The 41,950-nt window shown below is 68.0% G+C and carries 51 protein-coding genes; 33 read left to right on the top strand and 18 right to left on the bottom strand.

The window, feature by feature from the left end; genetic code table 11:
• The first annotated feature begins 65 nt into the window (after window positions 1-65).
• Both WFI16_RS26050 and WFI16_RS26045 read left to right on the top strand, forming a co-directional pair.
• A complete protein-coding gene (locus tag WFI16_RS26050; RefSeq protein ID WP_419900789.1) occupies window positions 66-806 on the top strand; it encodes a recombinase family protein in 741 nt (246 codons plus the stop codon).
• Window positions 781-1,116 carry a hypothetical protein gene (locus WFI16_RS26045; RefSeq protein ID WP_419900788.1) on the top strand — a complete coding sequence of 112 codons (336 nt, stop codon included), beginning with the start codon at window positions 781-783 and terminating at the stop codon, window positions 1,114-1,116. Before WFI16_RS26050 ends, WFI16_RS26045 begins: the two co-directional genes overlap by 26 nt.
• A gap of 488 nt (window positions 1,117-1,604) precedes the next feature.
• Here WFI16_RS26045 and WFI16_RS26040 read toward each other — a convergent pair whose 3' ends face one another.
• Entirely contained in the window at window positions 1,605-2,255 is a 651-nt protein-coding gene (locus WFI16_RS26040) for a LysE family translocator (protein WP_419900787.1), read from the bottom strand.
• Between the two features lie 229 nt (window positions 2,256-2,484).
• Between WFI16_RS26040 and WFI16_RS26035 the strand changes: the two genes are divergently transcribed.
• Genes WFI16_RS26035 through WFI16_RS26025 form a run of 3 tightly spaced genes read left to right on the top strand, consistent with a single transcriptional unit; the run spans window position 2,485 to window position 5,979 of the window.
• Complete coding sequence (locus WFI16_RS26035) at window positions 2,485-2,934, top strand: P27 family phage terminase small subunit (protein ID WP_419900786.1); 450 nt, start codon at window positions 2,485-2,487, stop codon at window positions 2,932-2,934.
• The gene (locus WFI16_RS26030; protein WP_419900785.1) at window positions 2,891-4,708 is read left to right on the top strand and encodes a terminase large subunit; all 1,818 of its coding nucleotides are present in this window, start codon (window positions 2,891-2,893) and stop codon (window positions 4,706-4,708) included. The genes WFI16_RS26035 and WFI16_RS26030 overlap by 44 nt, the downstream gene beginning before the upstream one ends.
• Window positions 4,705-5,979: a phage portal protein gene (locus tag WFI16_RS26025; protein WP_419900784.1), complete on the top strand. Its 1,275-nt coding sequence runs from the start codon at window positions 4,705-4,707 to the stop codon at window positions 5,977-5,979. The genes WFI16_RS26030 and WFI16_RS26025 overlap by 4 nt, the downstream gene beginning before the upstream one ends.
• Here the strand turns inward: WFI16_RS26025 and WFI16_RS26020 are convergent.
• Window positions 5,976-6,623, bottom strand: coding sequence for a hypothetical protein (locus WFI16_RS26020; protein WP_419900783.1), 648 nt, complete (start codon window positions 6,621-6,623; stop codon window positions 5,976-5,978). The genes WFI16_RS26025 and WFI16_RS26020 overlap by 4 nt on opposite strands.
• 35 nt (window positions 6,624-6,658) lie before the next feature.
• On the opposite strand from WFI16_RS26020, the gene WFI16_RS26015 reads away from it, so the two are divergent.
• The 22 genes from WFI16_RS26015 (at window position 6,659) to WFI16_RS25910 (ending at window position 30,371) form a co-directional block, all read left to right on the top strand.
• Complete coding sequence (locus WFI16_RS26015; RefSeq protein WP_419900782.1) at window positions 6,659-7,357, top strand: head maturation protease, ClpP-related; 699 nt, start codon at window positions 6,659-6,661, stop codon at window positions 7,355-7,357.
• A gap of 86 nt (window positions 7,358-7,443) precedes the next feature.
• Window positions 7,444-8,679 carry a phage major capsid protein gene (locus WFI16_RS26010; RefSeq protein WP_419900781.1) on the top strand — a complete coding sequence of 412 codons (1,236 nt, stop codon included), beginning with the start codon at window positions 7,444-7,446 and terminating at the stop codon, window positions 8,677-8,679.
• 2 nt (window positions 8,680-8,681) lie between these two features.
• On the top strand, window positions 8,682-8,855 hold the full coding sequence (locus WFI16_RS26005; RefSeq protein ID WP_419900780.1) for a hypothetical protein: 174 nt from the start codon (window positions 8,682-8,684) through the stop codon (window positions 8,853-8,855).
• Window positions 8,852-9,460, top strand: coding sequence for a hypothetical protein (locus tag WFI16_RS26000; protein WP_419900779.1), 609 nt, complete (start codon window positions 8,852-8,854; stop codon window positions 9,458-9,460). The genes WFI16_RS26005 and WFI16_RS26000 overlap by 4 nt, the downstream gene beginning before the upstream one ends.
• Window positions 9,460-9,855 (top strand): hypothetical protein, encoded by a 396-nt coding sequence (locus WFI16_RS25995; protein ID WP_419900778.1) that lies wholly within the window; start codon window positions 9,460-9,462, stop codon window positions 9,853-9,855. Before WFI16_RS26000 ends, WFI16_RS25995 begins: the two co-directional genes overlap by 1 nt.
• Window positions 9,855-10,286 (top strand): phage tail terminator-like protein, encoded by a 432-nt coding sequence (locus WFI16_RS25990; RefSeq protein ID WP_419900777.1) that lies wholly within the window; start codon window positions 9,855-9,857, stop codon window positions 10,284-10,286. Before WFI16_RS25995 ends, WFI16_RS25990 begins: the two co-directional genes overlap by 1 nt.
• Window positions 10,287-10,358: 72 nt before the next feature.
• A complete protein-coding gene (locus WFI16_RS25985) occupies window positions 10,359-11,561 on the top strand; it encodes a phage tail tube protein (protein ID WP_419900776.1) in 1,203 nt (400 codons plus the stop codon).
• Window positions 11,562-11,691: 130 nt separating this feature from the next.
• Window positions 11,692-12,171: a hypothetical protein gene (locus tag WFI16_RS25980; protein WP_419900775.1), complete on the top strand. Its 480-nt coding sequence runs from the start codon at window positions 11,692-11,694 to the stop codon at window positions 12,169-12,171.
• 8 nt (window positions 12,172-12,179) lie between these two features.
• Window positions 12,180-12,452, top strand: coding sequence for a hypothetical protein (locus WFI16_RS25975; RefSeq protein WP_419900774.1), 273 nt, complete (start codon window positions 12,180-12,182; stop codon window positions 12,450-12,452).
• Entirely contained in the window at window positions 12,449-13,093 is a 645-nt protein-coding gene (locus WFI16_RS25970; protein WP_419900773.1) for a hypothetical protein, read from the top strand. Before WFI16_RS25975 ends, WFI16_RS25970 begins: the two co-directional genes overlap by 4 nt.
• Window positions 13,094-13,096: 3 nt before the next feature.
• Window positions 13,097-20,485: a hypothetical protein gene (locus WFI16_RS25965; protein WP_419900772.1), complete on the top strand. Its 7,389-nt coding sequence runs from the start codon at window positions 13,097-13,099 to the stop codon at window positions 20,483-20,485.
• Window positions 20,485-22,851, top strand: coding sequence for a phage head spike fiber domain-containing protein (locus tag WFI16_RS25960; RefSeq protein ID WP_419900771.1), 2,367 nt, complete (start codon window positions 20,485-20,487; stop codon window positions 22,849-22,851). The genes WFI16_RS25965 and WFI16_RS25960 overlap by 1 nt, the downstream gene beginning before the upstream one ends.
• 3 nt (window positions 22,852-22,854) lie before the next feature.
• Entirely contained in the window at window positions 22,855-23,727 is an 873-nt protein-coding gene (locus WFI16_RS25955) for a hypothetical protein (protein ID WP_419900770.1), read from the top strand.
• Window positions 23,727-24,200, top strand: a complete 474-nt coding sequence (locus WFI16_RS25950) for a hypothetical protein (RefSeq protein WP_419900769.1) — start codon at window positions 23,727-23,729, stop codon at window positions 24,198-24,200. Before WFI16_RS25955 ends, WFI16_RS25950 begins: the two co-directional genes overlap by 1 nt.
• A complete protein-coding gene (locus WFI16_RS25945; protein ID WP_419900768.1) occupies window positions 24,200-25,642 on the top strand; it encodes a hypothetical protein in 1,443 nt (480 codons plus the stop codon). Before WFI16_RS25950 ends, WFI16_RS25945 begins: the two co-directional genes overlap by 1 nt.
• Before the next feature lie 11 nt (window positions 25,643-25,653).
• Entirely contained in the window at window positions 25,654-26,181 is a 528-nt protein-coding gene (locus tag WFI16_RS25940; protein ID WP_419900767.1) for a hypothetical protein, read from the top strand.
• 3 nt (window positions 26,182-26,184) lie between these two features.
• The gene (locus WFI16_RS25935; protein ID WP_419900766.1) at window positions 26,185-26,499 is read left to right on the top strand and encodes a phage holin family protein; all 315 of its coding nucleotides are present in this window, start codon (window positions 26,185-26,187) and stop codon (window positions 26,497-26,499) included.
• Window positions 26,496-27,041, top strand: a complete 546-nt coding sequence (locus WFI16_RS25930; protein ID WP_419900765.1) for a glycoside hydrolase family 108 protein — start codon at window positions 26,496-26,498, stop codon at window positions 27,039-27,041. The genes WFI16_RS25935 and WFI16_RS25930 overlap by 4 nt, the downstream gene beginning before the upstream one ends.
• An 11-nt stretch (window positions 27,042-27,052) precedes the next feature.
• Window positions 27,053-27,406, top strand: coding sequence for a hypothetical protein (locus WFI16_RS25925; RefSeq protein ID WP_419900764.1), 354 nt, complete (start codon window positions 27,053-27,055; stop codon window positions 27,404-27,406).
• A 129-nt stretch (window positions 27,407-27,535) separates the two neighbouring features.
• Complete coding sequence (locus WFI16_RS25920) at window positions 27,536-28,603, top strand: nucleoid-associated protein (protein ID WP_419900763.1); 1,068 nt, start codon at window positions 27,536-27,538, stop codon at window positions 28,601-28,603.
• On the top strand, window positions 28,600-29,598 hold the full coding sequence (locus WFI16_RS25915; protein ID WP_419900762.1) for a GTP pyrophosphokinase: 999 nt from the start codon (window positions 28,600-28,602) through the stop codon (window positions 29,596-29,598). The genes WFI16_RS25920 and WFI16_RS25915 overlap by 4 nt, the downstream gene beginning before the upstream one ends.
• A 293-nt stretch (window positions 29,599-29,891) precedes the next feature.
• The gene (locus WFI16_RS25910; protein ID WP_419900761.1) at window positions 29,892-30,371 is read left to right on the top strand and encodes a thermonuclease family protein; all 480 of its coding nucleotides are present in this window, start codon (window positions 29,892-29,894) and stop codon (window positions 30,369-30,371) included.
• A gap of 21 nt (window positions 30,372-30,392) precedes the next feature.
• Here the strand turns inward: WFI16_RS25910 and WFI16_RS25905 are convergent, their stop codons facing one another.
• From WFI16_RS25905 to WFI16_RS25845, 13 genes are all read right to left on the bottom strand, one after another.
• The gene (locus tag WFI16_RS25905) at window positions 30,393-30,632 is read right to left on the bottom strand and encodes a nuclease (RefSeq protein ID WP_419900760.1); all 240 of its coding nucleotides are present in this window, start codon (window positions 30,630-30,632) and stop codon (window positions 30,393-30,395) included.
• On the bottom strand, window positions 30,629-30,799 hold the full coding sequence (locus WFI16_RS25900) for a hypothetical protein (protein WP_419900759.1): 171 nt from the start codon (window positions 30,797-30,799) through the stop codon (window positions 30,629-30,631). Before WFI16_RS25900 ends, WFI16_RS25905 begins: the two co-directional genes overlap by 4 nt.
• Window positions 30,800-30,919: 120 nt before the next feature.
• The gene (locus tag WFI16_RS25895) at window positions 30,920-31,237 is read right to left on the bottom strand and encodes a hypothetical protein (protein ID WP_419900758.1); all 318 of its coding nucleotides are present in this window, start codon (window positions 31,235-31,237) and stop codon (window positions 30,920-30,922) included.
• A 33-nt stretch (window positions 31,238-31,270) separates the two neighbouring features.
• On the bottom strand, window positions 31,271-31,579 hold the full coding sequence (locus WFI16_RS25890) for a hypothetical protein (protein WP_419900757.1): 309 nt from the start codon (window positions 31,577-31,579) through the stop codon (window positions 31,271-31,273).
• Window positions 31,576-31,896, bottom strand: coding sequence for a hypothetical protein (locus WFI16_RS25885; RefSeq protein ID WP_419900756.1), 321 nt, complete (start codon window positions 31,894-31,896; stop codon window positions 31,576-31,578). The genes WFI16_RS25890 and WFI16_RS25885 overlap by 4 nt, the downstream gene beginning before the upstream one ends.
• Window positions 31,897-31,898: 2 nt before the next feature.
• Window positions 31,899-32,258: a hypothetical protein gene (locus WFI16_RS25880; RefSeq protein WP_419900755.1), complete on the bottom strand. Its 360-nt coding sequence runs from the start codon at window positions 32,256-32,258 to the stop codon at window positions 31,899-31,901.
• A gap of 159 nt (window positions 32,259-32,417) precedes the next feature.
• The gene (locus tag WFI16_RS25875; protein ID WP_419900754.1) at window positions 32,418-33,020 is read right to left on the bottom strand and encodes a hypothetical protein; all 603 of its coding nucleotides are present in this window, start codon (window positions 33,018-33,020) and stop codon (window positions 32,418-32,420) included.
• Window positions 33,021-33,308: 288 nt separating this feature from the next.
• Window positions 33,309-33,593: a hypothetical protein gene (locus WFI16_RS25870; protein WP_419900753.1), complete on the bottom strand. Its 285-nt coding sequence runs from the start codon at window positions 33,591-33,593 to the stop codon at window positions 33,309-33,311.
• Between the two features lie 2 nt (window positions 33,594-33,595).
• Complete coding sequence (locus tag WFI16_RS25865; RefSeq protein ID WP_419900790.1) at window positions 33,596-34,234, bottom strand: AAA family ATPase; 639 nt, start codon at window positions 34,232-34,234, stop codon at window positions 33,596-33,598.
• A 313-nt stretch (window positions 34,235-34,547) separates the two neighbouring features.
• Window positions 34,548-34,994, bottom strand: a complete 447-nt coding sequence (locus tag WFI16_RS25860; protein WP_419900752.1) for a hypothetical protein — start codon at window positions 34,992-34,994, stop codon at window positions 34,548-34,550.
• A 45-nt stretch (window positions 34,995-35,039) separates the two neighbouring features.
• Complete coding sequence (locus tag WFI16_RS25855; protein WP_419900751.1) at window positions 35,040-35,402, bottom strand: hypothetical protein; 363 nt, start codon at window positions 35,400-35,402, stop codon at window positions 35,040-35,042.
• Window positions 35,393-35,734: a hypothetical protein gene (locus tag WFI16_RS25850; RefSeq protein ID WP_419900750.1), complete on the bottom strand. Its 342-nt coding sequence runs from the start codon at window positions 35,732-35,734 to the stop codon at window positions 35,393-35,395. The genes WFI16_RS25855 and WFI16_RS25850 overlap by 10 nt, the downstream gene beginning before the upstream one ends.
• A 354-nt stretch (window positions 35,735-36,088) precedes the next feature.
• The gene (locus WFI16_RS25845; protein ID WP_419900749.1) at window positions 36,089-36,643 is read right to left on the bottom strand and encodes a helix-turn-helix domain-containing protein; all 555 of its coding nucleotides are present in this window, start codon (window positions 36,641-36,643) and stop codon (window positions 36,089-36,091) included.
• On the opposite strand from WFI16_RS25845, the gene WFI16_RS26995 reads away from it, so the two are divergent.
• The 4 genes from WFI16_RS26995 (at window position 36,572) to WFI16_RS25830 (ending at window position 39,347) form a co-directional block, all read left to right on the top strand.
• Window positions 36,572-36,766, top strand: coding sequence for a helix-turn-helix domain-containing protein (locus tag WFI16_RS26995; RefSeq protein WP_442970743.1), 195 nt, complete (start codon window positions 36,572-36,574; stop codon window positions 36,764-36,766). The genes WFI16_RS25845 and WFI16_RS26995 overlap by 72 nt on opposite strands.
• 19 nt (window positions 36,767-36,785) lie before the next feature.
• Window positions 36,786-37,304: a phage regulatory CII family protein gene (locus tag WFI16_RS25840; protein WP_419900748.1), complete on the top strand. Its 519-nt coding sequence runs from the start codon at window positions 36,786-36,788 to the stop codon at window positions 37,302-37,304.
• Between the two features lie 81 nt (window positions 37,305-37,385).
• Window positions 37,386-38,393: a hypothetical protein gene (locus WFI16_RS25835; RefSeq protein ID WP_419900747.1), complete on the top strand. Its 1,008-nt coding sequence runs from the start codon at window positions 37,386-37,388 to the stop codon at window positions 38,391-38,393.
• 144 nt (window positions 38,394-38,537) lie between these two features.
• The gene (locus tag WFI16_RS25830; protein ID WP_419900746.1) at window positions 38,538-39,347 is read left to right on the top strand and encodes a hypothetical protein; all 810 of its coding nucleotides are present in this window, start codon (window positions 38,538-38,540) and stop codon (window positions 39,345-39,347) included.
• 55 nt (window positions 39,348-39,402) lie between these two features.
• Here WFI16_RS25830 and WFI16_RS25825 read toward each other — a convergent pair whose 3' ends face one another.
• Window positions 39,403-39,783, bottom strand: coding sequence for a type II toxin-antitoxin system HicB family antitoxin (locus WFI16_RS25825; protein ID WP_419900745.1), 381 nt, complete (start codon window positions 39,781-39,783; stop codon window positions 39,403-39,405).
• Between the two features lie 75 nt (window positions 39,784-39,858).
• Window positions 39,859-40,194, bottom strand: coding sequence for a type II toxin-antitoxin system HicA family toxin (locus WFI16_RS26990; RefSeq protein ID WP_442970742.1), 336 nt, complete (start codon window positions 40,192-40,194; stop codon window positions 39,859-39,861).
• Between the two features lie 104 nt (window positions 40,195-40,298).
• Between WFI16_RS26990 and WFI16_RS25820 the strand changes: the two genes are divergently transcribed.
• Window positions 40,299-40,730: a hypothetical protein gene (locus WFI16_RS25820; RefSeq protein ID WP_419900744.1), complete on the top strand. Its 432-nt coding sequence runs from the start codon at window positions 40,299-40,301 to the stop codon at window positions 40,728-40,730.
• Window positions 40,727-41,209, top strand: a complete 483-nt coding sequence (locus tag WFI16_RS25815; RefSeq protein ID WP_419900743.1) for a hypothetical protein — start codon at window positions 40,727-40,729, stop codon at window positions 41,207-41,209. The genes WFI16_RS25820 and WFI16_RS25815 overlap by 4 nt, the downstream gene beginning before the upstream one ends.
• Window positions 41,210-41,314: 105 nt before the next feature.
• Here the strand turns inward: WFI16_RS25815 and WFI16_RS25810 are convergent.
• Window positions 41,315-41,950 (bottom strand): hypothetical protein (locus tag WFI16_RS25810; RefSeq protein WP_419900742.1); only part of this gene is annotated, 636 nt, incomplete at its 5' end.

The raw sequence follows: 41,950 nt of genomic DNA, 5'->3' as shown, positions 1-41,950 counted from the left end.
TTTACGCATCGTCAAACGTCCGTTTGGAAGCGTAAAGCCCCACCACCCCACATCCCCCGGTGAAAATGGCCCGCAGACCGCCTCAGAAGGCGCCAGGCGGCGCCGGCGGCGCAAAGGGGTTCATCGCCTACTACCGGGTCTCGACCGACAAGCAGGGCAAGAGCGGCCTCGGGCTGGAAGCCCAGCAGGACGCTGTGCAGCGCCATGTCGCCGCCGCCGGTGGCCGCATCCTGGACGTGTTCCAGGAAGTCGAGAGCGGGAAGAGGAACGACCGACCCGAGATTGCGGCGGCCATCGCCGCCTGCCGCATGCGCCGCGCCACGCTGGTCATCGCCAAGCTAGACCGCCTGGCCCGCAACGTCGCCTTCGTCTCCAACCTGATGGAGGCAGGCATCGAATTCGTCGCCTGCGACAATCCTTATGCGACCCGCCTGACCATCCACATCCTGGCGGCGGTCGCTGAGCATGAGCGGGAGATGATCTCAGCTCGCACCAAGGCCGCGCTTCAAGCCGCTAAGGTGCGAGGGGTCCGCCTCGGTAATCCCCGCCTGAGGGCAGGGGATGCCGAGGCGGCGCGGCGTGCAACCGAGCTGCGCCGCACCCGAGCCGAGCAATACGCGAAGGACGTGTTGCCGCTGATCGCGGCTGCACAGCGTGCGGGCTGCACCAGCCTGCCGCAGATCGCCGCGGCGCTGACCGCCCGCGGGATTCGCACACCATCCGGCGGTGATCACTGGCATCCGACCCAGGTGCACCGCCTCCTGAAGAAGGACCGCCCCGATGGCACCCCGCAAGCCGGCCGCTGAAGCGGCCGCCCCGCCGACCACGAATTACCCGGTCATCCGCGACAAGGCGCTGGTGGCCCTGGCCGAGGAATATGCCACCGGCGCGGCCGAGAAGAACCGGCTGGAGAAGCGGCTGAAGGTGATCAAGCCGGTGCTGGAGGCGGCCATGGGCGGCGCGCCGATGGCCACGGCCGGCAAGCGCATCCTGACGCAGGGCGAGGTGGCCGCCGTGCCGGGCGTGCCGGCGAAGACCATCACGGCCAAGATGGTCGGCGAGGTCATCCCGGCGAAGAACGGCCGGGCCGGCTACACCACCCTCGAGGTGCGCTGACCATCGGCAAGCTACGCGACCCCTACTACGCTTCGGCGGAGTGGCGGGCGCTGCGCGGGGCGGCGCTGGAGCGGGACGGTCATCGCTGCACCGTGCCGGGCTGCACCGCCCGGGCCGTGGTGGTCGACCACATCGTGTCCCGCCGGCGGGCCGGCGGCGACCGCCTGGCCAACCTCCGGAGCCTCTGCCGACCCCATGACAACCAGGTCAAGGAGGACCGGAACGGAGCTCGCCGGAATGGCGGCCTGCTGACCGTCCAGGGCTGCGACGCCAGCGGCCGGCCCCTGGACCCCGCCCACCCCTGGAACCGCCGCCAGCGGCCGCCCTAGGCCCGCCGCCGGCAGGGGACCAGGGGTGGGGGGGAGGGTCGAAAGTCTGACCCCCCTGGGGGGTCGACCGGCGGGGCAGCTCCCTTTGCACGCGGACCAAAAACAGAGGGGGGGGTTTCCGCCCTGGAGCGTTGAAAGCCTGACCGCACCGATAGACACTCAGGCGGCGGGGCGCTTCACCAACGCAAGTCCGATGCCGAGCGCCACCATGGCGGCCCCAGAACCCTCTCGCAGCCGGCGGATCAAAGTCGGACGCGTCGCCGCGCCTTGCCGGATCCCTGCTGCCGCGAAGGCGACCACGATGTCGGCCAGCGTGTTGAGTGCGACCGACACGAAGCCGAGCACCAGAAACTGGACGGCCACGCTACCCTGAGCAGGATCCACAAATTGCGGTACGAAAGCCAGGAAGAAGGCTGCCGTCTTCGGGTTTAAAGCCTCGACCAATACGCCCTCGTGGAAGGCTCGGCGCGGCCCGATCGGAGGTGTCGGAGCGCCGCCATTCAGGACGGTCGACGCGTCTCGGCGGGCGGCCTGAAATGTCCGGATCCCGATCCAGATCAGGTAGACGGAACCGATCAACTTCAGGGCAGTGAAGAGTTCTGCGCTGGCCAGCACAAGCGCGGACACGCCCAGGCTTCCTGCGACGACGTGAACCAAGCCCCCCAAGCCCGTGCCAAAGCTGGAAGCGATGCCTTCCGCCCGCCCGCCCGCGAGGGTCCGTGCGGCAACATAGAAGATGCCGGGACCGGGCGTGATGGCGAGCAGCAGGGCTGCGGCGGAGTAGAGAGCAAGTTGGGATAACTCTGGCACAACGATAGGCCTCTGTTCAGATACGGCTTGTTGAGTCGTTGAGGGCTCTCCTCGACCAGGAAGAGCTGGCACTCCTCAGAACCATGGATTTTGCCCGGCGTGTGGCCCGTCAAGAAAGTCCAGTTTCTATCAAAGATGGCGGTCCAGTTGCCGCCGGATTTTGGGCCTTCAGGACGCTATCCACCCATCTCCACCCATCCAGACCAGGTTCTCGCCCTGAGGGAGACCGATGACTTTCGAGGTGATCGCGGGCCCCGGGTCCGATGTTGAGGAGCCGGATTGGGAAGCGCTGATCCCGGCCCGCGCCGACGGCGAGCACGACAGGCTGCGCGAGACGGCGCACCGGGAATGGACCCGGATCGTCGCCGAGCTGCGCGACGCGCAGACCCTGGCGCCGGTGAACGGCCGCCAGGTCCTCCGCCTGGTGCTGGCCTACCTCCGGTACGACCTGGCCGTCGCCGTGGTGATGCGCGAGGGCGCCGTCACCAAGGCGCCGCGCACCAAGGTGCCGATGCTCAGCGTCTGGCAGACCGAGATGCGCGCCGCGGCCGACGACGCGAACAGCATGGAAATGGAGCTCTGCCTGAACCCGCGCCGGCGGGCATCGGCGGGCAAGGTGCAGAGGAAGGCGAAGCGTGTCACGGCAGCCGACGAGTTCCGCAAGCGCGGCGCAGGCTGACCCGACGACCGCCCATGCCCAGGATATCCTGGCCGGCCGGATCGTCTCCGGCGAGCTGGTGAAGCATGCCGCGGAGCGGCACATGCGCGACCTCCGCGACGGCGCGAAGCGCGGCCTGCATTGGCGGCCCGAGCTGGCCGCCAGGCCGCTGCGCTTCTTCCCGGCGATGTTCACCATCACCGCCGGCGCCAAGGCGGGGCAGCCGTTCCACCCACTGCCCTGGCACACCTTCACGGTGGGCAGCCTCTTCGGCTGGCGGCGCGCGGACGGGCTGCGGCGCTACCGCACCGCCTGGGCGGAGACGGGCAAGGGGCAGGCCAAGAGCCCGCTGATGGCGGGCCTGGGCATCTACCTCATGGGCTTCGAGGAGGTGCAGCGGGCGCAGATCTACGCGATCGCCGGCAACAAGAACCAGGCCAACGTCCTCTTCCGCGACGCCGTGGCAATGTGCCGCGCGCCGATCCCGGATGACGAGGACCAGGCCAGCCTGGCCAGCCTGGGCGACGTGGTGATCCGCGGCACCGGCGACATGGCCTGGAAGATCGAGCATCCGGAGAGCAGCTCCTACTTCCAGGCGCTGGCCGACGGCGACAGCATCTCCGGCCCGCGCCCGACCATGGTCGCCGCCGACGAGATCCACGAGTTCAAGTCGGCCAACGCGATCGAGCTGTGGTCGGCGGCGATCGCCAAGATGCCCGGCGACCCGCTGATGTTCCTGGGCACCAACACCCCGGCCGCCGACCAGCTCGTCGGCACCGAATACAGCGAGCTCTACCAGAACGTCGTCCGCGGCGTGTTCAAGGACGACAGCTCCTTCGTCTACATCGCCAGGACCGACAAGGGCGACGAGCCCTTTGAGGACGAGCGCTGCTGGCCGAAGAGCCTGCCGGCGCTGGGCGTCACCTATCCGATCGACAACGTCCGCGCCGAAGTGGCTAAGGCGCGGGGCTTGGCCAGCAAGGCCATGTCGGTGAAGCGCCTGTTCTTCGGCATCCCGGTCGGCTCGGCCGAGTACTGGATCGACGAGGACCTCTGGGAAGCCACGCTCGGCCAGCTCGACCTCGAGGCGCTGAGCGGCCGGCCCTGCTGGCTGGGCATGGACCCGTCGCAGCGGAACGACCTGACCGCGCTGGCCATCGTCTGGCTGGGCGAGGACGGCCGCTATTACGCCAGGGTCCTCTACTGGAAGCCGCGCGACACGCTGGCGGACGCCGAGGCCGAGGACAAGGCGCCCTACCCGGCCTGGGCAGAGAGCGGGGAGCTGAACGCCGTCCCCGGCCGCGGGATCCAGATGGGCTTCGTGGTCAGCGCCGTGCAGCAGCTGGTCGCCGACCACCAGGTCGAAGCCATGGCGTTCGACGCTGCGCACTTCGGCGGGTTCCGCGACGCGGCGGCGCTGGGCGGCTTCGATACCTGGGAGTTCATGGGGCCTGACAAGCCAGCCGGCGCTGGGCTGAAGATGATCCGGCACGCGCAGGGCGCGCGCGGCCTGCACTCCGAGCGGCAGCTCTGGATGCCGCAGTCGATCCAGGCCCTCGAGGACCTGATCCTGCAGGGCGGCATCACCATCGAGGCCAGCAGCATCACCAGGTGGTGCTCCGGCAACGCCTATCTCAACTCGGACGGCCAGGGAAACCGGTGGTTCGACAAGAAGCGGTCGCGCGGCCGCATCGACGGAATGGTCGCCCTCGCGATGGCGATCGGCGCGGCAACAGCCACCCCGGCAAAGGCCACGGGCAGCATCTGGGATCGAGACGACCTATGGGATTCATGAGCAGGCTCCGAGCAGGTGCGGCGAGCCCGCGAGCGCGGGTTGAGCCGACCCTGACCCCGCGGGCATCGCTCGAAAACCCGTCCAGCACGCTCGGCTCGCCGGAAGGATGGTTCCGGGACTGGGCCGCCGGCGGCGTGCGCCAGGAATGGGGCGTCCCGGTCACCGAGCGCACCGCGATGACGTGCTCGGCGGTCTTCCGCAGCGTCGCACTGCTCTCCGGCATCGTCGCGGCCATGCCGCTGAAGGTCTATCGGCGGGTGAAGGACGGGCGGGAGGAGGTGCCCGACCACCCCTTGGCGCGGATGCTGATGACCGCGCCCTATGCCGGCCGGCCGATGACCAGCTTCGTCTGGCGCGAACTTTGGGAGCTGAACGTGCTGCTGTGGGGCAACCACTACAGCATCATCCGCTACAACAACGCGGGGCGCGTGCTCGGCTTTGAGCCCGTCATGCCCTGGGCCGTCGAGGTCACGCGGAAGAATTACCGCAACCTCTACCGCTGCGTCCTGGAAGACGGCCGGGTCGAGTACGTCGACCACGACGACATGCTGCACATTCCCGGGCCGGGATTCGACGGCATCCAGGGCATGTCGCGCATCCAGCAGGCGGCGCGCAACTCGATCTCGCTGGCCATCACCCTGGAAGACCAGGCCGGCCGGATGATCGAGAACGCCGCCCGCCCTTCTGGCGCACTGGAGATCCCCCCCGGGATCAGCGCCGAGGGCTTCAAGCGCATGAAGGCGCAGTTCCGGCGCGACCTGGTCGGCCGGCACAACGCCGGCGAGGTGGTCTATCTGGACCAGGGGGCGAAGTTCACCCCCTTCCAGATCCCGCCCAAGGATCTGGACACCATCAATGCCCGGCGCATGCAGGTGTCCGACGTCAGCCGGTACTTCGGCACGCCGCTGCACATCCTGAACGAGACGGACAAATCCAGCTCCTGGGGCAGCGGCCTCGCCGAGATCAACCTGGCCTTCCTGATCTACACCATCGACCCCGACCTGGGCCGGATCGAAGCCGAGCTGAATTACAAGCTCTTCGCCGGCACCGACCTCTACTGCGAGTTCGACCGCGACACCCTGCTCGCCATGGACCCGGTGAAAGCGGCCGAGGTGATGCAGAAGGAGACCAGCAGCGGCGTGCTGCTGATCAACGAGTACCGGCGGAAGAAGAACCGGCCGCCGGTCGAGGGCGGCGACACGCCGCTGGTGAACAGCACCAACGTGCCCCTTTCACGCCAAACATCGCCTGCCGGAAAGATCTCCAATTAAGATTTTTCTCGACGTTTCTTCGATTTAGAAAAATCGTGTTGTATTCTATCGAAATGGGCAGCGACGTGATGCACAGCTTGGGCTAAATAATTAGAATGGCCCTCTATTATTTTTTCGTCTTCAATAATGTATTCTACATGTATAATACCATATGTCAGCTCTCCAACATTACCCTCTATTCCAATTCTTCTCTTTATTTCTTTGGAATTAGAATTGAGCATGATCCATAGATTGTGCCCTACAATTCTCCTGGCAGCCCAATGCGCGAAATGATGCCGGTGATCGCGGTAGTTTTCCATCGAACGAGCCGCTCGGATGATTCCTTCTTGAAGATTGGAAGTTGGAAGCTTTGAAGCAGCTGCAATTAGCTGCGGAAGAACTTGGCCATCTTGAAGCCCTGCCCCGTTCCTACTTTCGGGGCCCAAAGCGGCGTGCCGAAGGAGATCAATCAGCCTCCTGGCGTTAAGATCAACAAAACAATATTGCTGAACCACCCTTCCTATAAGATAAAAATCATCTTTGGTGAGATCTTCTGTCGAATAATGGAAAAAATCTTCTTTTTCGGAAGATATTCTTTCCATTATTCTGTTTACTTCTAGAGACGTTTTTCTGTTTGGTTTGTCTGCCATATCTTTGATATCCAATAATTTAGCCAAGAGCCTTTCAGGCGGAGCAATGCATGCCCGACATCACTGCCCGCGCCACGCGATTCTCCGCGAAGGTGCTGGAAGCATACGCGCGGCACACGCTGCCGGAAGGCTTGACCGTCCGTGCAAGCACGGACGCTGCGCCGGCCGAGATCCTGCTCTATGACGAGATCGGCTTCTGGGGCGTCACCGCGAAGGACTTCGCGCTGGCGCTGACCGATGCCGGGGCCGGCCCGCTGCGGGTGCGGATCAACTCGCCCGGCGGCGACGTCTTCGACGGCCTGGCCATCCACAACGCGCTGAAGGCCCGCGGCAATGTCGAGGTGGTGGTTGATGGCCTGGCGGCCTCGGCCGCCAGCTTCATCGCCATGGCCGGCAGCAAGATCACCATGGCGTCCAACGCCTTTCTGATGATCCACAACGCCTGGGGCGTGGTGGCCGGCAACCGCCACGACCTGGCGGAGACCGAGAAGGTGCTCGCCAAGATCGATGGCCAGCTCGCCGGCATCTACGCGGCGCGCAGCGGCAAGCCGGTGGAGGAGATGGCCGCCGCCATGGACGGCGAGACCTGGTTCACCAGCAGCGAAGCGAAGGCCGCCGGCCTGGTCGACCACGTCGAGGGCATGGAGCCTGCCTCGACCCCCGAGAACAAGGGCGGCGGGGGGCTGAAGGCCGCCGCGCCGGAGATCGAGCGCCGCCGGCGCCTGGCGCGCTGGGCCTCGGCCGCCTGATCCCGCCCTGCCACCCCTGACGCGCGGGGTTCGCCGCGTCACCTCAGGCCGCCTCCGGGCGGCCTTTCTCGTTTCTGGAGAGCTACATGCGGACCAAAGAGCTGCGCGCGAAGCGGGCCAAGCTGATCACCGACGCCCAGGCCCTGATCGACAAGGAGGGCGCGACCCCCGAGGAGATCACCCGCTTCGACGCCATGATGGCCGAGGCGGACACCCTGAAGGCGCAGATCGACGGCCTCGAGCGGGCCTTCCAGCTGCAGGCCGAGCTGGCCGAGCAGACCCGCGAGACGGCCGATCGCCAGGGCATCTCGGCCGACCAGGCCGAAGACAACCGCCAGGCGGAGCGGCGCCTGCTGGTCGCCTGGCTGGCCAATGGTGTGGCCGGCCTGGAAGGCGACGACGCGAAGAAGGTCCGCGCCCGGCTGAGCGCCGTCGAGGGTGTGCGCAACGCGGCCGGCACCGGCAGCGGCCCCGCCGGCGGCTACACCATCGCGCCCGACTTCATGCGCGAGCTGCTGGTCGCCATGAAGGCGCAGGGCGGCATGCGCGAGGCGGCGCGCGTCATCAGCACCAGCACCGGCGTCGAGCTGCCCTGGCCGGTGACCGACGACACCGCGGCGGTCGCGACCATTGTCGGCGAGAACAGCCAGCTGCCGGACGGCGAGGACATGACCTTCGGCAGCCGCACGCTGAAGAGCTTCACCTACTCGACGCTGCCGATCCGCATCTCGCTGCAGCTGCTGCAGGACACCGCCTTCGACTTCGACGCGCTGATCCGCGACGCCTGCGCCGGCCGCTTCCAGCGCGGCACCAATGCCCATTTCACCAAGGGCAATGGCACGACCCAGCCGGAGGGCCTGATCCTGGGCGCGCCGGTCGGCCGCACCGGCGCGGCCGGCCAGACCACCAGCGTGACCTGGGACGACCTGACCGAGCTGGAGCACAGCGTCGACCCGGCCTACCGCATCGGCGCCCGCTACATGTTCCACGACAGCGTCCTGAAGACGCTGAAGAAGCTGAAGGACGGGCAGGGCAGGCCGCTCTGGTCGCCGGGTGTCGCGGTCGGCGCGCCCGACACGATCAACGGCTACGGCTACTCCATCAACCAGGACATGCCGGTGATGGCCCCCGGCGCCAAGTCCATCGCCTTCGGCAACTTCAAGAATTACGTCGTCCGCGACGTGCTGAACCTGCAGATGGTGCGGCTGGGCGAGCGCTATGCCGACAGCATGCAGGTCGGCTTCCTGGGCTTCCTGCGTACCGACGGCCGCCTGGTCTCCGCCGGCGAGCCGGTGAAGACCTACCAGAACCCGCCGTCCTGATCATGGAGGTGGTCAACCTGGTGCCCTGGGCCGGGGAGGATTTCTCCTACGCCCCGGGCGAGGTGATCGACCTGCCGGCCAAGATCGCGACGGCGCGCAAAAAGGCCGGCCTGGTGGCCGATGTGCCGCCGCGGCAGGGCAGCAGCAGCGCTCCGCCGGAGGGCGAAGCCGGATGATCCAGATCCTCACCCCCGCCGCCTCCCAGCTGCTGAGCACGCTGGAGGCGGTGCGGGCTGAGGTCGGGGCGGCGGACCTCAGCGACGACGCCGCGGGCACCCTGCTGGCGCAGGCCTCCAGCGCGCTGGGCCGGCACTGCCGGCGCAGCTTCGGCCGCGTCACGCTGCTGGAGACGGTCTATCCCGACCGGGATTGGGAGGTGGTGCTGTCCGCCCTGCCGATCGGCGCGGTGGTCGAGGTCACCGCCGACGGCGTGCCGCTGCCGCCGGAGCGCTGGGAGCTGGATCCCGGCGCCGGGGTGCTGCAGCGGCTGGACCCGGATGGCTGCATGCGGCGGTGGTGCACGCGTCGCCTGGTGGTCCAGTACACCGCCGGGTGGCTCCTGCCCGGGCAGGAGGGCAGGGACCTGCCCGCCGAGGTGGAGCGGGCCTGCCTGCTCACCATCGCCGCCTGGCACGCCGCCCGCGGCCGCGACCCGCTGATGCGCAGCGAGAGCTACGAGGGCATCGGCAGCACCTCCTGGCTGGACCCGCGGGAGGGCAGCGAGGCGCTGCCGCCGCAGGCCGCCGGGCTGCTGGCGGAATACCGCCTGGGGCGCAGCTGATGGGCATCGCAGAGGGCCTGCAGCGCCGCCTCGAGCGCGACGGCGAGCCGGTCACGCTGCGCCGCGCCGTCGCCCCGCCGGCCGCCCCGCCGGCGGACCAGCCGAAGCGCTGGCAGGATTGGGGCTGGGGTGGCGGCAGCGCGGCCGAGGTGGAATGCAGCGGCCTCATCTCGACCGGAACCCCCGTCCAGCTTGTCGGCGAGGTCTGGCAGGTGCGGCGCCAGGTGATCCTCGGCCAGGCCGAGATCGACGAGGCCGGCTGGCCTGGGCCGCCGCGCCGCGGCGACCAGCTGGAGATGGCCGACGGCAGCACCCACGCCGTCGACGCCTGCGACACGCGCCGCATCGCTGGCATCCCCGTCCGTCACACCCTGACCGTCCTGGGAGATCGCTGATGGCCGGCCCCGAGCCCTGGGCTGACGCCAAGGGCCGCCTGCAGGCCGCCCAGCAGGTCGGCCTGCTGCCGCCCATCCAGTGGCCCAACGAGGAGTTCGAGCGGCCACAGGGTTCGCCCTTCCTGGCGGCCGACATGGTCGGCGCCGCCGGTGAGCCGGTCGAGATGGGACCGAATGCGCAGTGGGACGAGGACGGCACGCTGCATGTGCAGGTCTTCGTGCCCTGGGGCTACGGCAGCGAGCCCGGCCGCCAGCTGGCGCGCCAGGTGGTGCGGCTCTTCCAGCCGCCCGCCGCCGCCAGCGGCCCGGTGCTCTACCGCCGCTGCAGCATCGGCGCCGGCGAGAAGGAGCAGGAGGGCGAGGGGAAATGGTGGGTCCTGCCCGTCTGGGTGGACTTCACCTTCCAGGACCACCCGGCCGCGGCCGGCTGACGCATCAGGGGCGCCCTCGGGCGCCCCTTTCTGTTTTCGGCGCCCTGGCGCGCCACCAGCAAGGATCACAGCATGCCGAGTGTTACCGGCGGCCAGGCGGCGGTCGAGACGTCCGACGTCCTCCTCTCCTTCGGCGAAGAGACGGCCTGGGGCACCAAGCCCAACACCGCCTTCCAGGCCCTGCGCATCACCGGTGAAAGCCTCACCGGCCAGAAGCAGCGCGGCCGGGCCAGCGAGATCACCAAGGTCAAGCAGCGCGCCAAGGGCTTCACCAACCAGGAAAGCGCCGGCGGCGGCATCAACCTGGCCCTGTCCTTCGGCACCTTCGACAGCCTGTTCGCCGCAGTCATGGGCAACGACTGGTCGACGCCGCTGGCCATCAATGGCGCCTCCGCCGACATCTCGACCGTCGCCGCCGGCAACAAGCTGACCTCGACCACGGCGAACAAGTTCTCCGCCATCGTGGTCGGCCAGTGGATCCGGCTGCTCGGTTTCACGGCCAATGGCGGGGCCAACAACGGCTTCGCCCGGGTCATCGCCAAGACCAGCAACCAGGACATCACCCTGGCTGGCAAGACGGTCACCGACGAGACGCCGACCGGCACCAATGCCAAGATCCGCGGCTCGATGCTGGTCAATGACAACCAGACGCAGAGCCGCTTCCTGCAGAAGCAGCTCGGCACCGCCGGCTTCCTGCACTATCCGGGCTCGATCATCAGCGGCGCCAGCCTGACCGGCGGCGTGGGCAATGCCTTCACCGGGTCCTTCCAGGCGATCTGCCAGGACGAGGTCCGCAGCGCGGTGAACGGCAGCACCGGCGCGGTGCTGGACGCGCCCACCGGCGGCTTTCACGACCCGGTCGGCAACTTCGGCGGTGTCTGGCTGGATGACGCGCCGCTGCAGGCGAATGTGCAGAGCACCTCGGTGAACATGACGCGCGAAGGCGCCGAGATGGACTATGCGATGGGCTCGCCGAAGGCGGTGGGCGCGCGCTGGGGCATGTTCGGCGTCGACGGCGACGCCACCCTGTTCTTCAAGGATTTCGACCTCTGGACCCGTGCCAAGGCCGAGACGCAGGGGCGCTTCGCCTTCCTGACCCGCGATGACGCCGGCAATGGCTACATCTTCGAGCACCTCGGCGCGATCCTGCTGAATCCGCAGGTGGTCGCCGGCGGGCCGGGCCAGGCCGTCGCCGTCCAATACACGATCGAGGGCAACCCCTCTGGCGACGCCGTCAACCGCACCTTCGCCATCCATCGCCTGCCGATCGCCTGATCGCAGGCCACCGCTTCCGGCTTCGGCCGGATGGCGCCGCCTGAGGGCGCGCCGTCGGGGGGATGCTGCTGTCTGCGGGGTCGGCAGCATCCCCCCTCTCCAACCCCGCAACCCCGACGAGAACACGATCATGGCCGATATCGCCCGTTTCCGCCGCAACACCGCCGCCGTCCTCGAGGGCGTGCGCGTCCAGCCCGGTCCCGAGTGGGACGACCTCGAGCTGCGCGTGCGCCCCGGCAATCCGGCCTATGACGACGCGCTGTCCCGCGCGAAGTCCGACCTGGTGCGCCAGGCCCGCGCTGATGGCCGCCTGAAGCCGCGCGAGGGCTATGAGCAGCTGCCGATCTCCGAGCGCCTGGCGCTGGGCAATGCCCTCTGCCTGAAGATGCTCTTCATCGAGCCCTACAACCTCACCATCGCCGGCAAGCCGGTCGACGCCGCGAAGTATCGCGAGCTGGCGCAGACCGAGGAGTTCGCCGACCTGATGGACGCGGTCTGGGCCGGCGTCGAGATCGCGACCACCATGCGCCAGGCCCAGACCGAGGGCGCGGGGGGAAACTCGCCGGCGCCCTCGCCGATGCCCTTCGATGGAGCGGCTCTGCAGCCCTGATCGCGCAGATGGCCGATGAAGATCGGCCATCGATCCGCCAGCCCGCGCCGGATCTGCTCTGGATCTGGCGCGCCTGGCACCAGCTGCACAGCGAGCGCGAGTGGCTGGTCAGCTTCGGCGGCGCCACGCCGCGCGGCGTCCGTGCTTCCACGGTCGCCGCTCTCGCCGAGCGGGAGGGCCTGTCCGAGGACGAGCTCGACCTGCTGCAGGAGATGGTGCGGCAGATGGACGCCGTCTTCTTCGAGCACCACGAGGCCAGCAAGCCCAAGGGCAAGAAATGACCCTCTCCGACACGTCGCGCCGCCTGCTGGTGCAGGTGCAGCGCGACCTGTCACCGCAGGAGATCGGCCGCAAGCTGGTCGCCATGGCGAAGGCCGACGTCGAGCGGCGCATCGCTGCGAACGAGGTGCCGAAGCAGTTCACCCGCTTCATCGACGGCCGGCCCGGCGCGCCTGACAACGACGCCAGCGCCGCCAGCGTGGTGCTCTATCGCTTCAACCTGCTGGCCGAGGCGGCCAGCATCTGCCTGGCCGAGCTGCAGCGCCTGTCTCCCAAGCGCGACGGCGACTTCAAGGCCAGCTTCTGGATGCAGGTCGAGACAGGCCGATCGCATCGCGTGTTGCTCGCGAAGGACTTCAACGCGCGCACCATGAGCGCCGATGCCACGCGCATCACGATCTTCAACGCCATGCCCTACAGCCGCAAGGTCGACACGCAAGTCGAGGGCTCGCGCAAGCTGCGCTTCAAGGTGCAGCCGCAGCTTTTTGCCAATGCCGCCAAGGCGACGACGAAGCGCTTCCCCAGCGTAAACGCCTGGGCGGTCTACAGCATCCGCCATCCCGATCTCTACCGGCTCCGCACCGGCCCCCGAAAGGGGAGCCAGGTGCAGAGCCCTGCGGTGATCATCGCCCCCCGGGAGTAGCCTATGGATCTCGCCTATCGCGTGGCGCTGAAGGATGACGCGTCCGCAGCCGCCGAGAAGATCACCGGCGCGATGGGCAAGGTGGCAAAGGCGAGCGACAACGCCGCTGCCGCCGCCGACAAGACCACCAGTGCCGTGGCCAAGATGGCGAAGGCGAATGACAACGCCGGCGCTGCCGCCGAGAAAACCGCCCGATCGGTGGGCAAGGCGACCAAGGCGACGGATGACGCCAGCGCCTCGGCCGAGAAGGCCGCCGCCGCGGCCGGCAAGATGGCGAAGGCGAACGACAACGCCAGCGCTGCCGCCGATGGCCTCGCGCAGTCGAACACCAAGGCTGGCGACGTCATCCTCGATGGCGCCGAGAAGGTGCGGCGCGCCATCCCGACCTGGGAGCAGCTGTCTCGTCGATACGACGACAATGCCCGCGCCGCGGCGGCGCGCGCCAAGGCTGACCGCGACCTGGCCCGTGCGGCACAGGTCGCCGCCGACGAGGTGGCCAAGGGCCTGAAGAGCCAGCAGCAGGCCGACCAGCTGCTGACCCAGGTGAAGCAGCGCACCGACGCCTATGTCGCCAGCATCGAGCGGCAGATCGCGGCCGAGAAGCGGCGCCAGGCCGCGGTCGGCGGGCCGGTGTCTGGCGGCGTCGCCAACGACAACAAGCTGACGGTGCAGGCTCGGAGCCTCTCCGAGTTCAGCGAGGCCAGCGACAAGGCCGCCGATCGCGCCAAGCGCTTCGGCATGATCGCCGGCCAGGCGGGCTTTCAGGTGCAGGACTTCGCCGTCCAGGTGGCCAGCGGCCAGTCGGCGCTGGTGGCCTTCGCGCAGCAGGCCCCGCAGTTCCTCGGCGTCTTCGGCACCGGCGGCGCCATCGCCGGCGCTGTTGTGGCGATCGCCGCCATCGGCATCGGCTTCCTGCGCGGCGCCGATGCGGCGAAGGTCCTGAGCGACACCGTCGAGAAGCAGGAGAACCTCTTCGAGGGCGCCACCCGGGCGGCCGAGAGGTGGCGCCAGGGCCTCGCCGAAGAGGCCGAGCAGGTGAACCTGCTGCGCGCCAGGTATGTCGCCCTCGACCAGGAACGCCGCGCCTCCGAGGTCCGCCGCCTGGAAGCCGTCCGCGCCGAGCTGGCGGAGCAGGCCAAGGTGCTGCGGGAGAGCGCCTCCAGCACCACCAACCGCCTGGACCGCGTCTTCGAGAACATGCGCTCCGGCAATGGCCGGAACCCGCTGCCGGCGCAGGCAGACCAGGTCACTGAGGCGCTGAAGGCTTTCCGGGACAACCCCAACACCAGCCGCGCCGTGCTCGAGCTGGCGAACGCCCTCAGCGCGGTGAAGACCTCGCTGGCCGAGGGCGGCGGCCAGGCCGGCTTCTTCACCGAGGCGCTGACGCGCGCCATCAAGGAGCTGGACCAGGCGGTTCCCTCGGCCGACAAGCTGCAGGAGGCCGTGCGGCAGAACGCCGTGCAGCTGGCCGCCGCGAAGGGCGAGGCCCTGCCGGCCGCCGACGGCATCCGCGGCGTGGGCGAAGCCTCGGCCGGCGCCGCCGGCCAGGTCGGCACCGTCACCAGCGCGGCGGCCGCCGCCGCCGCGGCGCTGCGCACCCTGCGCGCCCAGACGGCCGACAACCCCTATTCCGGCCTGGACCGCCAGACGGCCGACCTGAAGGCGCAGATCGCCGCGCTCGAGCGCGGCGGCCGCGACGCGCTCGAGCTGACCCAGCGCCATCAGCAGCGGCGCCAGGCCGCGGCCGACGAGCGCGAGACGATGCTTAACGACGAGGCCACGGCCATCCGTGACCTCGCTCGGGAGGAGGCCGCCCGCGCCTCTTCCGCCGAGGCCGGCGCCGCCATCCTGGCCCGGGCCGAGCAGGACGTCGCCTCCGCACGCGAAGTCTCGATCCGCCGCATTGCCCAGGAACAGGGCGAGGTGACGCGGCTCACCGAACGCCGCGACGCGCTGGTGAAGAAGCTCGAGGAGCAGGAGAAGGCCGCCCGCGGCGCCGCGGCCGCGCAGCGCGAGCTGAACGACCGAGCCAACGACACCGACGCGGACGGCAACGACTTCGAGCGCAGCGGGCGCGTGACCCGCGCGCTGCAGCGGCTCCGTGAGCAGCGGGAGCGTGACAACAAGCGGGAGGAGGACGCGGCCAAGCGCCGTGCTGACCAGCAGGAGAGGGTCGAGAAGCGCCAGGCCGACCGCCTGGACCGCATGGCCGAGCGCTACGGCGACAGCATGGCCAGCGAGACGATCTCGGCCTTCGAGCAGAGCGCGGAAGCGGGCCGGGGGATCTTCGGCGGGCTGAGCCGCTTCCTGGGCTCCATGATGCGACAGGCGGCCCAGGCCGCTCTGTCCAACCTGGTCTTTCAGCCGGTGATCCGCGCCGTGGTGGGTGGGGCTGCCGGCGGCAGCGCCGCGGCGTCGCCTGGATCCGCCGGCGGGGGTGGCCTCAGCAGCCTGGCCAGTCTGAGCGGTATCCGGAACCTCTTCAGCATGGGCGGCGGCTCGATCAGCAGCGCCCTGGATAGCTGGGGCGCGGCCAATCTGGGCGGCCTGGGCTTCTCCGGGCCGGCCACGGCCGCTGGTGCCGGGACGCTGGGCCATACCAGCGCGGATGCCCTGCTGGCCTCGCTGCCGGCCGGCCCGACGCCGACGCTGACGCCTGGGCTGATCGGCGGCGGCGACCTGCTGGGCGGCTTCAGCAGCTTCAGCAACGTGCTGGGCATCGCTGGATCCGTCCTGCCCGGGCTGATGTCCGGCAACTACGGGCAGGCGGCCGCCGGCGGCATTGGGGCCGGCCTCGGCACCATCATCATGCCCGGCCTTGGCACGGCGATCGGCGGCATGCTGGGCAACCTGGTCGGCGGCCTGTTCGGCGGCCAGAAGCAGCACAAGGCGGCCTCGGTCCAGTACGGGACCAATGCCGATGGGCAGCTGGTGGTGACCGGCAGCAAGTCGAAGTGGATGGACGACAAGGAAGCCGTCGCCCAGACCACCCAGGCTCTGCAGGCGCTGAATGCCAAGATCGCCGCCCTGGGCCTCACGCTGGACAGCGCCACGGCTGGGCAGACCCACTTCGGCGAGGACAGCCAGCCGGAGGAGGACAGCCGAAACATGACGCTGGCAGTCCTCGAGGGGATGCGCGGCGGCACCGACAACATGACGCGGGTGATCACCGCGGAGTTGTCCAAGGCTTATGGAGGCGACGCCGACCTCGACCGGGCAATCGGCAATGTCGAGTGGGTCAAGAACATCTATGACCCGCTGGTGGGTGCCAACCAGGCCGGCAGCGCCCTGCAGCAGCAGCTCGACGCGCTGTCCACCTCCTTCGGTGCCACCATCGCCAAGGCCGAAGAGCTCGGGCTGGCGACCGATGTGCTCCGCGCCAAGCAGGCGGAAGCCATCGAGGCGACCAAGAACGCCTTCCGCATGACCTATGACGCCGCGGTGCGCGAGCTGGACGGTCGCACCTATGTCGACCAGGTCACTGCTGTGCGCTCCTTCTACACGGCCAATGCGGACAGCTTCCGCGAGGCCGGGCGCGATCCGGAACAGCTGTACGATCGGCAGATGCGCGCGGTGTTGAACACCTTCAGCGACGCGCAGCTGCGCGACATCGCCACGGCTTTCGTCGGCATCGACGACGCCGCGGTGACCCTGGCGAAGCAGCTGCTGGAGACCGGCAGCGCTGCGCAGAAGGCGGCCAACCAGGCTGTGGCGACCGGCTACTGGCAGACCAGCCGCCAGGCGGAGGGGCGCGGCTACATCAACAGCGTCGAGGGCGTGCGCACCTTCTATGAGCAGAACCGGGCGGCCTTCGAGGCGGCCGGTGTCGACGGGGTGCGGCTGTTCCACCAGCAGATGACCGCGGTGCTGGACCAGCTCAATGTCGACCAGCTGCGCGACGTGGCGGTGTCATTCCGGGGCCTCGACGATGCCGCGGCCGACGCGGCCGAGCAGATGCTGCGCCTGGGCAACAGCACCACCAAGGCCGCGGCGGCGGCGGAGCTGGCGGCCCGGCAGCAGGCTGGCGGCTCGATCCGCGGCTATGTCGACAGCATGCGGGCGAGCGCGGCTGGCGGCTTCACGCCGGCGGAGCAGCTCAAGGCAGCGCAGGACCAGTTCGGCCGCGACCTGGCACTGGCGCGCGGCGGCAACGCCGAGGCTTCGGGCCGGATCACCGGCACGGCCGACACCCTGATGAAGGCGCTCGACCAGATGTATGGGTCGACCGCCGCAGGGCGGCAGGGCCGGGATTGGGTCCTGTCGCAGCTCGAGCAGCTGCCGGCGACGCAGAGCTATGACGCGCTGATCCTGGCCGAGCTCCAGAAGCTCGGCGGGCGCATCGACGTCAGCGTCGAGCTGACCACCTTCCGGGTGATCACCGAGCAGCTGCAGGCCCTGTCCGAGGGCGACCGCGGCAAGCTGGTGCAGGCCGAGACGGTGCTGCGCACGGTCGAGGATCGCCTCGGCCGGGTGCTGAGCACGGCCGAGCGGTCGCGGCTGATCGAGGGCGCGGTGGTGCTGCGCAGCATCGAGCAGTCGCTGGGCCGCAACCTCACCGCGGCGGAGCGGGCCAGCCTGGTCAGCTCCGGCGATGTGCTGCGCGCCATCGAGCAGCGCATCGGCCGCCAGCTCACCGCCGCCGAGGCGGCCGGCCTGGTTCAGTCGGGCACCATTACCCGGCAGGTGCAGGAGCTGCTGGGGCGCGGCCTGACGGCCGCCGAGGCCGCCTCGCTGACCGCCGGCGGCGCGGTGCTGCGCAGCGTGCAGGAGGCGCTCGGGCGCAGCCTGACCGCGGCGGAGACCGCCAGCCTGGTGCAGGGGGAGACGGTGCGGCGCCTGGTCGAGCAGACCATGGGGCGCAGCCTGACGGCGGCGGAGCGCGACGGCTTGGTGCAGGCCGCCGCGGTCATCCGCTCGGTCGAGCAAAGCATCGGCCGCAACCTGACCGAGGCCGAGCGCGGCACCCTGCTGGCCAGCCTCACGGTCACCCGCACTGTCGACCAGGTCATCGGCCGCACCCTGACGGCGGCCGAGCTGGCCAGCTTCCAGGCCAGCCAGACGGTGCTGCGGCGGGTCGAGGAGACCCTCGGCCGGACGCTGACGACGGCGGAGCGCGCCGCGCTGATGCAGTCGACCAGCATCGACCGCGTGGTGCGGGAGACGCTGGGCCGCACGCTGACCGCGGCCGAGGATGCCACCCTGGCCAAGGCCGGCGCGGTGGTGCGGACGGTCGAGCAGCGGCTCGGCCGAGCCCTGACCGAGGCCGAGCGGGCCTCGCTCGTCGCCACGGCGACGGTGACCCGCACGGTGCAGCAGGCCATGGGCCGCAGCCTGACGGCGGCGGAGCGGGCCGGGCTGGTCGCAAGCGAGGACGTGCTGCGCCGGGTCGAGCAGACCCTGGGGCGGAACCTCACCGCAGCCGAGAAGGCTGAGCTGGTCGCCGGCGGCACCGTCGCGCGCGCCGTCGAGCAGCGGCTCGGCGCCACGCTGACGGCGGCCGAGCGCGCCAGCCTGGTGCAGGGCGGCAGCGTGCTGCGCAGCGTCGAGCAGGCCCTCGGCCGGCAGCTCACCGCGGCGGAGACCGCGGCACTGATCCCGGCTGGCACGGTCGACCGGACGGTGATGCAGCAGGTGCGGGCGCTGACCGCGAGCCAGCTCACCCAGCTGGTGAACAGCGAGGCGGTGGTGCGCACGGTCGAGCAGCAGCTCGGCCGCACGCTGACCGCCGCCGAGCGGGCGCAGCTGCTCGAGGCCGCCACGCTCCGGCGGACGGTTGAGGAGGGGCTGGGCCGCACCCTGACGGCCGCGGAGAAGGCCAGCCTGGCGCAGGCCACCACGGTCATCCGCAGCGTCGAGGAGCGGCTCGGCCGAACCCTCACCGCGGCGGAGGACGCCAGCCTGGTCGATGCCGGCACGGTGGTGCGGCAGATCCAGCAGCAGCTGGGTCGCGACCTGACCGCGGCGGAGCGCGCCTCCCTCGTCGCCACGGCGACGGTGGAGCGCGACATCGCGCAGCGGCTGGCGCGCGACCTGACGCAGACGGAACGCGCCGGCCTGGTGGCCAGCGAGGACGTGCTGCGCCGGGTCGAGCAGAGCCTGGGGCGGACCCTCACCGCGGCCGAGAAGGCCGAGCTGGTCGCCGGCGGCACCGTCGCGCGTGCCGTCGAGCAGCGGCTCGGCGCCACGCTGACGGCGGCCGAGCAGGCCAGCCTGGTGCAGGGCGGCAGCGTGCTCCGCAGCATCGAGCAGGCCATCGGCCGGCAGCTCACCGCGGCGGAGACCGCGGCGCTGATCCCGGCCGGCACCGTCGACCGGACGGTGGTGCAGATGGTGCAGACCCTGACCTCGACCCAGCGCGCCAAGCTGGTCGGCGGGGAGACGGTGACGCGCCAGATCGAGCAGGCGCTGGGACGGACGCTGACGGCGGCGGAGCGCGCTTCGCTGATCGACAGCGCCACGGTGCGCCGCGAGGTGACCGAGGTGCTGGGGGCGCGGCTGACGGCGGCGGAGCGCGCCAGCCTGGCGCAGGGTGGCACCATCCTGCAGAGCATCGAGCAGCAGCTCGGGCGCCAGCTGACCGCGGCCGAGCGGCAGACGATCCTGAACAGCGGCACGGTCACCCGCACGGTCGACCAGAAGGTCGAGACCACCGAGACGGTCCTGATCAGCCGCAGCATCGACGACAAGATCGGCGCCAGCCTGAAGGCCCAGACCGATCTGCTGTCGGCGATGAAGGGCAGCACGGCCACCCAGGCGCAGACCCTGGCGGTGTTGGACGGCCGGCTGCGGAATATCGACCTCTGGACCTATGGCCTGCGCGAGCTCGCCCGCGGCCAGTGGGGCGGCATCCGCGTCACCACGCCCAAGGCCAGCGGCGCCGCCAACGACCCGGCCAACTTCAACACCACGATCGGCAATTGGGGCACCACCCTGACGGTGAATGCCCTGGGCAATGCCTTCGCTGGCGGCCGCGTCATCCCGTTCGCGCGGGGCGGCGTGCCGATGGTCGACGACCCGACCTTCTTTCCGATGACCGGGGGCAACCTCGGCCTGCTGGGCGAGGCCGGGCCGGAGGCGATCCTACCGCTGGCGCGGATGGGCAACGGCGACCTGGGCGTGCAAGCGGATCTCGCGATGCCCGTCCTGCCGCCGATGCCGGCGCCCACCGGCGACGACGCGGCTGCGATCCTGGCCGCTCTTCAGCAGATGGCGGAGCAGCTGCAGGCCGCCCAGCGGGAGATTGCCGCACTGCGCGCCGAGCGCCGCGAGGATGCCCGCGCCGCGCAGAAGACCGCCGAGCGCACCGCCGATGCGGCGGAGGACACCGCCGACAGCAACCGCCGGATGGCACGAAAGAGGGAACCGCTGATGCAGCGCGGGGGCACGAAGTAATGGCGTGGCTGGTCAGGGCCGAGCCCTGGGACGCCGTCGCCGGCGCGGTGCGCCCGCTCTACTACAGCGACGTGGGCTTCCTCTCGAAGCCTCAGGACACCCCCGGCGACGTCTACTGGGAGCGGCGCATCGGCGTCGGCCTGTCCATGCAGGCCAAGCTCTTCGCCGATGGCCAGGCGGGCGGCGAGGGCGACATCGACTATGGCGACCTCACCCTCGAGAACGGCGACGGCGCGCTCGACGCGCTGGCCGAGCTCGACTGGGATGGCCGCCTGGTCGAGGTGCGCTTCTCGGCGAAGGATGCCCCGGTCTGGGCCGACTTCGCCGTCGCCATCTCCGGCACGGTGGAATCGCTGACGCCAGGCGACGAGCTGACCATCAAGCTGCGCAGCCTGAAGGCCCTGCTCGACGATCCGCTGCAGCCGCTGCGCTACGCCGGCACTGGCGGCGCCGAGGGGCTGGAGACCCTGAAGGATCGCCGCCGGCCGATGACGCTGGGCATCGCCCGGCAGGCCGAGCTGGTGGTCGAGGATACCGCCAACCTGGTGGTGGCCTGGGACAGCACGGCCTGCGGCGGCATCCTGGCCCTGAAGGACAAGGGCGGCCTGCTGGTGGCCGGGCCGGACTACCCGACCCGCGAGGCCATGCTGGCGGCGCCCATGGGCGCCTATGGCTATGTGACCTGCGACGCGCTGGGCCGGGCGCGGCTCGGCGCCGAGCCGTCATGGCCGATCACCGGCGACCTGCTCGGCCGCAGCCGCGGCGGCAACCTAGTGGCCAATGGCCGGCTCGGGCAGAGCGCCGCCGGCTGGACGCTGGGCGCCGGGTGGAGCTGGGCCAGCGCGGCACTGCTGGCCTCCGACAGCCCGCTCGAGGCCGGCTGGACGCCGACCGGCATCGCCAGCCGCGTGGCCGCGCCCGGCCTCTATGGCGACGGCCGGGCCTGCCTGGTGACCGAGAGCACGGCGAGCGGCCAGCATACCCTCGCCTCGGCGGCGGTGAGCTTCGCCGCGGGCAGCCAGACCACGCTGCAGGTCAAGGCCCGCGCGGTCGCCGGCGCCCCCTGCCTGCAGCTGCTCTATGGCGGCTCGACCCATGGAACCAATGCCTGGGCCAATTTCGACCTGGCCAGCGGCACGCTGGGCAGCAAGGGCGCGGCCGCCACGGCGACCATCACGGCGCTCGGCGGCGGGGTCTACCTCTGCACCCTGGCGGCGCCGGTCACCGCCGCCGGCAGCAATCCGGCCTATGCCATCCTGGTGCCGACCGCCGCGGCCGCCCGCTCGCCCTCCTACGCCGGCGCCGGCCGGCAGCTGGAGCTGCAGGACGTCCAGCTCGAGGCGGCGGCGACCGCCAGCGACTACGGCGGCCGACTGGTCAGCGCCGCCGGGATCGCCGGCACGGCCAGCCAGGCCGTCGCCACGGTGGCCGGCCGCCTCTACGTCGCCAAGGCCATGGTGACCCGCACTGCCGGCAGCCTGGCGCTGCAGGTGGGCGGCGCCACCCTGGCCACGGCCGCCGCCTCCGGCCGCCTGGTGCAGATCTTCCGGGCGACCGGCAGCAGCACCACGGTCGCCTTCTCGGCCGACAGCGCCTTTGCCGGCAGCGTGGATGATGTGGTGGTCACCGAGTGGCTGGGGCGCTTCGGCGACTTGGCGCAGCTGGCCGTGGGGCAGAGCACCGGGCTCACCGCCGGCGACTTCGCCCCCGGCACGGTCGACGCGGTCAATGCCGTGGCGCCGCAGCGGGTCGGCCTCTGGTATGACGGCAGCGGCGAGATGACCATCCGCCAGGCCATCGACCAGCTGGCGACCGGGCCGGGCGCCTGGTGGATCTGCGACGATGCCCGCCGGATCCTGCTCGGCCGCCTCGAGCCGCCGGCGGCCGCGCCCGACTTCGAGTTCGACGAGCACGCCATTCACGAGATCCTGCCGCGCGAGGTGGCCCGCCGCCTCAAGCTGCAGACCATCGGCTACGGCCGGCGCTGGCGCCCGCTCAGCGACACCGAGATCCTCGGCACCATCCTCGGCGCCGAGCGCGAGGCCCTGCGCACCGAGTGGCTGACCGAGGCCTATGCCGACAGCACGGTCGCCGCGCAGTCCCTGCTGGCGCGCGAGGAGCGCATCGACGGCTCGCTCGATGACAAGGCCGATGCTGCCCAGGAGGCGCAGCGCCGCGTCGCCATGCACGGGCCGCGGCGGCGCATGTTCGAGATCACCGTCGACGGCACCGATGGCCTGCGCGTCGGGATGACGGTGCGCATCAGCCATTCGCGCTTCGGCCTCGCCGCCGGGCGCAACTTCGTTGTCACCGAGCTGGACCGCGACGCCGAGAGCGACACGCACAGCCTGATCCTCTGGGGATAATCCGTGGCCAATGCATCTGTGCTGAGGAGCCCGCCGACCGATGCGGGCGCATACAGCGGCGGCGCGTGGCGGCCGCCCCTGCCCCTGCTGAACCTGACCACCCAGGACCCGCAGCGCGTCGCCCGCACTGTCAACGCGAACCTTGCCAGCACGCAGTTCCGCGTCGACTGCGGCCGGCCCTCGCTGATCAGCCAGTTCGCGCTGATCAACCACAACATGACCACCGCCGGCCTGGTGCGGCTCGTCCTGACCGACAGCCCCACCAATGCCGGCGCGCCGATCTATGACAGCGGCTGGGTGCCGGCCTGGGAGCAGACCGTGGTCTGGGGCAGCCTGCCCTGGGGCGTCTTTCCCTGGGACCTGGTCGACACCACCGCCTATCCGGCCGGCGCCATGCTGCTGCACACGGTGCCGAAGGATGCGCAGGGCCAGGTCGGGCGGATCGCCCGCTATGTCTTCGTGTTCCTCGACGACACGGCCCACCCGGATGGATATTTGCAGATCGGCCGCTTTCTGGCCGGCTGGGCCTGGTCGCCGAAGGTCAATGCCGCCTGGGGCGGCAATCTCCGCTGGGTCGATCCCTCCGAAGTCAAGCGCACCGCCGGCGGCCGCCGCATCGTCAAGAAGCGGCCGAAGTACCGGGTGCTCGAGCTGTCCTTCGAGGCGCTGACCGAGGCGGATGCCATGGGCACCGCCGAGACCATCAGCCGCGCTCTCGGCAAGAGCGGCGAGCTGCTGATCTGCCTCGACCCTGACGCACCGCCTGCGGTGCGCTTCCGCAACACCCTCTACGGCGCCCTCTCGGACACCTCGCCCATCGTCGCGGCCGGGCCGGATCGATGGACCTGGCGCCTGACCGTCGAGGAGATCAACTGATGGCGTCCTGGCCCATCTCGATCAACGGCAACACCTACACCAAGGCGATGTTCGAGAACGGCGGCTACGTCACCGCCTTTCCCAACCTGGTCGGCGACATCGCTGCTGTCGGCGGCGATGTGCAGGCCATGCGCGATGCCGTGCTGCTCGCCTACAACGCGATGCTGTCGCAGACCTATCAGATCGTGCCCATCACGGCCGCGACCAACCTGGTGCAGGCGACGCACAACAACCGCCTGCTGCTGCTGACCGGCGCCGGCGCGCCGGCGCTGCTGGCCGCCAACATCGGCAACGGCTTCTCCTGCGTCATCGAGAACCGGCGCAGCACCGGCGCCACGGTCAGCGTCAGCGGCATCGAGCTGCGCAACGCGCGCGCCCACACCAAGGTCGCGGCCAATGGCTGCGCGCAGCTCTACGTCTATCTCGACGGATCCGCCCTCTGCGCGCGCCTGGTCGGCGACACGGAGGCCTGATGCCGCTCACCGGATCGCAGTTCCTCGCCGTCGCCGCCGAGGCGCCGGATGCTGCGCCGCGGCCTTTCGGGCTGCGCGCGCTGCTGGCCCGCCAGGCGCCGCGCAGCTCCACCGGCCTGCTGGCGCGCTTCGCCAGCGGCTACCTGATGGGTGGCATCCCCGAGCCCGACCCTGTCCTCTATTCCCAGCGGAGCGGTGCGATGCCGAGCGCCTATGCCCTGACGGATCTGATCACCACCACGCGCGCCGGCAAGGCGCCCTTCTTCGACGGCCTGGGCCAGATCCGCGAAGCTGGCAACAATGCCGCGCTGCTGACCTTCGACCCGCTCACGCTCAAGAGCATGGGCCTGCTGTCGCAGAAGCTGGCGGTCAACTACTGCAACACGCGCTGCGAAGGCGCGCGTGTCGGCACCATCGCCATCGACGGTGTCACCAGCACGGCCGGCGCGCTGCCCACCGGCATGTCGGCGCCCGGCAATGCGGGCCTGACGCTGGAGGTGACGCGGATCATCCCGATGGGCGAGGCCAATGCCATCGAGCTGCGCGCGCGCGGCATCGCGAACAGTGACCTTCGCCTCTACCTCTCCTCTGGCATCGCCGCTGCCGAGCAAGGGGATTGGTTCGCCACCTCCGGCATGATCATGGCCGCGGCCGGCGTCCAGCCGGGATGCTCCTGGGCTGTTCGCAGCCTGACCGCCTTCCCATCCAACCAGCTCGGGCCGCTGATGCGCGCCTGGCAGCGGGTGCGCTCGGTGCGCCAGCTGAGCGAGGCCTCGCCCGGCGAGGCGCGGATCGAGCTCCGCTTCTACCTCGCCGCCGGGCAGGCCTATGACTGGACCTTCCGGCTCTACATTCCGGCGCTCGAGAAGACGAGCGCCTGCTCCTACGCGCCGATGCTGCCGCCGGTCGGGTCACCCACCACGCCCACCACCCGCGTGGCTGATCTCTACGAGATCACCGACCTGACCAAGATCGCCTTCAACGGCCTCGCCGGCACCTTCCTGATGCGCTTCTGGGTCGACAGCTTCCCGGCCACCGGCGGCACCGGCGACCAGCTCGGCCTGTTCCGCACCAGCCATTCGACCCTGCCCAGCTTCATGCGGCTCACCGGGCGCTTCAACGGCGGGATCCGTGTCGAGGCTGGTAGCGACAGCACCCTGACGCTCGACACGCCCGCCGGCCAGCTGGCGCTGGGCGAGAACAGCCTCGCCTTCTCCTACAGCCAGGACCGGGTCTCGGTCTCCGTCAACGGCAACGACACGGTCTCCGCTGCCTGGGGCAGCGTGGTGCCGGCGAGCGCGGCCGACAACCTGCGCCTGGGCGACATGAGCACCGCCAGCGCGCGTAAGACCAACGGCCCCATCGGGCTCTTCACCTATGCGCCGGTCGAGACCACCGGCGCCGACCTCAAGGCCGCCTCTGCCGCCGCCCTGACCATGTGAGGCCCTGCCCCATGAAGATCCTGCTTTGCCGCTTCCCGGATCGGGCAGCGTTCCTCGCCGCATGCCCCTGGCCCATCGAGGACGGCGTCGCCCTGATCCCGCCGGAGGTGGGCGCGCTGACCGTCTATGGCCGGCTGCTCGACCAGGCCGCCAGCACCATCGACGACCCGGTCGCCCTGCCCGGCTTCTGGGTGCATGGCCAGTTCCTCGGCCCGGTACCCGACGCCTTCCGCAACGCCGTCGCCGATGCTGGCGCCTCGGCGCCGGTGATCCCGGTCAGCATCGAGGACACCGGCCTGGGCACCGAGCCGGTGCCGCCGGCGGTTTCGGCGCGCCAGCTCCGCCTGCAGCTGCTGCAGGACGAGCTGCTCGACGAGACCGAAGCCTACATTGCCGCGGCACCGCGTGAGGTGCAGATCGCCTTCGAGTACGCGGTCGAGTTCGAGCGCTACCACCCCTTCATCACCGGCGCCGCTGACGCGCTCGGCCTGTCCCAGGACCAGGTCGACGACATGTTCCGCCGGGCCGCGAGGCTCTGACCCATGAGCGTCTTCGACCCCCTGCCCTCCGTGGCCGATATCGCCTGGGCCTTCTCGGCCGCGCTGGCCGGCCGCGCCACCCTGCTGCTGCGCGTGACCCGCCAGGCGGTCACCCCGCGCAAGATCCTCTGGACCCTGTTCTGGGAGGTGCCCACCGCCTGCGCCATGGGCCTGATCGGCCTGGCCCTGGCGCAGTGGGCCGGCCTCTCCGCCGGCGGCGCCACGCTCTGCATCGCGCTGCTGGCGCGCATCGGACCCGACGCCATCGAGCCCCTCCTCGGGCACCTGGTGCCCGCCCTGAAGAAGGCCAAGCCGTGACCTCTTCCTTCGACCGCGCCTTCGAGCTGCTGATCGGCCACGAAGGCGGCTTCACCCTGAACCGCGCCGATCCCGGCAACTGGACCGGCGGCAAGACTGACAAGGGGCTGCTGCGCGGCACCAAATTCGGCATCTCGGCCGCCAGCTTCCCGACCCTCGATATCGCGGCGCTGACCCTGGACGACGCCCGCGCCATCTACCGCCGGCTCTACTGGGACCGCGTCCAGGGCGATCAGCTGCCGCCGGCGCTCGCCCTGCTGATCTTCGACAGCGCGGTCAACAACGGCGTGGCGGCCGCTGTGAAGCTGCTGCAGGCCAGCATCGGCACCCCGGCCGATGGCCTGATCGGCCCGGCCACCCTGGCCGCCCTGCGCCGCTCCCTGGGCAATGGCGACCCCGACCGGGTCACCGCCGTCGCCATCGAGTTCCAGGCCCGCCGCATCGTCCTGATGGCCGCCCTCTCCACCTGGGCCACCTTCGGCCTGGGCTGGGCGCGCCGGCTGGCCTCCCTGCCCTTCCAGGCCATGCGCCTGGCGTCCTGAAAGGACCACCCATGTCCGCTCTGCTGATCAACCTCGCCGTCACCATCCTGCTGAGCCAGGGCACCGCCGGCCTGGCCCTCTGGGCCGCCAAGCTGCGCCGCGAGGCGCGCGACAGCTCCCTTGCCAAGCTGGTGGGCGCCGCCAGCCGCGTCGCCGGCCGCATGAACGAAGCCTTCGGCCACCTGCCCATCGGCCTCGAGCGTGACGCGCTGAAGGCCGCGGCCATCGCTGAAGGGGTGAAGGCGATCCGCGATGAGTTCGCCCCGCATGTCCGCCGCGTCAGCGGCACCGACGACAAGCTGGCCGGCATCATCGCCGGCGAGTTCGGCAAGCTTCAGCATATCGATTCACATGAGGGCAACTAACCTGCTTCAGCCTCTGTCCACGCTTTGCCATGCCTATCTTCTGTCAAAAAGCATGATTCCTTAGCGTTGCCTCTAGGCGCATTGTCTCATGCATGGCAATGTTATTTCGTTAGAGGAAAGAGTGCCTTCATGCAATTTGAAAACTTGCTGGTTCGTCGCATCGCGATGCATGAGATATTCAAGCGTGACGACGACAAGTCGATCAAGCCGCCCGTTCTTGCGCAGAGGCTGGAAACCTTAAGCGCGGAGGCGATGGGCGCTTTCCGGCTTCGAATGACAGAGGCTCTTTCTGGCCAAAGCCAGAGTCTACAAATGCGGATCATCCACCATGGGCCAGGCACATTCCTCGATTTAGCAGAATCTCTTCTGGGGTCAGACGATGCTTCTTATTTGGAAGGCTCAAAGGCCTTTGCAAATAAGTTGGCTGCAAATCAGATGGCGCGCCGGATTCCAGGCGGAATCCTTCTCGTTTTCGACGGAACGGTTGGCGCTCGTTCTGTTCCGTTCTTAGGCGTGATCAAGGCCGAAACTCAAGCCGGCTTCAGACGCTCTGCCACAGGACCTGATGCTGTTGTCGAATTCATTCAAAACATTTTTTTAACGCCTGCAACTAGGCTTTATAAAATTGGGATCGTCGCTTTTGATGATCTTGGAAAGCCTAAGCCTGAGGGAAGGCACGCGTTCGTTTTCGACAGCAACATCTCTGTCAGCAACCGAGAGGCGGCAGCGTCATATTTTTACGAGGCGTTTTTGGGGTGCGCCATGCCAAGCGACGGCCCCTACGAAACTGCCCGATTCTTTGATCTGACAAAGGGCTTCGTCCGAAAATCTGCTTTGGACGCCGACAAAAAACGTGAGCTGATCGACAGCCTTTACGTTTTCGTCCGTGATGAACAGGCACCTACATTCACAGCGGATCAATTTTCCACACGCTACCTACCGCAAGATATGCAGGATGGTTTTGCCGCCTTCTTGGATACAAAGAAATTTACCACCGGCGCAGTAGTCAGGGACACCTCTGGCATGGGATCGCGCTTGCGCCGAAGGCGCCTGAAGTTTGGCACAGATATTGAGTTGTCTGCTTCTCCAGAAGCGCTAAAAGATAAGATCAAAATTGAGGCCATCAAAGCTGACGGCGAGGATCATCTGAGATGGACTCGCATCACGATCCAGGACGTTATGACCGGCGAGCAATGAGCGATCGCGAGACACAGCTTCTAGAGCTCTGGCGTAAAGAGCGTCCCATGTATGAGGCGTGGGGCGCTTGTGTCTCCCAGACACTGACAGACGCGATCTCGGCGGAAGTTGACCCGGCCGAGTTAGATCTGTTTTTCCGCATCCCTCTAAAGCCACGCACTAAGGGGGAAAATTCTCTACTGACCAAGGCTTTCAGGAGAGGGAAGCCGTACGAAGATCCGTACAACGACATCGAGGATAAGGTTGGAGTTCGAATTGTCGTTTTGTTCAGCGAAGAAATTCGCACCGTAGAGCGCGCAATATGTGCCTGCGAAAAGTGGAACTTTGTAAAAGCTCGAGATTTTGAGCAGGAAAGAGATATTCGCCCATTTGAGTTTGACTATCAGTCGCTACATTATATCGTGCGCGCCAAAGGAAAGAATTTCTTTGCCGAAGAAGAAATTTTAGAGGGTACCGCGTGCGAAATTCAAATTAGAACAATACTTCAGCATGCTTATAGTGAACTGACGCATGATACAATATATAAGCCCAGCATAAAGGCGGAGCCCGGGGTAAAGAGGGCTGCAGCCAAAAGCATGGCTTTGATTGAAGCTACTGATGACTACTTTACTGAAGTTCGAGCTCGTATTTTATCTGCTCAGGAGCCTTCAAGAAAAATCTCTTCTTCTCTGGACGATATGTATAAAATTTTTGTCGGATTATTGCCCGACAAATCTCCACTTAATACTATTTTAATAGATTATTATAAGAATTTTTGGGGAGAAGAAGGTAGCTCTGATATTTTAGATTTTTTGAAGTCAAAGCCTTTTCTTTCTGACAGAATAAAAGAGAGATTTCCAAATGACTTACTATATAGACAACCTGCTTCTATTTTAATTTATTGGTCAATCAAGCAAGCGCCACGAGCAGTTTCTCTAGACGGTCCTCTTTCTGAAAGTGAATTAGCTCCATTTTATAGCGATCTTGGAATTAGTTTTCCCAATTCAAGAATATAATGTCTCATGATGCAGTGGAAGTTTTTTTATTTATATATCGATATGAGTAGATTGCTGGCCACGACTGAAAGACGGAAGATCTCGACCTGCTGCTACGACATGGTCTTCCTCCTGCCCGAGCTTTGCGCCAAGCCGCACACAGGCCTCGCCGATGGCGACCAGAGCAGCGCTAGCTCGGCCTCCTAAACGGTCCCGCTTTCCACAATGGGTCTTGGATCTTGCTCTACGGATACTAGACCCTTAGGCGATGGGGGCGCACCACCTCTGACAGCGCCATGCTATTAGGTGGGGCCATGCTTCTCCGCCGCTCCTTCTTTGCCGCTCTGCTGCTGATTCTTGCCGGTCCGCTGGCAGCAACGGAGCTAGCTGGCCAGGTCGTTGCCATCGCCGATGGCGACACGTTGACGCTGCTGACCGCTGAGCGCCGTCAGGTGCGGATCCGTCTGGCTGGGATCGACACGCCGGAAAGCCGGCAGCCCTATGGCACCCGCGCGCGTCAGGAGCTGGCGGGCTTGGCTTTTCGCCAGCAAGTCCGCATCGAGGTGCAGGACGTTGACCGCTACGGTCGAACCGTGGGCACGGTCTTCGTCGGCCGCAGCAACATAAACGCGGAGATGGTTCGCCGCGGCGCGGCCTGGGTGTATGGCCGGTACAACAAGGACCCAGCGCTGCCGCGGTTGGAAGTGGCCGCACGCCAGGCGCGCGCCGGGCTCTGGGCGCTGCCACCCGCTGAGCGCGTGCCGCCCTGGGAATGGCGCCGGCCGCGGCGCTGAGCGCCGCGGCCAGATCGGCCGCTATGCGTCGTCGGTCGCTGGATCGTCGGCGGCGGCGGCCGCGAAGGGCCTCGCCGGCGCGGGGTACTTGGCCGCATGCGTGGCGCGAACCTCTAACCAAGCTTCGACATCATCGGGAATGCGGACGGTGCCGCGCGCCCATTGCCGGACGGTGCCTTCATGGCGTTCGAGCTGGCGTGCGAGGCCACGCTGGGTCCAGTCCAGCAGGGCCAGGCATTCGCGGAAGCGGTCGGGGGTCATTGTCCCCCCTTCCTCTCAGCAACCGCCGCCTTCAGCAAGTCCAGATACTCGGGGCGGCCGGCCCGCGCGGCGTCGGCCACCGCGCTGATGAAGTCCTCGGCGGTCATATCAGGGAAGATCGCGGCGAAGGCAGTGATCAGGGCGTCGATCTGGGTGGAGCTGGTCATCGGGTCTATCCTCGATCTACCGGGCTTCAGCGCCTCGGTGATCTTGATATACGCAATATGCGTATATTGCGCAAGGGATAATGTGCGCGATTTGCGTATAAAGACGCTGCCTGCCGGCTGTTACCGATAGCGCTGCCACCATTCCGCCCGCTCCATGCCGCAGGGCACGCGCTCGGGCGGCTTCACACCCGGCGGGTAGCGCAGCCATATGCTGTCCTCCGCGGGCGCCCGGCCATGCGGCCGCAGCACCACAACTTCGGCCGGCGCGCGGCAGATGCGGCACCTGAGGCGACCGGCCAGCGCGCCCAGCGTTGTCGGGGGCGTTGGCACCTTCATCAGGGTCGAGACCAGGCAGGCGCGCGCGCCATGCTCCGTGCAGCCGGCCACCAGCATCCACCGGACGAAGTCATCCACCGGCTCGGCAAGCCGGTAGCGCATGATTTTCTCAGCGCTCCAGTTGTGCGCCATGGGTCAGCCCTGCAGCAGATCCTCGAGCACCGGCACCACGATGCCCATGCGGCGATGCGGCATGCCAGGCGCCCCGCTGTACCGATCATCACGCAGTGTGGCCTGGTGTACCCGCTCGCCGCAGTGACGGCACCGCATACGGGCGACAGCGGCGCTCAGCAGTTGCCAGGTCGGCAGCTGGCGCTGCTCGATCATCCGATCGATCGACCAGGCGGTGATGCAGCAGCCGCAGTGCGTGTTGAGATACCAGCCGCGCCAATCACCGACGCAGCCGCCGGCGGGCGGCATCACGACCACCGGCGGCTTGTTCATGGCCCGGGCCGGCCTTGTCGCCGCGGCGGCGGGTGCCGGGCATGCACGCCGGCGAGCTCGGAGGCGTAGGCCCGCAGCCAGGCGGCGATATCGTCCGGGACCTTGGCGTTGCCGCTGGCCATCTTGCGGATGGTGCTGTCTGCCAGGTTCAGCTGGCCGGCCGCCTCGCCGGGGCTCCAGCGGATGACGCGCAGCGCCTTGCCGAACTCGTAGGCGTCCATCGGCCGCGGCGACGCCGTGGCGGCGATCTGGCCGGCCAGCTCTGCACGATAAACCCCGTTCACCGTGCCCAGGTGCGGCACCAGGCGTAATGCCATGATCAGAGACCCCGGCCGGCGGCGACCAGCGCCTCGCGGGCGGCTTTCAGGGCGGCAAGGGCATTGTTGCCATGCCGCTGGGCCACGGTGTCGCTGGCATCCACATCGTCCATCATGTCGCCGGCGGCCTCGATGCCCTCCAGCAGCTGCTCCTGCATCTCGCCCAGCCGGTCGCGCAGCTCGATGCGCTGCTCCTCACCGGCGCCATCGAGCCAGGCCTGCACCATGCCCTGCACCTCGCGGCGCATGCGGTCGGGCGCCGCCGGGCGCGCCGCCAGCGCAGCGATCCGCTCCAGAGCGGGCTTGGTCAGGATCCGTTGGGGCTCCGGCTCGGCGGCCGGGTGGGCAGTCTTGCGGGCCATCAGGCAGTCTCCAGGCAAGGCAAGCGGGAGCGCGTGGGGGCGCACCTGCAACCTAAAACTAGAACATAAAGAGAACAAGATAGGAGATAGTTGCCTGGCATTCTCGCGAAAGGCGAGCTGTCGGGGCGCGGCTTTGCCGGCTCCCCTGCCCTTCCCTGCCTATGCGGTCGCTTCCAGGTCCTCCAGCAGGCCCAGCCGCGCCGCTGCAGCGCGCAGCCACGCCGGGTCAGGCGGCGTGGTCGGCGCCGGCAGCGCCGTCCGCTGCCATTCTTCTTCCTGGATCTTATCTTCAGAGGCTGAGGCTGACCGGAAGCCGGTATCGCTCGGCGGCGCCCAGCCGGCCGGCGCCCGGAACAGGTAGGCGCTGGTCACCTGGCACCAGCGCCGCCCAACCACCAGGCCGCGACGGATCCGCAGCAGGATGCCGGCGGCCTCCAGGCGGTCGAGTGCTTCCTGTGCCGTGGAGCGCGCCACGGCGGCCGCCTCCGCGATTTGGGCAATGGCCGGGTCGCAGGCGCCGGCGCGGCCCCACCCACGGTAGAGCAACGCCCAGAGCACGCGCAGGCCGGTCTGCCGCAGCTCGCCCCCGTGCCGGCCGCTGCCGGGCTGGCGGGTCGCCCGCTCACGCCGCCGCGCAGCCTCCATCAGCTGCACACGGTCGGCATGGCCGAGCCGCTGCTGCTGCCAGCTTGCGACAGCGACCGAGCCCCGCCGCGCGGGCGCAAAGGTTCGGATGGGCATGGCGATCTGCCAGCCCAGCACCAGGATTTTGGACGCAGATACCCCTCACCGCGCGCTTGCGGTTTTCCGAAGAGAGACGTAGCCTGGGGTTCTCACGCCTGCCGGGCTACGGTTCGGTTTTGAGAGGGTCGGTGTCTAGTAGCTCTGCTGCTGGCCCGGCCCTTTCTGTTTCTGGGCGAATCTAGGCCGCGCGGAATGCGCGGCGGTTCAATGATTCCCCGCCGCGCTCTCGATGACAAGAAAGGAAATTCAGAGCGTTAGATAGCTAGAAAGCTAGCTAACTATCTTTCTATATAGCTAGCTTTATAGCTAAGTCGGCAGGCCAAGCTTCCTGAGCTGCTCTTCTGTCCATTCGGATAGGGCGCGCTCCATCACCTCCTGCTTTCGGAGCCCGAGGCGCAGTGCCAAGTAGTGGCATTTCAGCGCCAAGGGTTCGGCCACCTTGACGTTCATCTGAACACGCAGGTCAGGGCGGACCTTCGGATCTGTCCATGGCAGATCGAGGCGAGGTGCGGGAGCTGCGGAAGCACCTGCGATGAAGTCTTCCGCAGTAGCGGGCGCGGCAGGACGTCGCGGAGGCATCTTGATGGCCATGGTCAGGCTCCTGCGAAAAGCTCGTCGTGAAGGAAGCCAATTTCACTGCAGGCTTTGGAATCGCGCCTCGGCATTTCGTCGACGGTCAAGCCCTCGCCCGCCGAGTGATTGAAGGCTGCCCGGAACACCGTCATGCTCTTCATCAGGGTGAAACGAGGGACGTCGGCCATGACTTCCGTCGCCTCCTTTCTGGCCCGATCGAGAGCAGTTGGCGGGACCTGGGACAGGCAGACCGCTGCTTTCAGGTTGTCGTTGAAGCCTTCCGCCAGCGCCACGACCTCGCCCATCTTGATCAGGGTCCAGAAGTCGAAAGAGCCGGGCCGCAGCGGCATCAGCAGCGTGTTCGCGGCAAGCATGGCCGATCGAAACTCCTGGCTATCAGCTCCGCCCGTATCCACCACCACGTCCTGGTAGTGGCGAGCCAACTCCCGCAGCTCGATATGAACCTTGCCCCCCCGAAGGCTGACGCAGGGGAACTGAGGCACATGCTGATGCTCTTTCCGAGCATCGCTCCAGATCGTCGAGGTGCCCTGACTGTCAGCGTCCACCAATACAACCGTTCGACCCATGGCAGCCCGTGCGGCTGCCATGTGAGTTGCGAGCGTCGTCTTGCCGACGCCACCCTTTTCCCCACCGACCATAAGAATCACCGGTCATCTCCCACAGCTATCTAACTAGCTAGCTAGATATATAGCTACAAATCTAGCTAGATAGATAGCTAGATTCTCGAGTGGCTTTTTTTGAGCACCGTATCCGTGCAGGAGCACAGTAGGTCACCCTCGTGCCGCACAGTGCTAGCCTGGGTTATGGTCAGCCCCGCCGCCGTGAGGAGGTCCATGATAGAGGCGGCCGTGTCCATGGCAGCGTGACCGGCATCCACAGTGTTGGGCATTCTTTCGCGGAAGCGCAGTGCCCGGGCGATGGCCTCCTGCATCTGACTGTTGTGCTCGCGTTTCATGCCGCGGCGTCCTTCTTCGCCGCCGGCGGCGCCTTCGCATAGCGCTCCAGCCGCACCAGGCCGAGCGACCGCAGCACCGCCGGCGTCGGCGAAGAGCGCGCGCTATCGACATCAGTAACCTGGCCTTTCATCAACCCGTGCGTCCGTGCAAACGCGGACAGGCCGCCGGCATCTTTCTGCGCGCGCCGCAGCTCGCGGGTGACGTCCAGGCGATCGAGCAGCGGCTCGACGTGGAAGGTCTGGCTGGTGCCGATGCCGGGCAGCGCATCGCCGCCGGCGACGACGCGAACGCCCTGGCGCAGAACCTGCAGCGCCGCGCGGTCGACGGGCCGGTCGGCCTCCTCGAGGCGGAGCCCTGTCGTGATGCAGTGGCTGACCCGGTCGCCGCGCAGTAGCGCTGCCAGCAGCTCGCCTGGGCAGGTGATCGGCTTGCGGTCACGCATGGCGCTGATCGCGGAGAGCTTCGGCGGCCGAGGCAGGGCAGGGGGTCAGGCAGGCCATGCAAGCGCCCTCAGGTCGGAGGCGCGCAGAAAGGCCTCGTTGGACACCGCGAAGGCTTCCTTCGCATCAGCGTCACGGTCCTCGGCCATGGCCTGGTAGGCGGCGGCCTGCGCGGCCCAGCCGTGCTGCTTCGCGTGTAGGTAGCAGCGCAGCATGCTGGCTGGCGGCGCGGTGTCGCACTTCATGCCGTAGCTGGCGGCACGACGTAAGCAGAAGCCTGCCGACGAGCGGAGGACCGCAGCACGCGCCTGGCGCACGCTGGTGAAGATGCCCGGCGCGGCGGCGGCCGGCGGCGCGGGCCGGAGGCCGAGGATCGAGCGATCGGCGGTCTGAGCAGAGATCAGCTGCACGGGATGGCCTCGACGGTGCGGATGATGGCGGTGAGCCGGGCGGCACGGCTGCGGGCGCTCTCGGCGTTCTTGGCGCAGATGTCCGCCTGCTGCAGAAGCTGCGCTTCTTCAGGGCGGAGCGCGGCCTCCCATCCGGCGTGCAGGCAGCCCAGGAAGCGCGTGACCGTTTGCGCATCAGCCTGGCGCCGCAGAAGATACGCGGCTTCCTGTACCTTGATGGCCTCGGCCTGCGCATGGCCGGCGGCGTTCCGTAGGTCGGGCAGCAGCGGCACCAGGTCGCTGACCGCGAAGCACAGGGCGGGCGAGGTGAGGGGCTTGAGAGGGGGTTGCATCAGCGCGCCGCCCCTGGGGCGTTGCTAATGGCCGTGTCTGCTTTCGGACCAGACGGGCGGTTGTCATTAGCCGGCGGTAGGACGCGGCATTCGCCTCCTATAGCCAGCAGACAGAGCGGGACGAGCATATGACCTCCTGCACCAAGGAAGTGGCGCAGGGGCATACTATGTGCACACCAGGTGTACGTTCAATTTAAATGTGCACACATAGTGCACAAAGATGAGCTCCGAATGGTTCCCTCTCAGTAGGAGTAGGAACCTATTGGTCAATTTTCGGGCTTGATGTTCATGTTACGTTCCAACCATGATGCGGCGAGCGCCAGAAAGGTCTATCAATGCACTTCTCCCAAATTGTCAGTTTTCGCCCTCCGGGAGAGCCGCGCGCTTCGGCTGAGCCTGTTCCGCTGCCGCTGTTAGAAGCACGTCCGCAATTCGCTTCGGGAGACCCGAAGGGTCGCCCAGAAGAACATAATCGACGGTCACGCCGGTAGCGCGGCAAAATCGGTAGAGCGCGTAGTGCTGCGGGTAAGCTGTGCCGCGCATCCAGTTGCCCAGATGGTTTCTGGTAACACCCATCATGGTGGCCGCCTGGGCATAGGAAAGGTCGAGCGCGTCAATCGCTTGGCGAAGGCGTAGCCCGACCGCCTTGCGATAGGCGGTTTCCGGCATGATCAAGATGTCCATAGCGACGGAAGGTGCACTAGTGGTGCATTCTTGTCGGTGCACGAATGGACTTGCTTTGGCGTGCACATCGTGTGCACTTTGCGGACTATGCAAGACCTCGAAAATGCCATTCGGCTCGCTGGGGGCGTCACGAAGCTGGCCCGGCGGCTGCAGGTGGGCAAAAGCGCCATCGGCAATTGGCGCCGACGCGGCAAGGTGCCACCGAAGCAGGCGATCGCGATTCATCTGCAATTCGGCATCCCCCTCGGTGGTCTTGCAGGGCAAGAGCGGCCCACGCCGCCGGCTGCCGCCGAGCCGCCGACGGACAGCTCTTCGACCAGCAGAGCATCGGTCTCACCGCGGCCTTAGCCAATCGGAGCCTGTCCACATGACCCCGGTGAAGCTCACCGCCACTGAAGAAACGCTGAAGGCGGCGACCCGTGTGCTGCTGGAGGAGCGGGCGCCGCTGGAAGCCATCGCGCTGGAGACGCGCGTGGGCCGCTCTCAGCTCGGCACCTACCAGTCCCGCGCCAGCAGCCTGTTCATGCCGATCGACATCCTCGCGCGGCTGTTCGAGCTGCGGCGCGAGGAAGCGGCCGTCCGCGGAAGCACGGACGCCCCTGCGCTGCTGGTGGAGCTCGCCCGCTGCGCCGGCTTCGGCCTGGTGCCGATGCAGAAGGCCAGCGGCGAGGATCTGCTGGCCTGCCTCGCCGAATGGTCGCGCGAGGTTTCCGATGTGCATGCCGCCGTGCTGGACGCGCTGCGTGACGGCAAGATCTGCGCCGAGGATGCGGCCCGCATCGAGGCCGAGACCATGGACATGCTCGGCGACGCGAAGCGCCTGCTCGGCGCCCTGCGAGCGCGGGTGCAGGACGCCGCTGACCGCGGCGGCCAGCAGGCCGCCTGATGCCCGCCGCATCAGCCTGCGCGGCGCTGGCGCCGCGCATCACCCCCCAACGTCTCCACCTCACGCTTGAGGCGATTCTCCATGCCTTCCCGTAGCGCCGCCGAGCGGCTCTTCCTGATGCTCGAGCAGGATGTGCGGCTGCGCACCCTTCCGGCCGCCGCCCAGCTGATCTGGATGAAGCTGATGCGCCTGGCAGCCGCAGCAGGGCAGGGCGGGCTTTTGGTTTTCGGTTCCGAGATTGGGTTTTCCCATGGGTTTCTGGTTTCGGTTTCCCTCGCGGTTTCCCATACGCAAACCGAAACCGAAACCGCTCTGGAAACCCTGGCGGCCCGCAACCTGATCGAGATTTTGCCCGACGAGTCCGGCCTGGTGATGCCCGGGGTTCGGGCCGCCACTGAGCGGTCAAACATCAATCGGAACAACGCTCTGCGGGGTGGCCGGCCGCGCAAAGGCGAGACGGCAGAGGATGCGCGCCGGCGCCGCCAGGGCGAGCTGATGCTGCCCATTTCCGGCGGCCTGGCGGAAACCGAAAAAACCGAACCGAAACCGACCGACGGAAACCCCACTACTACTACTGAAAGATATATATCTACTGGTGGTAGTAACGCGCGCGAGGTTTCCGGCGACGCCGCCCTCGCGCAGGATCTCGCCAGCATCGCCGGCATTGCCCTGCGCCTCATCTCCCGGGATCTGCGGGTCATCGCCGACTGGCGCGCCGCCGGCGTGTCGGTGGAGGCCATGCGGCAGACGGTGCGGGATGTGGCTTCGCGCCCTGCCTTCGACGCTACTCGGGTTCAGACGCTGGGCTATTTCACCCGCGCCATCCGCCGCGCTGCCGGGCTAGCCGAGAGCGGCGAGGCGCCGGCCGCCGCGCCCGTGGTCGAGAACCCGCCGCGGCCGGCCCCGAAGGAGCGCGACGAGGAAGGCTACACCCGCGAGGAGCGGGAGCTGGTCGACAAGCTGTTCGGTTTGATCCGTGGCGGCGCGAAGGCTGACAACCAGGCGCGCATCCGGCTCACCAACTTCCTGAAGCATTGCCACAAGGACGTCTGGGCACGCATCGCGCCGAAGGTGGAGGAGGCGGCATGAAGAGCGGCCAAGCTTGCCCTACCACAGGCCGCTTCCGGAAAAATCCCGGTTTTGTTCCATATATTGCGAGAAATTCCTGCCTTTCCTTCACGGAACCGTGTATCTTGGGCGTAACGCTGCATGGAGTGGCGTCCAGGAGGCAGGATGACCGCAGCGCGCACAATCGACCTGGCCCAGCTGCAGGCAGCAGCCGCCTCCGTCGTCTCTCCGGCCAGCCGGAAAGCACGGCTGGCGCGGCTGCAGCGCCCGCCCGAGTTTCCGCCGGCCGAGGTGACGCACCGCCGGCCCATCGAGCCCGAGCCCATGACGCCTGACCCGGGCCGCGCTTCGCGCCTTGCCCAGCGCGCTGGCTTGCTGATCGGCCAGGAGATCGGCCGGTCACGCGCCGAGCGGAACGCCGCCGAGATGCGCCGGGTCCGAGCAACCGGCAACGCTGACCGCGCGGCTGAGCTGCAGCGCATGGCCGCCGAGGCCGGTGTCGCCGGGCCTGACCGCGGCACCGATGGCGCTGCCATGGCGGCGCGCCCTTCGGACATCGTCGAGGCGCGGGTTGCAGGGGAGCGGGCGGAAGACGTCCGCCGCATGCTGGACGACGATCCGATCCAGCTGATGGGGCTCACGCCGCACCAGCTCGAGGCGGCCGAGATCCTGAGCAGCACCTATCGCGAGGCGCTGCCGGCGATGGAGCTCCCGGGAGGCTATGGCAATGGCGGCCGTGCCGGGCAGCGTCATCTCACCTACGACCAGTACCAGGCCGCGCAGCGCGCCTGGCACGACTACGATCAGTGGATGGGGCTGATCCGCAAGTGGCGGAGCACGCGCCACGAGAACGCGGTGCGCGACGCCGTGGTGCTGCGCGAGCCGGCGGCGAGCTGGCGTGTGCAGGAAGGGCTAGAGGTGCTGGCCCAACATTGGGGCCTGGCCGGCGGCGGCTGGCGCGGGCCGCTGGACTGATCCTGCGGCGCGCCGGCGGGCGAGGGCGGAGAACCCGCCCGCCGACATGTAGAGCTCAGGAAGCGCGCGAGGCGCGGATCGCTTCCCGGGCAGCATCGGCCAGGAAGGCCGAGCGGTTCTTGCCCTGGCTCTTGGCCACCATGTCGATGGTGGAGAGCAGGCCCTCCTCGATGCTGACGTTCACCCGCATCGCCTTGCCGGGCATCTCCACCCGCACCAGCAGGCGGGCGGCGACGGCGATATCCTCCTCGACCTCGACGGCGTCCAGCGGCGTGGCGGCCGGGATGGCCTCGCCAGCCTGCAGCATCTCGTCGACCCACATCGCCAGGGCCTCCTCGGCGTTGCGCGCCGCCTCGTCCAGCGTGTCGCCGCCGGAGGTGCAGCCGGGCAGATCCGGGAAGAAGACGCCAAAGCCCTCGGTTTCGGCCCGCTCCACGATAGCGGGGTAATATTTCACTGCCATAAGATCACCTATCAAAGGGTCTTTTTAGAAAAGGCCGAAGCCCCGGGTTTACCGGAGCTTCAAGCCGCTTGTCTTTTCGATCTGCCTCAGTGTTCCTAGCGGCATGTCCTTTCTTGGGTGCTGGACGACTACTAGTTCGGTTCGCCCTGGTTTTCTAAATTTCCGGTGGCTCGAACCATTCCGGGGAAGCTCTTGCCATCCATCTGCTTCAAGCGCCCGGATGACATCTTTGCTGCTTACTGAGTGGCCCACCGCGCTCCGCCGCCGCTGTTGATGTGTGTATATATACACAACATCGCGGAAGACTGCAAGAGACTTGTGTAGCTTTACGCAAGTATCTTCGGCGAAAAATGACCAGTTGACGCCAGCCGGCGGAATGGGCATAAAGAACCCGCTGCCACAGCTGCGCCCGGAGCCCTGAAAAAGGGCCTTCCGGGCGTTTTCATTTCCGGCGCCTGGCGCGCCCCTTGGCAGCCAGGAACCCCGACATGCTCCCGAAATCCTCGGCTCGCGCCGCGCCCAGCCGCGCGGCCGTGACGCCGTTCGTCACCGCCGAAGAGGCGTGGCTCTGGACGATGGCCGCGCTGATCGCCCGCCGCGAGGGCGCGCCGCTGACCTCGCTGCGCAACACCGTGCCGACGCCGGCCATGGGCATCACGCCGCCGACGCGGCCCTGCGAGCCCGACGACGTGGTGAAGTGTCTCGACCGCCTCTATCGCCAGCGCCGCATCGAGCTGGCGCATGCGCGGATTCTGCGCATCTGGGGCGAGCGGCAGGAGCCGCCTGATCCGCAATACGACCACGGCGACCATCGCCTGTGGAAAGAGGCGTTGGACCGGCTCGAATGGCCGCTCCGCGAAAAGGGCATCCTCGCGCCGAGCACGCTCAGCGCCATCCGCCGGCTGGAGGCTGTGCTTTGATCTACCGCACCACGGTGCTGCGCGGCGCCTGGACGGCGACGCTGGGCAACTGGCTGTTCCTCGACCATCCCGACCGCGAGCCCTACTCGCTGCGCCAGGCGGCCGAGCTGATCGGCCGCGAGTTCCGCCTCGAGGGCGCCTGGCTCCGTGTCTACCAGCTGCTGCAGGCGGCCGGGCATCTGCCGCGCAGCACCGAAAGCAAGATCGAGCCGGCCACCCCCGCCCTGGTCAGCCGCTTCATCATCGGCCTGCTGACCGACGCCGCCGGCCTGATCAAGGCCGAGGGCAGCCCCATCCTGGCGGATGGCAAGTCGGTCACGTTGGAGAGCGGCAAGCCGGCGCCGCCGCTGTCCGACATCATCGCGAACGGGCTGCGCTTCGGCGTTCCGCCCTTCGATGAAGTCGAGCTCTGCCCGTCGCAGAGCTGGGCGCGGGTCAGCTCGCCGGGCGGCGCCCCGCAGACCTTCATGCTGGTCTGAGGCCATGCGCAGCCTCTGCTACGGGGCCTGCGAAAGCGGCCGCCGAGCCCCGCGTTGTGACAACGGCGGCAACGACGGGTCGCCGTTGTCATAGAGGCCGGCTGGTCAGGTCAGCATCGCCTCATAGAAGCGGTGCGCATCCTCGACCAGGCGCAACATACCCACCTCTGTCCCGTCGGGCATGTCGACGACTACATAATCGTCCGCATCAAAGATGAGTTCGTCCCATGTTTGGTTGTCCCAACCTGCGGGTTCAGTCCGGGCCGAGCTTAGGTCGCGGATCTGCGCAGTCTTCCTATCCAGCGTCATATGCTTGCCGGCATCGGCAATGTCGCGAACCAGGGCAACCGCTTTGGACTGCCTGCCCCAGGCATCCCGCCAGTCGGACAGCTTTGAACCTTTAGCTCCTTCGGGCAGGGCTGCTCCGCAGTGGAAGAGGTAGTCGGCCAATTGGTTCACGGCGATCGCGGCTAGTAGGGCAAGACGGATGCTTTCGGGCTTCTGCCACGCCTCGGCGAGGGTCGGCGACACGACCACTTCGTTGAACCACCGGGCTCGCGATGGCTGATCTCCAGGCATTTCAGCCTCCACTGCTGGGCTTTCGTGAGCCTCTCGACCGGCCCAGAACCCTTTACGCATCGTCAAACGTCCGTTTGGAAGCGTAAAGCCCCACCACCCCACATCCCCCGGTGAAAATGGCCCGCAGACCGCCTCAGAAGGCGCCAGGCGGCGCCGGCGGCG

Origin of the sequence: Roseomonas sp. USHLN139, assembly GCF_037145735.1 — a bacterium.
Classification (GTDB): Bacteria; Pseudomonadota; Alphaproteobacteria; order Acetobacterales; family Acetobacteraceae; genus Pseudoroseomonas.
Note: the sequence above shows the minus strand (reverse complement) of the source record. Positions and strands in the feature narration are given on the sequence as shown.

Coding starts and splice junctions, on each gene's coding strand:
- WFI16_RS25965 (WP_419900772.1), top strand. CDS start 13,097: ATGGATCTCGCCTATCGCGTGGCGCTGAAGGATGACGCGTCCGCAGCC.
- WFI16_RS25985 (WP_419900776.1), top strand. CDS start 10,359: ATGCCGAGTGTTACCGGCGGCCAGGCGGCGGTCGAGACGTCCGACGTC.
- WFI16_RS26045 (WP_419900788.1), top strand. CDS start 781: ATGGCACCCCGCAAGCCGGCCGCTGAAGCGGCCGCCCCGCCGACCACG.
- WFI16_RS25960 (WP_419900771.1), top strand. CDS start 20,485: ATGGCGTGGCTGGTCAGGGCCGAGCCCTGGGACGCCGTCGCCGGCGCG.
- WFI16_RS25920 (WP_419900763.1), top strand. CDS start 27,536: ATGCAATTTGAAAACTTGCTGGTTCGTCGCATCGCGATGCATGAGATA.
- WFI16_RS25925 (WP_419900764.1), top strand. CDS start 27,053: ATGTCCGCTCTGCTGATCAACCTCGCCGTCACCATCCTGCTGAGCCAG.
- WFI16_RS26035 (WP_419900786.1), top strand. CDS start 2,485: ATGACTTTCGAGGTGATCGCGGGCCCCGGGTCCGATGTTGAGGAGCCG.
- WFI16_RS25900 (WP_419900759.1), bottom strand. CDS start 30,799: ATGACCAGCTCCACCCAGATCGACGCCCTGATCACTGCCTTCGCCGCG.
- WFI16_RS25970 (WP_419900773.1), top strand. CDS start 12,449: ATGACCCTCTCCGACACGTCGCGCCGCCTGCTGGTGCAGGTGCAGCGC.
- WFI16_RS25905 (WP_419900760.1), bottom strand. CDS start 30,632: ATGACCCCCGACCGCTTCCGCGAATGCCTGGCCCTGCTGGACTGGACC.
- WFI16_RS26990 (WP_442970742.1), bottom strand. CDS start 40,194: ATGCCCATTCCGCCGGCTGGCGTCAACTGGTCATTTTTCGCCGAAGAT.
- WFI16_RS25995 (WP_419900778.1), top strand. CDS start 9,460: ATGGGCATCGCAGAGGGCCTGCAGCGCCGCCTCGAGCGCGACGGCGAG.
- WFI16_RS25935 (WP_419900766.1), top strand. CDS start 26,185: ATGAGCGTCTTCGACCCCCTGCCCTCCGTGGCCGATATCGCCTGGGCC.
- WFI16_RS25975 (WP_419900774.1), top strand. CDS start 12,180: ATGGCCGATGAAGATCGGCCATCGATCCGCCAGCCCGCGCCGGATCTG.
- WFI16_RS25885 (WP_419900756.1), bottom strand. CDS start 31,896: ATGGCATTACGCCTGGTGCCGCACCTGGGCACGGTGAACGGGGTTTAT.
- WFI16_RS25850 (WP_419900750.1), bottom strand. CDS start 35,734: ATGCAACCCCCTCTCAAGCCCCTCACCTCGCCCGCCCTGTGCTTCGCG.
- WFI16_RS25915 (WP_419900762.1), top strand. CDS start 28,600: ATGAGCGATCGCGAGACACAGCTTCTAGAGCTCTGGCGTAAAGAGCGT.
- WFI16_RS25990 (WP_419900777.1), top strand. CDS start 9,855: ATGGCCGGCCCCGAGCCCTGGGCTGACGCCAAGGGCCGCCTGCAGGCC.
- WFI16_RS25950 (WP_419900769.1), top strand. CDS start 23,727: ATGGCGTCCTGGCCCATCTCGATCAACGGCAACACCTACACCAAGGCG.
- WFI16_RS25980 (WP_419900775.1), top strand. CDS start 11,692: ATGGCCGATATCGCCCGTTTCCGCCGCAACACCGCCGCCGTCCTCGAG.
- WFI16_RS25860 (WP_419900752.1), bottom strand. CDS start 34,994: ATGCGTGACCGCAAGCCGATCACCTGCCCAGGCGAGCTGCTGGCAGCG.
- WFI16_RS26025 (WP_419900784.1), top strand. CDS start 4,705: ATGAGCAGGCTCCGAGCAGGTGCGGCGAGCCCGCGAGCGCGGGTTGAG.
- WFI16_RS25830 (WP_419900746.1), top strand. CDS start 38,538: ATGACCGCAGCGCGCACAATCGACCTGGCCCAGCTGCAGGCAGCAGCC.
- WFI16_RS25890 (WP_419900757.1), bottom strand. CDS start 31,579: ATGAACAAGCCGCCGGTGGTCGTGATGCCGCCCGCCGGCGGCTGCGTC.
- WFI16_RS25895 (WP_419900758.1), bottom strand. CDS start 31,237: ATGCGCTACCGGCTTGCCGAGCCGGTGGATGACTTCGTCCGGTGGATG.
- WFI16_RS26005 (WP_419900780.1), top strand. CDS start 8,682: ATGGAGGTGGTCAACCTGGTGCCCTGGGCCGGGGAGGATTTCTCCTAC.
- WFI16_RS26015 (WP_419900782.1), top strand. CDS start 6,659: ATGCCCGACATCACTGCCCGCGCCACGCGATTCTCCGCGAAGGTGCTG.
- WFI16_RS25865 (WP_419900790.1), bottom strand. CDS start 34,234: ATGGTCGGTGGGGAAAAGGGTGGCGTCGGCAAGACGACGCTCGCAACT.
- WFI16_RS25940 (WP_419900767.1), top strand. CDS start 25,654: ATGAAGATCCTGCTTTGCCGCTTCCCGGATCGGGCAGCGTTCCTCGCC.
- WFI16_RS25910 (WP_419900761.1), top strand. CDS start 29,892: ATGCTTCTCCGCCGCTCCTTCTTTGCCGCTCTGCTGCTGATTCTTGCC.
- WFI16_RS25880 (WP_419900755.1), bottom strand. CDS start 32,258: ATGGCCCGCAAGACTGCCCACCCGGCCGCCGAGCCGGAGCCCCAACGG.
- WFI16_RS25820 (WP_419900744.1), top strand. CDS start 40,299: ATGCTCCCGAAATCCTCGGCTCGCGCCGCGCCCAGCCGCGCGGCCGTG.
- WFI16_RS25840 (WP_419900748.1), top strand. CDS start 36,786: ATGACCCCGGTGAAGCTCACCGCCACTGAAGAAACGCTGAAGGCGGCG.
- WFI16_RS25845 (WP_419900749.1), bottom strand. CDS start 36,643: ATGAATCGCGATCGCCTGCTTCGGTGGCACCTTGCCGCGTCGGCGCCA.
- WFI16_RS26010 (WP_419900781.1), top strand. CDS start 7,444: ATGCGGACCAAAGAGCTGCGCGCGAAGCGGGCCAAGCTGATCACCGAC.
- WFI16_RS26000 (WP_419900779.1), top strand. CDS start 8,852: ATGATCCAGATCCTCACCCCCGCCGCCTCCCAGCTGCTGAGCACGCTG.
- WFI16_RS25870 (WP_419900753.1), bottom strand. CDS start 33,593: ATGGCCATCAAGATGCCTCCGCGACGTCCTGCCGCGCCCGCTACTGCG.
- WFI16_RS25945 (WP_419900768.1), top strand. CDS start 24,200: ATGCCGCTCACCGGATCGCAGTTCCTCGCCGTCGCCGCCGAGGCGCCG.
- WFI16_RS26050 (WP_419900789.1), top strand. CDS start 66: ATGGCCCGCAGACCGCCTCAGAAGGCGCCAGGCGGCGCCGGCGGCGCA.
- WFI16_RS25835 (WP_419900747.1), top strand. CDS start 37,386: ATGCCTTCCCGTAGCGCCGCCGAGCGGCTCTTCCTGATGCTCGAGCAG.